Source organism: Pseudomonas donghuensis (genome assembly GCF_000696345.2).
GTDB lineage: Bacteria > Pseudomonadota > Gammaproteobacteria > Pseudomonadales > Pseudomonadaceae > Aquipseudomonas > Aquipseudomonas donghuensis.
Genome location: NZ_CP071706.1, coordinates 3,725,843 through 3,781,126, shown reverse-complemented (window position 1 = coordinate 3,781,126; position 55,284 = coordinate 3,725,843). Strand labels below are relative to the sequence as shown.

Genomic DNA, 55,284 nt, shown 5'->3' with positions numbered 1-55,284 from the left:
AGGCCGCCACCGTCGTTGAAGTCGGAACTGATACCGACATGGTCGATGCCCATCTTCTTCACCGCGTAGTCGATGGCGTCGCCGTAGTCCTTGAGGGTGGCCTTGGGTTCCTGCTCGACAATGTCGTACAAGCTGCCGGCGTACTCGCCAAAGCGTGCCTGCGGCCAGATGGCGATAACCGCATCGCCGGGCATCAGGGCATTGGCCAGCCCTTGCAGCGGTTGCAGGCCAAAGCGCGCGCGCAGGGTTTCGAGTTTGTCCAGGCTCGGCTTGCTCAGGGGCTTGAGGTAGGTGCCGAAAGCCACCACCTGCAGCACGCCGCCGCTGTCCTTGATCAGTTGCATTTCCTTGTCGCTGAGGTTGCGCGGGATGTCCACCAGTGCGCGCGGCGCCGAATGCGAGGCAACCATGGGCGTGCGGCTGAGGCGGGCGACGTCTTCCAGGGCCAGGGTCGACATCTGCGAGACATCGATGATTACCCCCAGGTCGTTCAGGCGCTTGACGGCTTGTTCGCCCAGCTCGGACAGGCCGCCCAGGGCATCGGGGGTGTCGTTGAAAAACGGCAGCGGTCGCGAGGAGTCGGCCCAGTCGTTGTTGGCCACATAGCTGAAGCCGAACATGCGCATGCCGCGCTTGGCCCACAGGTCCAGTTGCGACAGGTCGTGGCCCAGCGGGTAGGCGTTGAGCATGCTGATGAAAATGGCGAACTTGCCTTCGCCATTGAGGCGGCGCAGGTCATCCGGGGTATAGGCGATGCCGACCTGATTGGGGAAGTCGCGGACCATGTTGCTGATGATTTTGTAGCGCACTTCCTGCTGGTTGCGCGCTTCGTCGACAAACCCCGGGGTTGGCCGATGCGGGGCATTGGGGCCGTTCCACAGCTCCGGCCAGCCAAAGATGGTCAGCGCCGCGCCCGAGAGCCGGCCCTTGCCGGCCTTGACCAGGTCGAACTGGCCGGGGCCGTCCTTGTCGAATTCGTTACCCTCGTTACCGAACTTGAGCGGCACGGTGATGTGGCTGTCGAACGTCAGCATGTGCTCATGCAGGGCATTGGCCTGCTCGACGATCGGGCGCGGGTAGCCGGCCGCCTGCTTGTAGTACAGGTAACCGGCTGCGGCCGCGCCCAGTGCCACCGCCAGGGCGAGCGGCAGGCCGATGTACAGGGCTTTGCGGGAACGGGTCTTGGTCTTGGTCATTGCCATCTCGACACTGGGCTGATCGGAACGGCTTGCCCGGTGCACTGGCGTGCCGGGGGCAAAGCACGGGTATCAGGAGGGACGAATGGCGCTTGGGCAAATTTATCCAGGCGCCGGTCTGGCTCAAGTTTCTGCGTGTACGGTCGATAGCCGGGCTAACCCCAATACCATCAGGATGATAGAAACATGGCAGGTTTTAGCGCCGTCTCAATCAACGGGACCCCTTTGAACAGCGGCATCGGCACAGGCATCACCATCACCGGGCAGGAAAAAACGGCCGGGTTGGAGGCGCAGGGTGCGGTCAACGTTGACATGTCCAAGGTGCGTGATAGCGGCAAGGCCGAAGAAGCCAAGGAAAGCGCCAGCGAGGGTGAAGAGCCGGCACACATCAAGCAAATGCGCGAGATGATCAAGAAGCTGCAAAAGCAATTGGCCGAGCAGCAGAAGCGTTTGCAGGAAGTCATGTCCAGGGACATGGAACCTACCCTCAAGGCTGCGGCCGTTACTGCCGCGCAGTCGGCGGTGGGCGCGACCATGGCGGCGATCGCAAGCGCCACGGCGGCACTGCTCAAGGCGCTGACCGAAGCCGGTGGCAGCAGTTCGGGCTCGCTGGTCAGTACCAACGCCTGAGCCATAAAAAGGGTTCTTCATGCGATCCCGGGGACGATGATTTTGGGGTTGGGTCGAGATGTTGAGGTTGTGGGCTTATCCATTCGTTGTGGTGCTGCGGCTGGCCCCTTCCGCCTTTACGGCGGCCTACTTTTCTCTTGGGAAGAAGTAGGCAAAACCGCTTGCTCCTGCATACGGCCCTACGCTGCGGGAGCGAGCGGTTTTGGTTCCTTTTGCCAAGAACAAAAGGGACCCGCCGTAAAGGCGGAAGGGGCCAGCAGCGGCGCCACATAGAATGGATAAGCTCGCAGCCTCAACAACCCAAACCAACCCAAGGATCATAGCCCCCAGGCTCCCGTGAAGAACCACACAAAAGGGCCTGTACATACACAGGCCCTTTTCTGTTCAGTCAGCCAACTGACGGTCCTGGCTGCGCTCGGACTTGTAGCGCATGGCCACCGCCGGAGCCGGCTTGGTGCTGCCGGTCTCCAGCCACTGGCGCATGCGGCTGGCGTCGGCAAAGTGGGTGTACTTGCCGAAGGCATCGAGAATCACCATGGCCACCGGGCGGTTGTCCATCTTGGTCAACAGCACCAGGCAGTGGCCGGCATCATTGGTGAAGCCGGTCTTGGTCAGCTTGATGTCCCAATTGCTCTTGTTGACCAGGTGGTCGGTGTTGCGAAAGCCCAGGGTGTAGTTGGGCTTGCGAAACGCCACGGTCTGCTCGCGGGTAGTGCTCAACTGGCTCAGCAGCGGGTAGTTGCGCGCGGCCATCAGCAGCTTGCTGAGGTCACGGGCGGTGGACACGTTGTTGATCGACAGGCCAGTGGGTTCCACGTAGCGGGTATGGCTCATGCCTAGCACCTTGGCCTTGGCATTCATCGCCTTGATGAACGCGTTGTAGCCACCCGGGTAGTTGTGCGCCAGGGTCGAGGCGGCGCGGTTTTCCGATGACATCAGGGTGATCAGCAGCATGTCCTTGCGGTTGAGCTGGCTGCCCAGCTTGACCCGCGAGTACACCCCTTTCATTTCCTTGTTCTGGGCGATGGTGACCGTGAGCATCTCGTCCATGTTCTGCTTGGCGTCGAGCACCACCATGCCGGTCATCAGCTTGGTCACCGAGGCGATGGGGACAACCCGGTCGGGGTTGTTGGCGTAGAGCACCTTGTTGGTTTGCAGGTCGATCAGCAGGGCACTGCCAGAGGCCAGGCGCAATTTCGCCGGATCGCGTTGTTGCTGGGCCGGGGGTTGAGCAGCAGCGGTCGACGTGACAGTCGCAGTACCTGTGAGCAACAGGAGCAGGCTAAGAATCGAAAGGGAAGTTTTCACGTTGAGGCTCACTAAAAGTTGTTATGTCGTTGGCTGTGCAAGGGTTTTCCCCCAAAAAACCGCTGCATTCTGGAGTATGGCTCAGATCCTGTCGATTGCCCTGCATCCGTTGGACGGAACATGAAAAAGATTTAATCGTGTACCCATTTTGTACCCATTTAGCTGACTTTCCAGCTGGCTCAATTTCGATCAGTCATTAGCTGAAATCGATCAAGGTCCTGGAGACGGATGCCGGTGATTTCAGACTGACTCGGGTCGCGATATCCGATGATTTTCTTATGCTGATCGTCCATGGTGAATCCTCGGGTTGCGCGCCACGATATGATGCAGTAATGAACCGGACAGCAGGTACTGCTAGGCTCGCCACTCATGTGACTAACGATTTACATCACCAAAGGAATGGAAATGATCTTCGACTGGCACGCTGGCCCCATTACACGCACCACCCCGCTGGATAAAAACTACCGCAATACGCAGAAGGTCCGGCAGTTCCTCACCGGCGAATGCGGGGCGTCGTTCACGTTCGATCGAGCATTCATGGCCTGGATTAAAAGTGGCGAGCCCTTGACGATGGGTGAAGTGGCGGATGAGTGGACTCGCACTCACCGTTGATCTGAGGGGCACATTTCAGGGTCTCGTCAACCTTGTCATCATGCTGCCTGCTGCGTTGGCGGCTATCAGCGCCACTGCACAGGCAGCCAATGAGAACAGCGTAAAAGCGCCCATTACATGCAAGTAAGGAAGTACGTGATTCCATGCTCGAGCTACCCCCAAGAAAGCGGCAAATAGCCAGCCGCTCATAGAGAGAGCACCCAAAAGAGCAAGGCGAGTGCGGGCAGAGTTGTGTAACAAGACAAAAGGAGTTTTTTGCAGCAGTGGGAAACCCATCCGGTGCAACAAAGCGCCATTGAGACTAAGCAGCGCGACAACGCTCACCTTGGCCCAGAGCTTTTGATTGAGCAGATACGCGCTCCCCTCATAGAGGTAACCCTGGAGCACCAGCAGCATGCCGCTTCCCCACAGTGCCAGTAATGCGAGCGTGACGATTTTTTGAGTCTCTTCGAGATACTCACGTTGTACCTGGCTCAACACATCCTTGCGCCAGCGCCATAGCTTTTGATCAGCCTGTAACACCCTCCCCAGAGCAATACAGGTGGCAATCAGATGACCATACACGAGTAGCATTTTGAGCATTACCTGGACCTTATTTTTATGTGGGCAATGCACTCCCTCGCACCCTTTATGTGAAACTAAATGATACATATTATTGCTTGCATCAACAAGTTGCCGGCCCAGCCGCCCATCTGGATCCGTTTGCTTTCAGCCAGCGCTTGCCAAGCTGACGGGGCTGGATCTACCCGTCAGCTTCTTTCTCTCGGTGGGCATTTGTTACAGTCGTGACCTTCTTTGGTCAACCGGACGACCTCTTCATGATCGCCAACATCGAGTTCACCAGCAGCCCCACCGAACAGCGCGGGCTGTACCGGTATCTGGCTGGATACTTTCAGCTTCCAGGCGCCGGCGTTTTACCGCACGCTCGGTTTTACGGTTTTTGGTGAGCTCGCCGACTATCCGCCGGGGCATACCCGCTACTTCATGCGAAAGCTGCTCTGAGACCGGTGAAAAACGATCATTGGCGGCCCAGAATCCGATCCATCACCCAGTCGGTCTTCAGCGCTTGTGCTGCGACTGCCGGGTGCCTGGCCGTACCGCGAATATGCGCATTCATGCCCAGTACGTGATGCCACTGGATATGCTCGGGGTTGGCGATCTGCAGGCTGAGCTGTTCGTCGGCGTCCAGGCGCACCGGGTACTCGTCGAACACTGAAAAGCCGATCCGGCCTTTGCTGCCGATGATCTCGACACGGTCCTCGCGGCGGTCGGCGACGAAGTTCCAGCAGCCCGTGCCCAACGCGCCATTGGCGAAACGCCAGCTGGCGGCCACGGCGTCTTCGGCGGCATACAGGCCGGCCTGGCGGGCGCTGCAGCCGGTGACGTCGACGATGTCGCCGAGCAGGTACTGGAACAGGTCCAGGCCATGGCTGGCGAGGTCGGCGAAGTAACCGCCACCGGCAATCTGCGGATCGGTGCGCCAGTTGGCGCTGCCGTTGCGGTCGGCGTCGGTGGCTGGCTTGGTCAGGGTCCAGCTCAGGTGCCGGACCTCGCCAATGCGCTGGTCTTGCAGCCATTGGCGAACTTGCTGGAAGCGCGGCAATGAACGTCGGTAATAGGAGACGAACAGATGCCGCCCGGCGTCGACGAAGGCCTGTTGCATCTGCCGGCTGCTGGCGGCATTGAGCGACATCGGTTTCTCCACGCAGCAGTGCTTGCCGGCCGCTGCGACCTGCAGGCTGTAGGCGCAGTGGCTGTCGGGTGGGGTGGCGATGTACACCGCGTCGATCTGCGGGTCGGCAATCAACTGCGCCGCATCGCTGTAAACCTTGGTGATGCCATGGCGCGTGGCATAGTCCTGGGCGGCGGCGGGGCGCCGGCCCATCACCGCCACCAGCGCCGACCCCGGCGCCTTGTAGAAGGCCGGGCCACTCTTGCGTTCGGCAACGCTGCCGCAACCGATCATTCCCCAGTTGATTACCTTCATGACGACGTCCCTATTGCGTGCCTGTTCATTCAGCCTCGGGCGATGATAACAATCCCCGGCAAACGGATCGACCGCGCATAAAAAGCCCCGCCAAAGGGCGGGGCAAGGGGCTGTGCGGAGCAACGCACGATAAAACCTTGGCGGCCCTCAGGCCTGCAGGCCAGGGCCTTCCAGCCGGTCGGCGAGGGCCTGGGCGGCGGGCAACGAGGTCAAGGGCCCGGAGATTGGTTCGCCATTGCGCACCAGATACCAGCAGGCCAGCAGGCCCAGCTCCCTGAGCGAGGCGGGGACAGCGCTGCCGATGACGGACATGATGTTGATAGGGGCCATGGGGGAGTCCTCCCGTGAATCATGGGCCTACCTTAACGGCCAGTGCGCAGCGGTTGAAATCAACGCGCTCGATAGTGATCATCAGCGGTATTTCTTCACCAGCGCGGCGGCCCGTAATACACCGGCGGCGGCCCATAGTAACGCTCGCGGTAATAGGGCGGCGGTACCGGCACGTAGCGCTCGACCACCGGGTACGGCTGGTAATAGACCGGTGGCGGTGGCTGCATGTAGACCGGAGGCGGCCCGTAGTACACCGGTTGGCGTTCGACATAGACCGTGCGGTCGCGGCCGCCGTAGAACGCCGAACCCACCACGGCACCGACCACCGCCGCTCCAATCAGCGGCGCCACCCGGTAATGGCCACCACCACCGCCATGGGCGGCTGCCTGCCCGCTGGCGGCCAGGGCACCAACCAGCAGGGCGATTATCGGAACATGACGGTTCATAGCCATTCCTCACAGAACGACCCCGACGCCGGGGATACTTATAAGACTGCGGGAATTGCGAAAATCACACAGCTTTTGAGTAAAGGTTATGTAAGCGCCGATCAGCGGTCGGCGGCGAACGTGGGCATAATGCCGGATCGCTCGAAGGGGAGAACTCAATGGCTGTTGTTCCAGGCAAAGACACCGTGCTGTGCATCTCGCTGGCCGGGCGTCCGGGCACTTTTGGTGTGCGTTTTCATAACCATCTGTATCAGCAGATGGGGCTGGATTATTACTACAAGGCCATGACCACCCAGGACCTGCCGGCGGCGGTCGGCGGCATTCGTGCCCTGGGCATTCGTGGCTGCGGTGTATCGATGCCGTACAAGGAAGCCTGCATGGCCCTGGTCGATGAAATCGACCCGTCGGCGGCGGCGATCGAGTCGATCAATACCATCGTCAACACCGACGGTCACCTCAAGGCCTACAACACCGATTACCTGGCCGTGCGCCGATTGCTCGAGCAGCACCAGGTCGACCCTTCTACCGCCTTCGCCTTGCGCGGCAGCGGCGGTATGGCCAAGGCGGTGGCCAGTGCCTTGCGTGATGCGGGCTCTACCCAGGGCATCATCGTCGCCCGCAATGAGCAGGCCGGGCGGCAGTTGGCCGACAGTTGCGGTTATCGCTGGCAGGCGACGCTGGGCGACCTGTGCCCGCCGATGCTGGTGAATGTCACGCCGATTGGCATGGCCGGTGGTGTCGAGGCCGACCAGCTGGCATTTACCCCCGAGGCAATTGCGGCGGCGCAGCGGGTGTTCGATGTGGTGGCGATGCCGGCGTTGACGCCATTGATCGTCGAGGCCCAGCGCTTGGGCAAACCGGTGATTACCGGGCTTGAGGTCATTGCCTTGCAGGCGCTGGAGCAGTTTGTGCTGTACACCGGGGTGCGGCCGACCGATGAGCAGGTGGCGCGGGCGGTGGCGTTTGCCCGCGGCTGAATGGTAAAACCTATCGCGGGGCAAGCCCGCTCCCACAGTGGATCTGATGGTACACAACCCTGTGGGAGCGGGCTTGCCCCGCGATGCTGTTACTCGAACTGCGCGAGGCGCTCTTCCAGCGCCGCAATCCGCGCTTCCAGCGCTTCGATCCGCTCCAGTGACACCGCGCCACCGGCCGAGCGCTCCGGCCCTTGCTGGCGCGCCGCCAGAATCGCCTCGATCTCGGCCGGATCCCCCAGCGCATGGGTGTAACGGTCCTCACGCTGCCCGGCCTGGCGCGGCAAGTGCAGGGCGAAACCGCGGGCGATCAAGCGTTCAAGCTGGTGCACGACCTGCTCGGCATCTTCGAACTCATGCATGCGGTTGCTGCGGGTCAGCAGTTCGTTAACGGTCTGCGGCCCGCGCAGGAACATCAGCCCGAGCAGGGTCACCTGCGCCGGCACCAGCTCCAGGGCCTTGTCCACGCGCTGCTCCCAGCGGTCGGCGCGGCTGCCCATCTGCAGGCGGGTCAGGCCCTGGCCTTCCAGTGCGCGCAGGGCCTGGCCGACCTGGCCCTGGCTGAGGTTCATCACCGGCTCCCGGCTGGTCTTCTGGTTGCAGGCCAGGACCAGGGCGTTGAGGGTCAGCGGGTAGGTTTCCGGGCTGGTGGCCTGTTTTTCGATCAGCGAACCGAGCACGCGGATTTCGCTGCTGCTGAAACGCGCGTCGGAAGAGGTTTGGTGTTCGGCGGACATGGCCCTGTCTCTATGCGAAGAAAGGCCTCTAGCCTAGGTGCGCAACAGGGTAAAACACAAGCAGCCGGTGCAGGACGCACCGGCTGCTGTTCAGGCTCAGGCGGCCTGGCGTTCCTCGGCCAGGCAGGCCGCGGCGGTAAACAAGACGTCGGTGGAGGAGTTCAGCGCGGTTTCCGCCGAGTCCTGCAGCACACCGATGATGAAGCCGACGGCCACCACCTGCATGGCGATCTCGCTAGGGATACCGAACAGGCTGCAGGCCAGCGGGATCAGCAGCAGCGAACCGCCGGCCACACCCGAAGCGCCACAGGCGCAGACGGCGGCGACGACGCTGAGCAGGATCGCGGTCGGGATGTCGACGGCAATGCCCAGGGTGTGCACGGCGGCCAGGGTCAGCACGGTGATGGTGATTGCCGCACCGGCCATGTTGATGGTCGCGCCCAGCGGGATGGACACCGAGTAGGTGTCTTCGTGCAGGCCGAGTTTTTCGCTCAGGGCCATGTTCACCGGAATGTTGGCTGCCGAGCTGCGGGTAAAGAAGGCCGTGATGCCGCTTTCACGCAGGCACAGCAGCACCAGCGGGAAAGGGTTGCGGCGGATCTTCCAGAACACGATGATCGGGTTGATCACCAGCGCCACGAACAGCATGCAGCCGATCAGCACCGCCAGCAGGTGCAGGTAACCAAGCAGGGCGTCGAGCCCGGATTGTGCCAGGGTCGAGGCGACCAGGCCGAAAATCCCCAGCGGCGCGAAACGAATCACCACGCGCACGATCAAGGTCACCCCGTTGGACAGGTCGGCGACCACCGTCCGCGTGGTTTCCCCGGCATGCCGAATGGCCACGCCGAGGCCGATGGCCCAGGCCAGGATGCCGATGAAGTTGGCGTTCATCAGCGCGCTCACCGGGTTATCGACCACGCTCAGCAGCAGGCTTTGCAGCACTTCGGCGATACCGCCGGGTGCGCTCAGGGCGACGTCCGAGGTGTTCAGCGCGAGGCTTGAGGGGAAGGCCATGCTGGCAATTACCGCGACCACGGCAGCGGCGAAGGTGCCGAACAGGTACAACACCAGGATCGGGCGAATATGGGTTTCAGTGCCGTGACGATGGTTGGCGATCGAGGCCATGACCAGGATGAACACCAGGACCGGCGCCACCGCCTTGAGGGCGGAGACGAAGACCTTGCCGACAAAACCGAGGCTTGCTGCGGTGGCGGGGGCGAACATGGCCAGGGCAATGCCGGCGACGAGGCCGATCATGATCTGGACCACCAGGCTGGTGCGGTTCAACAGGTTTAGAACAGGGGTCATGGCAGGTGTTTCTCTGTTTTGTTCAGGGGCGGCGGGCGAACCACGGCGCTGGAGCATGGGGCACCTGGCAGGGCAGGGCCGAGAAAAAGGGCGCGACTTTAGCACAGCAGGGCACATTTGGTATTTGCGCTGTGTCAGACGGTAGGACGAGCGTGTAGTATGCGCGCCCTTTACAAACGGCCTTGGCCGTTTTTGTTCAGCTGCGGAGTGTAGATGTTATTGCCCATCCTGTTGCTGGCTGCGGCCGGCTTCACTGTGTTGACCACCGAGTTTGTCATCGTCGGCCTGCTGCCGGGCATTGCCCGCGACCTTGAGGTCAGCGTGTCTCAGGCGGGCCTGCTGGTGACCCTGTTCGCCTTCACCGTGGCCTGCTTTGGCCCGTTCCTCACCGCCTGGGCGGCGCGATTCGAGCGCAAGCGGCTGTTTGTTGGCATTTTGCTGGTGTTCGCGGCGTCCAACGCCCTGGCAGCCATCGCTGACAACCTCTATGTGATGGGCGTGGCGCGCCTGATCCCGGCACTGGGTTTGCCGGTGTTCTGGGCCCTGGCCAGTGAGACGGCGGTGGATATCGTCGGCCCGGCCTATGCCGGCCGGGCCATCTCCAAGATCAGCTTTGGCGTGGTCTGCGCCACGGTGTTCGGCATTCCGGTCGGCACCCTGATCGGCGATGCCCTGGGGTGGCGCGCGGCCTTTGCGGTGCTGGCGCTGCTGGCCCTGGCCAAGGCCTTGCTGCTGTACGTCTACCTGCCGCGCACGCCCCGGCACAACCAGGCCACTTCACTGCTTGGCCAGTTCGGCATCCTGCGCAGCCGCCTGCTGCAAGGCCATGTGCTGCTCTCGGTGCTGGTGTTCAGCGGCATGTTCACCGCCTACACCTACCTGGCCGACATGCTCGAGCGCCTGGCCGGCTTTGACGGCGCGCTGGTCGGCTGGTGCCTGATGGGCTTTGGTGCGGTCGGCTTGATCGGCAACAGCCTGGGTGGTCGCGCGGTCGATCGGCATCCGTTGAAGGCCTCGGCTGCTTTCTGTGCCCTGATGATGGTTGGCATGATTGCCGTGGTCCCGGCGATCCATACGGTGTACGGGTTGGGCCTGGCGCTGGGGATCTGGGGCATGACCCAGGCGGCGCTGTTCCTGGTCAGCCATGTGCGGTTGATCAAGGCCGCGCCCCAGGCCCCGGCCTTTGCCGCATCGCTGAACATCGCCGGAGCCAACCTGGGCATCGGCCTGGGCGCGGTGATTGGCGGGCGGGTGATCGACACCCTGGGCCTGGCCAACCTCGGTTATGCCGCCGCCATCCTTATTGGTTTGTCGGTGCTGCTGGCGCTGGGGCTGACGAGCCCGCGCCTGCAGCCGGCTACCAATTGAACAACTGGCGCCGGGCGCCTTCGGTGATGGCGACGATGCCCGGGTGCTTGACCTTGCGCTCCACCGAGATGGCATAGAAGGATTCGTTGACCGCGTCGGTCTGGCCGATCAGTTCGACGCCATACTGCTTGCACACCTCGTCGGCAATCACGCTGGGGGCGATGAAAATGCCGCTGCCGGATTGGCCGAAAGCCTGCATCAAGGCGCTGTCGTCGAACTCGCCGACGATCCGCGGCTGCAGTTGCTGTTCGGCGAACCAGCGCAGCAGACGGCTGCGCACCACGGTTTCCTGGCCGGGGATCAGCAGCGGCGCGTGTTGCAGGCAGGCCGGGAAGGTACGCCCGTACTGTTCGGCCAGTGCGGGCGTGGCAAAAAAACTGATCCCGCATTCACCGAGCTTCTGGCTGTAGCCCTTGATGTCCAGGTGGCTGGGCATCGGGCTGTCGGAAATCACCAGGTCCAGGCGCTGGATCGCCAGGTCCGCCAGCAAGCGCTCGAGTTTGTCTTCACGGCAGCTCAGGCGCAGGGCGTCCTCCATGTCCATGGTCGGCGCCAGCAGGCGATAGACGATGGACTTGGGCACCACATCGGCCACGCCAACCCGGAACAGGATCTGCTGTTCATCCGGCCGGGCCCGCAGCATCGCCTCCAGCTCGCCGCCAATCTGGAACATCTGTTCGGCGTAGGCCAGGGTTTGCCGGCCGCTCTCGGTCAGTTCCAGCTGGCGCCCGACCCGGCGAAACAACTCGATGCCATAGGTTTGTTCAAGCAGGGTGATCTGCCCGCTGATGGTTTGCGGGGTCAGGTTCAGTTGCTCGCAGGCGCGCACGATGCTGCCGGTCTTGGCCACCACCCAGAAGTAATGCAGTTGGCGGTAATTGAGCATGCCGATTCCCGATTCGTAAAAACCGAAGTATAACCGCTGAAAATACGAATTTTCCTGATGTATTCGTCTCTTTAGAATCCCTTGCCATCACGGTGCCCCTGAATGAGCACCGATCAATTGCACGGAGATCCACAGATGCTGCACGTCAAATCCATCGGTACACCCCTGGTGTTGCTGCTGGCCCTGCTGGCCATGAGCGGTTGCGAGCAGGCGGAAAAGTCCGCCCAGCAGATGCTCAACCAGGCGGCGGAGTCGGCCAAGGAGGCCATCGACAAAACCAACGAAGCCGCCCAGCAGGCCCTGAGCGAAGCCACCGGCTCCGAAGGCAGCGACAAGGCCGGCAAACCAGAGCGCGACGCCAGCGCCCAGGACATCTGACCCACCCCTTACCCCGATGCAGGATTTGATTCATGGAATACTTGTTGGAACTCGCTGCAAGCCCGACTGCCTGGGTCGCCCTGGCCACCCTGGTGGCCATGGAGATCGTCCTCGGTATCGACAACCTGATCTTCATCTCGATCCTGACCAACAAGTTGCCTGAGGCCTACCGCTCCAAGGCGCGGCGCATTGGTATCAGCATGGCGCTGGTGATGCGCCTGGGCCTGCTCAGCACCGTGGCCTGGATTGTCCAGCTCACCGAGCCGGTGGTCGATGTGTTCGGCCATACCTTCTCCTGGAAGGACATGATCCTCGTCGCCGGTGGCCTGTTCCTGCTGTGGAAAGCGACCAAGGAAATCCACGAGAGCGTCGACCCGCGTGCCCAGGCTGAAGCCAAGGCGTCTTCGACCATCACCCTGGGCTTTGCCGCGGCGATCGGTCAGATCCTGGTGCTGGACATCGTCTTCTCGATCGACAGCATCATCACCGCCGTGGGCATGACCGAGCACCTGCCGATCATGATCATCGCCGTGATCAGTGCCGTGATCGTGATGCTGGTGGCCGCCGACCCGCTGGCCAAGTTCATCAACGACAACCCGACCGTGGTGATGCTGGCCCTGGGCTTCTTGATCATGATCGGCATGACCCTGATCGCCGAAGGTTTCGGTGCTCACGTACCTAAGGGTTATGTGTATGCGGCGATGGCCTTCTCGACGGCGATCGAAGTGCTGAACATCATGTCGCGCCGGGCGCGCTTGAAGCGTGAGGCTACTGAAGCTTAATAATTGCTGAAGTAGAAACTGTGGGAGCCGGCCTTGCCGGCGATGGGATCAGCGCGGTGCTTGTGACTGCGCGGTGTCCGCATCGCTGGCAAGCCAGCTCCCACAGTGCTTTATGCCAGCTATGAATCTAATGCGCCCCGGCATGCCGGCGACTACGCCGCACCGGCACCGCGTCTTTGCCTTCTGGCTGAATACGATGGTGCGGATGGTGACGCCGGGCGATGCGCAACACTCCCCAGAGCATGGCGGCAGCGACGCTCAACCAGGCGCCGACCAGCATCAGGATTGCCATTGTCAGGCTCATGTCTGCCTCCTCACGTCCGCGCCAAGGCAACAAGGCTCGCCACGCGGACACCTGTTCAGTCTAGCCCTTTGCATGTTGCAGGCTATTGACCGATGGTCTAGCCGCTTGGGCCGCTTTGTTCTAAGCCTGTGTCGGGCTATACCCCGGACGCTGGCCAGCCTATGATCAGCGCTCAGGGCCGGGCAGTGGCTGCCGGCCGTCATCGAGCGAGTGTTCATGCCTCCACTGACTTCCCTAATCGGCTTCACCCCACGGCGCCTGCTGGCCGCCTGCGCGGTGAGCCTGGCCCTGGCCGGTTGCGCCAGCCAGCCGCCGTCCCAGCTTAAAAGCCTGCCGCAACGGGTCGAGATCGGCTCGGTACCGTTCTACCGTGGCGAAGCCAACCAGAGTGCGTCGATGGCCTTGGCGGCATTGCTGTCGCAACAGGGCGTGCGTATCACCCCGGGGCTGCTCGACAAACCGTTGGGCCTGCCGCACAACATCGACAAGCTTGAAGGCTCGATCCAGCGGGTTGGCCGCGAGTACGGCATGGTCGTCTATCCGCTCGACCCGCGTCTGGACGCCTTGCTGGCGCAAGTGGCGGCGGGCAATCCGGTGTTGCTGCGTTTTCAGGAGGGTTCGGCGTTCTGGAGCGAGCCGCGCTATGCCTTGCTGGTCGGCTACGACCGCTACAAGCAGCGGGTATTGTTGCGGGCGGGGGCGAACCGGCGCCTGCTGATGGAATTCGACGATTTCGAGTCAGCCTGGCAAAAGCAGGGGAGTTGGGCGGTGCTGCTCCAGCAGCCGGGCCAGTTGCCGGCCCAGGTTGACCGTCAGCGCTGGCTGAAAGCGGCCAATGACCTGGCCCAGGCGGGCCAGGAACAAGCGGCCCGGCAGGCCGTCAGCGCCCTGGGGCAATGACGGCGCAGGCCGGGCCGGGCAGGGGAGCTTAGAAGCCCAGGCGGTCGCGCAGGCTGTAGTACCAGGCGCCCAGGGCGCTGAACGGTACGCGCAGCAGTTGGCCACCCGGGAACGGGTAGTGCGGCAGCTCGGCGAAGGCGTCGAAACGCTCGGCCTGGCCACGCAGGGCTTCGGCCAGCACTTTGCCCGCCAGGTGGGTGTAGGTGACGCCGTGGCCGCTGCAACCCTGGGAGTAATAGATGTTGTCGCCCAGGCGGCCCACTTGCGGCAGGCGCGACAGGGTCAGCAGGAAGTTGCCGGTCCAGGCGTAGTCGATCTTCACGTCCTTGAGCTGCGGGAAAGCCTTGAGCATTTTCGGGCGGATGATCGCTTCGATGTTGGCCGGGTCACGGGCGCCGTACACCACGCCACCGCCGAAGATCAGGCGCTTGTCGCCGGTCAGGCGGTAGTAGTCGAGCAGGTAGTTGCAGTCTTCGACGCAGTAGTCTTGCGGCAGCAGGCTGCGCGCCAGGTCTTCGCCCAGTGGCTCAGTGGTGATCACCTGGGTGCCGCACGGCATCGACTTGGCCGCCAGTTCCGGCACCAGGCCGCCGAGGTAGGCGTTACCGGCAACGATGATGAACTTGGCGCGCACTTTACCTTGTGGGGTGTGCACCACCGGGTTGGCGCCGCGCTCGATGCGGATGGCGGGTGATTGTTCGTAGATCTTGCCGCCCAGCGACTCGACTGCGGCGGCTTCGCCCAGGGCCAGGTTCAGCGGGTGGATGTGGCCGCCGCTCATGTCGAGCATGCCGCCGATGTACTGGTCGCAGTCGACCACTTCACGGATGCGCTTCTGGTCCATCAGTTCCAGCTGGGTGTGGCCGAAGCGTTCCCACAGGCGCTTTTGCGATTCCAGGTGACCCATCTGCTTGGCGGTCAGGGCGGCGAATACGCCACCGTCTTTGAGGTCGCACTGAATGTTGTATTTGGCCACGCGCTCACGGATGATGCGCCCGCCCTCGAACGCCATGTGGCCCAGCAGTTGCGCCTGCTTGGGGCCGACGGTACGTTCGATGACGTCGATGTCGCGGCTATAGCTGTTGACGATCTGGCCGCCGTTGCGGCCCGAGGCGCCGAAACCGACCTTGGCGGCTTCGAGCACGGTAACCTTGAAACCGCTCTCAAGCAGGAACAGGGCGCTGGACAAGCCGGTGTAGCCGGCACCGATCACGCAGACATCGGTCTGTACCTCTTCCTGCAGCGCCGGGCGCGGCGGAACCGGATTGGCCGATGCGGCGTAGTAGGACTGAGGGTAGGGGGTATTGGCCATGCTGCGAAACCTCTGTTTTATATTTTTTACGACTGTACCGATGCTATCAATAATAATAAACACCCGCTAGTCGTGTGTTGAAAATCCTTTACCCCGGGTTTTCGCAAATACTTTTGTTATTCAGTGGCTTAGCGTTAAAAAAAGAGTTGACACTGTTCGTCGATTGCGTAGAATGCGCCCCACAGCAGGCACATAGCTCAGTTGGTTAGAGCACCACCTTGACATGGTGGGGGTCGTTGGTTCGAATCCAATTGTGCCTACCAAATCAAATCCGCCCCTGCTGGCGGTACACAAAAAGGCGATCCGCAAGGGTCGCCTTTTTTGTTTCTGGGCAATTTTGCCTGGCAAAGCAAAGCTGCTGATTTTTTTATGAAATTTCGCTTTACGAAGGTTAAAGACCTGCGTATTATGCGCCCCACAGCAGGCACATAGCTCAGTTGGTTAGAGCACCACCTTGACATGGTGGGGGTCGTTGGTTCGAATCCAATTGTGCCTACCAAACAAATCCACACTGCTGTGTGGTAACAAAAAGGGCGATCCGCAAGGGTCGCCCTTTTTGCATTTCAGCTGTAGGAGTGGGCTTGCCCCGCGATAGGGCCCTAAAGGCCAGCCAAGAATGCTAAAATCCGCCGCTTGCATTCAGGAGATAGACGCGTGCGCAAAGTGGCGGTGGTAATGGCGGTGCTGGCTCTGGCCGGTTGCGAGAACGAAGTCGAAGGCGTGCACAAGCAGGTGGCCGAACACCTGCAGAACCCCAAGACAGCCAAGTTCGCCAACGTGCGAATCGACCAGCTAGGCACCATTTGCGGCCAGGTGCGCGGCAAAGACGACGCCGGCGCCTTTGTGCCGTACCGCAGCTACGTAGCCCTCAAGCAGGCCAGCGGCTATGAAATCATCATCGCCGAGCAGGGCAGCAACCTGCGTATTCGTGAGCAGTGCGGCGGTGCCGACCTGCAGCGCGCCGCCGATGCTGCGGCCGACCAGCCTGCGCCACAAGGCTGGGATGTCGAGATCGTCCAGGGTGCGAACATGGGCGCCCTGAGTGACATGACCGCACGCCTGATCGAAAAACAGATCCCGTCCTCGGTGGTCTACCGCAACGGCAAGCCGGTGGTGCTGCTCGGCCCTTATCCGGACAAGGCTCAAGCCGAGGCTCAGCAAGCCGACGTCATGGCGCGCCTGGGCACCGACTCGATCGTCATCCAGCACGACGTCCCGCGCTAGCCAGCGGCTTCAAGCACCTCGTACACTGGCGGCTCATACGCAAGGAGAGCCGTCATGAGTGATTCATCCGCCGCCATTACCCTGCAGCGTTGTACCGAACAGCATGTCGAGGGCCTGACCGCGCTGTACAACGACCCGCGGGTGGCGCGTCAGGTGCTGCAGATGCCTTACCAGTCAGCGGAGATCTGGCGCAAGCGACTGAGCCTGGACAACGAACGGATGCTGTTTCTGGTGGCGCTTCACCAGGGCGAAGTCATCGGCAGTTGCTCGCTGGAACAATACGCCCGCATCCGCCGTGCCCACTGTGGCGGGATCGGCATGGGCGTGGCGCCCGCCTGGCAAGGCCAGGGTGTCGGCAGCCGGCTGCTTGAGGCGGTGCTGGAGGTGGCCGACAACTGGATGGGCCTGCAGCGGGTCGAGTTGACCGTGTACACCGACAATCAACCGGCGCTTGCCTTGTACAAGCGCTTCGGCTTTGCGGTGGAAGGTCAATTGATTGACTATGCTATGCGTGACGGTGAGTTGATCGATGTTTACAGCATGGCGCGTCTGCGACGACATCAATGCTGAGCAGGAGGGCCATATGTCTACGCTGGAGCGGGCCATTGCGGTGGCGGCGAGGGCACATGAGGGGCAGCACGACAAAGGCGGGGCAGCTTATATCCTGCATCCGTTGCGGGTGATGCTCAGGGTCTCGACGCCCGAGCAGCGCATTGTCGCGGTGCTCCACGATGTGCTCGAGGATTCGCCGATGACGCTCTCGGACCTGGCCCGCGAAGGCTTTGCCCTGAAGATTCTCGCTGCGGTGCAGGCGCTAAGCCGGCGCGATGACGAAAGCTACGAAGCGTTCGTTGTGCGTGTCGGTGATGATCCGCTGGCGCGTGTGGTCAAGCTGGCCGATCTTGCCGACAACAGCGACCTGTCGCGCATTGCCGTTCCCGGCCCCGACGACATCGCCCGCCTGGCCCGTTACCAGCAGGCCAGCGCCTACCTGCAGGCGCTGGCCTGAGCCTCAACCGCAAGCGCTGAGGTTCACCGGGCCGACGAACTCGTTGCCGTGGCCCATCACACAGGCCACCCGTTGGTTGCGCTGGCGTTCCCAGGGCTGCGGCGGGTAGGTCTTGTTCCAGGCTTCGTACAGCTGGCGGTCCTGTTTGGACAGCTTGAGGCTGTACTGCTTGCTCATATAGAAGTAGGTGCGCGCGATCATCCCGCGAATCGACGGCCGCGGCATGACCTTCTTGGCCTTGAAGTCCACCTGGGTCAGGCACGAACCGTATTGCCCGCGCTGCTCGGGCAGCCAGCCGAAGCTGAAGTTGCTGCGATCGCCATTGACCTCGCCAATGCTCGGCACCAGGTTGTGCAGGTCAGCCTCGGCGCGCTGGTAGACCTTGTCGTTGCGCGAGCAGTTCTTGCGCCCGCCGCTTTGCCAGCACTGGCGCTGATGGCCGATCTGCCAGGCGGGGACGATATGCTCCCATTCGATGCGCGAGGCGCGGTTGGCATTTTTGCGCGGCACATAACCGCAGGCCTGCAAATCGACCTTGTTACCGGTGTACTTGCAGCCGCAGTAGAACTCGGTGGACTGCGGAGCATACAGGCGCCAGGCGACCTTCTTGGCTTCGCTGAAGGTACGTGGTGCATCGGCGTGGGCGGTGGTGACACTGAACAACAGGCAAGCTACTGCAAAAACCGGAAATCTCATGCGCTTTCAATCTTCCTTCGGCACAACCCAGAAAATCTGCACGCCACCGTCGTCGCGGTAGGCGAGGGTGACGTTGTCGTTCTCGGCGATTTCCTCGAGCAGGGTCGCCCAGTCTTCAGGCGATTCGTGCTCCAGGCGGAAGATCAGCGCGGCGCGGGCTTTTTGCGCGGTGGGGGCGTTGATGATTTTCTGGATGCGGATGCCCAGTTGCTCGTAACTGCTGGCAGGGGCGGAAGTGGTGGCCACGAAGCGTTCCTTTTTTAGCTGTATGCGCATACAGTATTTTACTGTAAGCAATTTCGCAACAGCTCGTCGGTGAAAGAGCGCATGTGACCGCAAACCGCGCGGTTTGCTGCGGTCTGTTTAAAGTATTTTTTGCGAGGGTAGGGGAGGCAGGCTTGCCCGTCCTACAGGGCGGGCAAGCGCTTTGGGTTACTGAATCAGTATTCCCAGAAGATCCGCTGCAGCTCTTTGCTGTCTTGGGTCTTGGTCAGGGCGACCATGGCCAGGATGCGGGCTTTTTGCGGGTTCAGGTCGTGAGCGACGACGTAGTCGTTCTTGTCGTCAGGCTGTTCGGCGTTGCGCAGCACGAAGCCGCCAGCATTGACGTGGGACGAGCGAATGATCTGCACGCCTTGTTTGCGCAGTTCCTGCAGGGTAGGCGCTACACGGGACGATACCGAGCCATTGCCGGTGCCAGCGTGGATGATCGCCTTGGCGCCATTTTGTGCCAGCGACTTGTAGGCGGTATCAGTGACGTTGCCATAGCCGTAGGCGATGTCCACGGCAGGCAGGCTGCTGATTTTCTTGATGTCGAATTCCGAATCGGCGGTGTGACGCTTGGCCGGCAGGCGGAACCAGTAGGATTTACCTTCCACGACCATGCCCAGCGGGCCCCATTGGCTCTTGAAGGCTTCGGTCTTGATGTTCACGGCCTTGCTGACGTCACGGCCCGACTGAATCTCGTCGTTCATGGTGACCAGCACGCCTTTGCCGCGCGAATCCTTGTTGCTGGCAACGGCCACGGCGTTGTACAGGTTGAGCATGCCGTCAGCCGACATGGCGGTACCTGGGCGCATGGAGCCGACCACGACGATTGGCTTGTCGGTTTTTTCGACCAGGTTGAGGAAGTAGGCGGTCTCTTCCAGGGTATCGGTACCGTGGGTGATGACGATGCCGTCGACGTCCTTGCTCTCGGCCAGTTCCGCAACGCGCTTGCCCAGTTGCAGCAAGTTTTCGTTGCTGATGCTTTCGGAAGCGATCTGCAGCACTTGTTCGCCGCGCACGTTAGCCAGGGTGGCCAGTTCCGGAACGCCGGCGATCAGCTTGTCGACACCGACTTTGGCGGCCTGGTAGGTCGCGCTGTTGGCGGTGCTGGCGCCGGCGCCGGCAATGGTGCCGCCGGTGGCGAGGATCACCACGTTGGCGAGTTTCTGTTGGTTTTCGACTTCCTTGGCGTTGACGCCTGCGGGCATTAACAGCAGCAGGGCCATAGCGCCCGGAACGAAGGAATTAAGCGCAGCTTTCATCGTTGATTTCTCTTCTGGCTGGAGTTTGCTGTGTAACGCGCTCAAGGGAGCAGGTTTCATACCAGAACTGCCGCTCGTCGGTTTTCATCTTGATTCTATTGATTTTCATGGGCTTAGAAGAGTCGGTGATGCGCGGACGGAGCATTTTCCTATTCGGAATTCCGAATATTGTGTACAAGAGGTGTTCGGTTTTCCGGTTGTTTTTAGGATAATTCCTACGAGCACTGACCAGGTGGTCTCCGGCAGCGAATTTGACAAAACCGGGTGACGTTCTCATAGTGAGTTAACGCAAACGTTTGCGACCCGATAAAAATCATAAGATCCGGAGTAAACCCATGAAGCTGCCCTTTGCTGGACGCCTGCTGGCGCTCGCCGTTCTGTCCTCGCTGACCCTCGCCACCCCCTTTTCCCAAGCCCTGGCCGACGAAGCCAAGCCCAAAGTCGCGCTGGTGATGAAGTCGCTGGCCAACGAATTCTTCCTGACCATGGAAGACGGCGCCAAGGCCTACCAGAAAGACCACGCCACTGAATTCGAACTGGTATCCAACGGCATCAAGGACGAGACCGATGCCGGCAACCAGATCCGTATCGTCGAGCAGATGATCGTCTCCGGGGTCAATGCCCTGGTCATCGCCCCGGCCGACTCCAAGGCCCTGGTGCCGGTGGTGAAAAAGGCCATGGACGCTGGCATCACCGTGATCAACATCGACAACCGCCTCGACCCCGAGGTGCTCAAGAGCAAGAACCTCAGCGTGCCGTTCGTAGGCCCCGACAACCGCAAGGGCGCACGCCTGGTCGGTGAATACCTGGCCAAGCAGAAGCTCAAGGCCGGTGACCAGGTCGCCATCATCGAGGGCGTCTCGACCACCACCAACGCCCAGCAGCGCACCGCCGGCTTCAAGGATGCGATGCAAGCGGCGCAGATCAAGGTCGTCTCGGTGCAGTCGGGCGACTGGGAAATTGCCAAGGGCAATGCCGTCGCCGCCGCCATGCTCAACGCCAACCCTGACCTCAAAGCCCTGCTGGCCGGCAACGACAGCATGGCCCTCGGTGCGGTTTCCGCGGTGCGCGCAGCGGGCAAGGCCGGCCAGGTGCAGGTAGTCGGTTACGACAACATCAACGCCATCAAGCCGATGCTCAAGGATGGCCGCGTGCTTGCCACCGCCGACCAGTACGCCGCCAAGCAGGCAGTGTTCGGCATCGAGGCGGCGCTGAAGATGCTCAAGGGCGAAAAAGCCGACGTCGACGCCGACAACGTCATCCAGACGCCGGTCGAGCTGGTCACCCACTAAGTAGTCGCATGATGGGCGTCCGCCGTGCGGCGGGCGCCAGGAGAACAGGCAATGTCAGCGACTGCGGATGTCGTACTTTCAGTCAGCGCGATCGGCAAGACCTACGCCCAGCCGGTGCTCGGCGATATCGACCTGAGCCTGCGCCGGGGCGAAGTGCTGGCCCTGACTGGCGAAAATGGCGCGGGCAAGAGCACCCTGTCGAAGATCATCGGCGGCCTCGAAGTGCCCACCACCGGGCAGATGCTCTATCAGGGCCAGCCTTACCAACCGGGCAGCCGCGCCGCCGCCGAGCGGCTGGGCGTGCGCATGGTCATGCAGGAACTCAACCTGCTGCCAACCCTGACCGTGGCCGAGAACCTGTTTCTCGACAATTTGCCCGGGCGTGCCGGCTGGATCAACCGCAAGCGCCTGCGCCAGCTGGCGGTGGCGGCCATGGCCCAGGTCGGCCTGGACGCCATCGACCCGGATACCCCGGTCGGCGAGCTGGGCATCGGCCATCAGCAGATGGTCGAGATCGCCCGCAACCTGATCGGCGACTGCCATGTGCTGATCTTCGACGAGCCCACGGCGATGCTTACCGCCCGCGAGGTGGAGCTGCTGTTCAGCCAGATCGAGCGCTTGCAGCAGCGCGGCGTCGCCATCATTTATATCTCCCATCGCCTTGAAGAACTCAAGCGCATCGCCCAGCGCATTGCCGTGCTGCGCGATGGCAAGCTGGTGTGTGTCGAGCCGATGCAGCGTTACAACAGTGAGCAACTGGTCAACCTGATGGTCGGCCGCGAGCTGGGCGAACATATCGACCTGGGCGTGCGCAACATCGGCGCGCCGATCCTCAAGGTCAACGGCCTGACCCGCAGCGACAAGGTCAAGGATGTCTCGTTCGAGGTGCGCAGCGGCGAGATTTTCGGTATCTCCGGCCTGATCGGTGCCGGGCGCACTGAGCTGCTGCGGCTGATCTACGGCGCCGATAGCGCCGACAGCGGCAGCCTCGAGCTGGGCAGCCCGTTGCGCCCGGTGCGGGTCGACTCACCTGTGGCTGCGGTGCGCCAGGGCATTGCCCTGATCACCGAAGACCGCAAGGGCGAAGGCCTGCTGTTGAGCCAGTCGATCAGTGCCAATATCGCCCTGGGCAACCTGCCGGCGATTTCCCGCGCGGGCGTGGTCGACAAAGGTGCCGAGCGCGAACTGGCCGAACGGCAGATCGCCGCCATGCGCATCCGCAGTTCCAGTCCCGAGCAGGTGGTCGGCGAGTTGTCGGGCGGCAACCAGCAGAAGGTGGTGATCGGCCGCTGGCTGGAGCGCGACTGTTCAGTGCTGCTGTTCGACGAACCGACCCGCGGCATCGACGTGGGCGCCAAGTTCGACATCTACGGCCTCTTGGCCGAACTGGCGCGCCAGGGCAAGGCGCTGGTGGTGGTGTCCAGCGACCTGCGCGAGCTGATGCTGATCTGCGACCGCATCGGCGTGCTCAGCGCCGGGCGCCTGATCGACACCTTCGAGCGCGACAGCTGGACCCAGGACCAACTACTGGCCGCGGCCTTTGCCGGCTATCAGAAACGTGATGCGTTGCTGCATGAAGCGGCGCCCAGGACAACCCCATGAAAACCACGCAACTGGACACCGCCGCCCCGAGCGCCAAGCGCAGCGGCACCTACTTTGGCCTGGGTACCTACCTGGGCCTGGCCGGCGCCTTGCTGGCGATGATCGTACTGTTCTCGTTTTTGAGTAGTCACTTTCTGTCGTATGCCACCTTCAGCACCCTGGCCAACCAGATTCCCGATCTGATGGTGCTGGCGGTGGGCATGACCTTCGTGCTGATCATCGGCGGCATCGACCTGTCGGTGGGCTCGGTGCTGGCCCTGGCCGGGTCGGCGGTCAGCGTGGCGATGCTCGGCTGGGGCTGGAGCGTGATGCCCGCGGCCCTGCTCGGCATGGCGGTGGCGGCGCTGGCCGGCAGCATCACCGGTTCGATCACCGTGGCCTGGCGCATCCCGTCGTTCATTGTTTCCCTCGGCGTGCTGGAAATGGCCCGGGGCATGGCCTATCAATTGACCGATTCGCGCACCGCCTACATCGGTGATGCCTTTGCCTGGCTGTCCAACCCCCTGGCCTTTGGCGTGTCGCCGTCGTTCCTGATTGCCTTGCTGGTAATCATCCTCGCCCAACTGGTACTCACGCGCACGGTGTTCGGCCGCTACCTGATCGGTATCGGCACCAACGAAGAAGCAGTGCGCCTGGCCGGTATCGATCCGCGCCCCTACAAGATCCTGGTGTTCTCGTTGATGGGCCTGCTCGCGGGCCTCGCCGCGCTGTTCCAGATTTCCCGCCTGGAGGCCGCCGACCCCAATGCCGGCTCCGGCTTGGAGTTGCAGGTGATCGCCGCGGTGGTGATCGGCGGCACCAGCCTGATGGGCGGGCGCGGTTCGGTGATCAGCACCTTTTTCGGCGTGCTGATCATCTCGGTGCTGGCCGCAGGCCTGGCGCAGATCGGCGCCTCGGAACCGACCAAGCGCATCATCACCGGGGCGGTGATCGTCATCGCCGTGGTCCTCGACACTTACCGCAGCCGGCGCGCGCGCAGGCGGAACTGAAACAATGGCTACCATCAAAGATGTCGCGGCACTGGCGGGGATTTCCTATACCACCGTGTCCCATGTACTGAACAAGACCCGCCCGGTCAGTGAGCCGGTGCGCCTCAAGGTCGAGGCGGCCATTGCCGAGCTCGACTACGTGCCCAGCGCCGTGGCCCGCTCGCTCAAGGCGCGCAGCACCGCAACCATCGGCCTGCTGGTGCCCAACAGCGTCAACCCGTACTTCGCCGAACTGGCCCGGGGGATCGAGGACGGCTGCGAGCGCAACGGCTACTGCGTGATCCTCTGCAACTCCGACGACAACCCGCAAAAGCAGCGCAGCTATCTGCGCGTGCTGCTGGAAAAGCGCATTGATGGCCTGATCGTCGCCTCGGTCGGCGAAGACCGCGACCTGCTCGACAGCCTGGCCAGCGTGCGCACGCCGATGGTCATCGTCGACCGCGCCCTGGAGGGCGTGGCCGCCGACCTGGTACGCATCGACCATGAGCAGGGTGCTTACCTGGCCACCCGGCACCTGCTGGACCTGGGCCATCGCGACATCGCCTGCATCGGCGGCCCGGCCAGCACCAGCGTTGCCCAGTTGCGCCTGGCCGGTTTCCATCGGGCGCTGGCCGAGGCCGGCGTTACTCCACGTCAGGACTGGCTGCTGAGCAGCGATTTCACCAGCCTCGGCGGTTACGCCGCGGCGGCACTGCTGCTCGAAGGCGAGCGGCCGACGGCGATCTTCGCTGGCAACGACATGATCGGCATCGGCGTATTGCGCGCCGCTGCCGAGCGCAACATCTGCGTGCCCAGCGAGCTGTCGGTGATCGGCTTCGACGATATCCAGATCAGCCAGTACGTGTTCCCGGCGTTGACCACCGTCGGCCAGTCGATCCGCGAGCTCGGTGAAAACGCCGCCGAACTGCTGCTGCGGCGTATTGCCGAACCGCTGCGCGGCGCGCCGGAGCAGCGCATTGTCGCGCCGAGCATCGTCCTGCGTGAGTCGACTGCGCCGCGCCCCGACCTTTTCAATGATTACCGCTGAGAACGAGCCCGCACATGCACGCCAATGTAGTAGTGGTAGGTAGCCTGAACATGGACCTGGTAACGCGCGCCCAGCGCTTGCCGCGCGGCGGCGAAACCCTGGTGGGTGAGACCTTCGTCACGGTGCCCGGTGGCAAGGGGGCCAACCAGGCGGTGGCGGCGGCGCGCCTGGGGGCGCAGGTGGCGATGGTCGGCTGCGTCGGTGACGATGCCTATGGCCAGCAATTGCGTCAGGCCCTGGCCGATGAACAGATCGACTGCCAGGCGGTGGGCGTTGCTGCCGGTGTGTCCAGTGGCGTGGCGCTGATCGTGGTGGATGCCGCCAGCCAGAACGCCATCGTCATCATTGCCGGTGGTAACGGCCAGTTGCTGCCCGAATCAGTGCAGCGTTTTGATGCCTTGCTGCAACACGCCGATGTGATCATCTGCCAGTTGGAAGTGCCCATGGCGACCGTCGCCTACACCCTTGAACGGGGCAGGGCGCTGGGTAAAACCGTGATCCTCAATCCGGCACCCGCCAGCGGCCCGCTGCCGGCCGAATGGTTTGCCAGCATTGACTACCTGATCCCCAATGAAAGTGAAGCCGAGGCCCTGAGCGGTGTGCCGGTCACTGACCTGGAAAGCGCCAAGGTTGCCGCCACGCGCTTGTTGGCATTGGGTGTGGGCAAGGTGATCGTTACCCTGGGGGCCCAGGGTGCGTTGTTTGCCGATGGCCAGGCGTTCAGGCATTTCCCCGCGCCGGTGGTGCAACCCGTGGACACCACGGCGGCCGGCGACACCTTTGTTGGCGGTTTCGCCGCGGCCCTGGCGCGCGGCGAAGAGCAGGGCGCAGCCATCGCCTTCGGCCAGCGCGCGGCGGCGCTGTCGGTCACCCGCGCCGGTGCGCAGCCTTCGATTCCACACCTTGCCGAGCTGCAGCCATGAAGAAGACTCCGTTGCTCAACATCGCCTTGTCGCGCCTGATCGCCTCCCTTGGCCATGGTGACATCCTGCTGATCGGCGACGCCGGCCTGCCGGTGCCGCCGGGGGTGGAACTGATCGACCTGGCGTTGACGCCGGGTGTTCCTGATTTCGCCAGCACCCTGCGGGTGGTGCTGAGTGAAATGCAGGTCGAAAGCCACGTGCTGGCGAACGAAATCCTCCAGCATCAGCCGCCGGGCCTGGCAACGGTCGAACAGTTGGCGGCCCAAGGCGAGTTGGGCGACCGGCGCTTGCTCAGCCATGACGAGTTCAAGCAGTTGAGCCGCAGCGCCCGTGCCATCGTGCGCACCGGTGAGTGCCAGCCCTACAGCAACATTGCGCTGGTTGCCGGGGTGACCTTCTAGCGCTTTTCCCTCTGACCATAAGGACGTGTCTTATGTTGAGCTGTGCCAAACGATTGCTCCAAGGAGTACTGCTGATGTCCATGCTGTCGGCTGGCGCCCAAGCCGCGCCCATTGACCTGATTATTGATACCGACCCTGGCGCCGATGATGTGGTGGCGCTGTTCCTGGCCATGGCTTCGCCTGATGAGTTGAAAATCCGCGCCATCACCACTGTGGCGGGCAACGTGCGCCTGGAAAAGACCTCGCGCAATGCCCGCCTGGCCCGGGAGTGGGCCGGGCGCGAAGAGATTCCGGTGTATGCCGGGGCGCCCAGGCCGCTGCTGCGCACGCCGATCTACGCCGCCGACATCCACGGTGAAGAAGGTTTGCCCGGTGTCACGGTCAGCGAGCCGCAGAAGGGGCTGGCCAACGGCAATGCGGTGCGCTACCTGATCGACACCTTGAGCAGCGCCAAGCCGCACAGCATCACCGTGGCCATGCTCGGGCCGCAGACCAACCTGGCCCTGGCGCTGATCGAGGCGCCAGAAATCGTCAACGGCATCAAGGAAGTGGTGGTCATGGGCGGTGCCCACTTCAACGGCGGCAATATCACCCCGGTGGCCGAGTTCAACCTGTTCGCCGACCCCCATGCTGCCGAAGTGGTGCTCAAGAGTGGGGTCAAGCTGACCTACCTGCCGCTGGACGTCACCCACAAGGTGCTGACCAGTGAGGCCCGGCTGAAACAGATCGCCAGCCTGAACAATGCGGCCAGCAAGCGCGTGGTGGATATTCTCAACGCCTACGTCAAGGCCGACATGAAGCACTATGGCATCCCAGGTGGGCCGGTGCATGACACCACGGTAATCGCTTACCTGCTTAAGCCCGAACTGTTCACGGGGCGCCAGGTATTCATGCAGGTCGACAGCCGTGATGGGCCGACCTTTGGCCAGACCATCACTGACTGGTACGGGGCCTTGAAGCAGCCGGCGAACGTCACCTGGATCGCCGACGGCGATGCCCAGGGCTTTTTCGACCTGCTCAGTAGCCGCCTGGCGCGTCTGCCGTAGCCGTATGGGCGTAACGTTCGAAGACCTGGTCGATGTAGCTGCGTGCGCCGTCGTGGCCCAGGTCTTTGACCAGCAGGTCGACCGCGATCAGCATCAACTCCTCGGCGCTGGCCGGGCTGTAGGCGCTCTGGCCCTCGGGCCATTTGACCTTGATGTCGGCATCGATGGTGTGGCTTGTCATGATCAATCTCGAAAGAATACTGCGCGCGCTGTCGGTTCAAATGCCGGGCCCTGGCGTTTGAAGGGGAGGCTGGCCTGCGCTCCGCCGATGTTTGCAGTAAATCATGGGCGCCACCTGCCGCGCACTGCGACTTAGGCATAAGCACAGGGTCGTGGCAAACTAACGGTGTTTTAGCTTGCCGGGACAGCGCAGTGCAGATCGATTTGACCAACCCCAACGACTTTACCCTCGACAACGTGCGGGCCCTGCTGGTGGCCGGAAATGGCGCGGTACACAATCAGCTGCGGGTCAGTCGCGCCGGCATTGCCTGGTTGTCCCAGGTCACCGGTGGCCGTGAGCTGGACGGCCTGGCCTTTCGTCTGGAAACCTGGGCTGCGGGCTCCGGTTGCGTCGGCCCGCAAGTGGCCGACGACGAGCGCTGGATACGGCAGGTGTACAACGCCCTGAAGAATAACTGGCCGAAACCTGCCAGTGATTACATCGATCTGTATTGAGATCGTGCAAAATCCGGTCACGATTGCACTTGGCCCTGAGCGCTCTGGCTCGGGCACAATGGCCCGGTTTTGCAACGAAAAACCAGGAGTGCTGTCACATAGGCAGCATTCAAGTATTTAAGGAGGATTCATGTTCCGCACGCGTGCATCATTGGCAAGCCTGTTGGCCGTCGCCGTACTGGCAGGTTGCAGCAGCACGGGTGGCTCTTCGTCGAAGGCCCCGGAAGACGTTGCCGCCAATACCGATGGCCGTTGCCAGGCCAGCGGCGCCGAGTTCGCCATCGGCAAGCCGGCCACCCCCGAGTTGCTCGAGCAGGCGCGCAAAGCCAGCGGCTCGCAACTGGCCCGTGTGCTCAAGCCTCACGACGTCATGACCCTGGAGTACCGCTCCGAGCGCCTGAACCTCAACGCCGACGAAAAAGGCGTGGTTACCCGCGTGAACTGCGGCTAACACGGTCTCTGTGGGAGCAACTGTCTGTGGTGGGAGCGGGCTTGCCCCGCGATGAGGCAGTGCGGCTGACACATCAGGTGGCGCCTGGATTACGGTCGCTTCGCGCCCGATCGCGGGGCAAGCCCGCTCCCACAGAGAAACGCCCTTCAGCCCCAAAATACAGGCACAAAAAAACCCGCCACAAGGACGGGTTTTTTTATTCGGTCAGATCTTACTCTGGACGAACTTGTGCAGCCTGCATGCCCTTCTGGCCTTTTTCGGCAACGAAGGAGACAGTCTGGCCTTCCTTCAGGCTTTTGAAACCGTCGGTTTCGATAGCCTTGAAGTGAACGAACAGGTCGTCGCCGCCACCTTGTGGAGTGATGAAGCCGAAGCCTTTCTCATCGTTGAACCATTTTACGGTGCCGGTTTGGCGATTAGACATGGGTGTATCTCCAGGAAACATGATTTTCAGTAGTGCGGTGTTGCCGAGGCCAACAGGGTGCACGCCGACCATCATAGTCTAATTATGGGCTTGTAGCCCCTTTTACCTTCGCAGAATGCTGATCTGGAGCAAATTAGCGATGGATAACTGGCGAAAGGCCCTATTTTTTCGGGCCGCAGACCGCTGCAATATTTTTTTGCGCGCGTTCCATTACCGCTGCATCTACGCCATCCTGCAGGGTATCCAGGTCCTTGATCTCCTTGTCGCTGAGATTTTTTTCGAGCACGTCTCCGGCGCATTTGCAGTGCTGTTCGGCTTTATCCTGTGCCAGGCCTTGCTTCTGCGCCTGCGTTACGCAGGTCGTCTGGTAGTTGGCGGGCAGTTTGCCGGCATGGGCTCCCAGCGGCAGCAGCAGGGCAGATGCAGCCGCCAGGGCCAGAAGAGACTGAAGTCGCATAACCAACACTCCTTGGGGTCGAGTCTCACAAGAGTAGGACGCTTCTCAAACTCTGAGCGGAAAAAATCCGCGCAAGTTCACCGCCAAGGCATATTTTCCGAATATTTCTGCCCAGCCGGTCAATCTGCCCGCAATCGCCCGAAAGCTTTGTGCTAGCATGCGTGGCTTGAGCTCGCCGCCGGCTTTTTCTTGCAGCTTGCGGCTTGCAGCTCCCAACTGTTTTTTTACTATTCCAGTCACTCTGGTTCGTTCCCTGGCAGGCCTTCGGGCTTCTGCCACTGTGAGGCAGGCTTTGCTTGTGCAAAGACAGGGGCGGATCGCGTACTGGCTCATCCCAACCCACGTGACCTTTGGTAGGGGTCACCACTAGGAGAGGAGGCGCCATGCCCATTATTACTCTTCCCGATGGCAGTCAACGTTCATTCGACAAGGCAGTTTCGGTTGCCGAAGTCGCCGCATCCATTGGTGCGGGCCTCGCTAAAGCCACCGTCGCCGGCAAGGTCGACGGCAAGCTGGTCGACGCCTGCGACCTGATCGAAAACGATGCCAGCCTGCAAATCATCACGCCCAAGGACGAAGAGGGGCTGGAGATCATCCGTCACTCGTGCGCCCACCTGGTCGGCCACGCGGTCAAGCAGCTGTACCCGACTGCGCGCATGGTCATCGGTCCGGTCATCGACGAAGGCTTCTATTACGACATCGCCTACGAGCGTCCTTTCACGCCCGAAGACATGGCGGCGATCGAGCAGCGCATGCAGCAGCTGATCGACACCGAATACGACGTCATCAAGAAGGTCACGCCGCGCGCCGAAGTGATCGACGTGTTCAAGGCCCGCGGCGAAGACTACAAGCTGCGCCTGGTCGAGGACATGCCGGATGAACAGGCCATGGGCCTGTACTACCACGAAGAATACGTCGACATGTGCCGCGGCCCGCACGTGCCGAACACCCGTTTCCTGAAATCCTTCAAGCTGACCAAGCTGTCCGGCGCCTACTGGCGCGGCGACGCTAAAAACGAGCAGCTGCAGCGCGTGTACGGCACCGCCTGGGCCGACAAGAAGCAGCTGGCTGCTTACATTCAGCGCATCGAAGAAGCCGAAAAACGCGACCACCGCAAGATCGGCAAGCGCCTGGGCCTGTTCCACCTCCAGGAAGAAGCGCCGGGCATGGTGTTCTGGCACCCGAACGGCTGGACCCTGTACCAGGTACTGGAACAGTACATGCGCAAGGTGCAGCGCGAGAACGGCTACCTGGAGATCAAGACTCCGCAGGTTGTTGACCGTTCGCTGTGGGAAAAGTCTGGCCACTGGGCCAACTACGCCGACAACATGTTCACCACCCAGTCGGAAAACCGCGACTACGCCATCAAGCCGATGAACTGCCCATGCCACGTGCAGGTGTTCAACCAGGGCCTGAAGAGCTACCGCGAGCTGCCGCTGCGTCTGGCCGAGTTCGGTGCCTGCCACCGTAACGAGCCGTCGGGTGCGCTGCACGGCATCATGCGTGTACGTGGCTTCACCCAGGACGACGCGCACATCTTCTGCACCGAAGAGCAGATGCAGTCCGAATCCGCCGCGTTCATCAAGCTGACCATGGATGTCTACGCCGACTTCGGCTTCAAGGACATCGAAATGAAGCTCTCGACCCGCCCTGAAAAGCGCGTCGGTTCCGATGAGCTGTGGGATCGCGCCGAAGCCGCACTGGCTGCCGCCCTCGACAGCGCCGGCCTGCCGTACGACCTGCAGCCGGGCGAAGGTGCCTTCTACGGGCCGAAGATCGAGTTCTCGCTGAAGGATTGCCTGGGTCGCGTGTGGCAGTGTGGTACCCTGCAGCTCGACTTCAACCTGCCGATCCGTCTGGGCGCCGAATTCGTCTCCGAAGACAACGGCCGCAAGCATCCGGTGATGCTGCACCGTGCAATCCTCGGTTCGTTCGAGCGTTTCGTCGGAATTCTCATCGAGCATTACGAAGGTGCATTCCCGGCCTGGCTCGCGCCAACCCAGGCGGTGATCATGAATATCACCGACAAGCAGGCCGAATTCGCCCAGAATGTTGAAAAAACTCTCAATGAAAGCGGGTTCCGTGCCAAGTCCGACTTGAGAAATGAGAAAATCGGCTTTAAAATCCGCGAGCATACTTTGCTCAAGGTCCCTTACCTTTTGGTTATAGGGGATCGCGAAGTCGAAACGCAAACCGTCGCTGTGCGTACTCGTGAAGGCGCTGACCTGGGCTCGATGCCCGTCGCTCAATTCGCTGAATTCCTCGCTCAAGCGGTTTCCCGGCGTGGTCGCCAAGAATCGGAGTAATTACTATTAAGCGTGAAATGAGAAACGATAAACGAGCTGCACCGAAGGCCCCGATCAACGAGAATATCTCGGCACGCGAGGTTCGGTTAATTGGCGCTGACGGCGAGCAGATTGGCATCGTCTCGATTGATGAAGCGCTTCGTATCGCTGAAGAAGCGAAGCTGGACCTGGTAGAGATCTCTGCCGACGCAGTACCGCCTGTCTGCAAAGTCATGGACTACGGCAAGCACCTCTTCGAAAAGAAGAAGCAAGCCAACGAGGCCAAGAAGAATCAGAAGCAGGTCCAGATTAAAGAAATCAAGTTTCGTCCAGGGACGGAGGAGGGGGATTACCAGGTAAAACTACGCAACCTGGTACGTTTCCTGAGTGATGGGGACAGGGCCAAGATTTCCTTGAGATTTCGCGGTCGTGAGATGGCCCACCAGGAGCTGGGTATGGAACTGTTGAAGCGGGTCGAAACTGACCTTTTGGAATACGGTTCCGTCGAACAGCATCCTAAGATGGAAGGACGCCAGCTGATCATGGTCATCGCACCCAAGAAAAAGAAATAACCACCAGGGCACGGCAGGCCTTGCGGTTATGTTTATCAACTGAATGCGGAGTATCCGAACATGCCAAAAATGAAAACCAAAAGCGGTGCAGCGAAGCGTTTCTTGAAAACCGCTTCGGGCTTCAAGCACAAGCACGCTTTCAAGAGCCACATCCTGACCAAAATGTCGACCAAGCGTAAGCGTCAACTGCGTGGTAGCAGCCTGCTGCACCCGTCGGACGTTGCAAAAGTCGAGCGCATGCTGCGCGTACGTTAATTTCGGTCAAAGATTAGAGGAAGTTACTCATGGCTCGTGTAAAGCGTGGCGTCATCGCTCGTAAGCGTCACAAGAAAATTCTGAAACTGGCTAAAGGCTACTACGGCGCTCGCTCGCGCGTATTCCGTGTTGCCAAGCAAGCGGTCATCAAGGCAGGCCAATACGCCTACCGCGACCGTCGTCAGAAAAAACGTCAGTTCCGCGCTCTGTGGATCGCTCGTATCAACGCTGGTGCGCGTATCAACGGTCTGTCCTACAGCCGCCTGATCGCTGGCCTGAAAAAAGCGTCGATCGAAATCGACCGCAAGGTTCTGGCCGATCTGGCAGTGAACGAAAAAGCGGCGTTTGCTGCGATTGTCGAGAAAGCTAAAGCCTCGCTGGCTTAAGTACCCCCGACAATCACCCGGTGTCATTTCCGGCACCTGGTGTTAAACGTCTTAATAGGGGAAGAGCCTGCGCTCTTCCCCTATTTCGTATCTGGAGTCTGTACATGGAAAACCTGGACGCGCTGGTCTCCCAAGCCCTGGAGGCCGTGGAACGCGCTGAAGACATCAATGCCCTGGAACAGATCCGGGTGCACTTCCTTGGCAAGAAAGGCGAACTGACCCAGGTGATGAAGACCCTGGGCAATCTGCCTGCCGAAGAGCGGCCAAAGGTTGGCGCGCTGATCAACGACGCCAAGGAACGCGTCACCGAGGTCCTCAACGCGCGCAAGGCGGCGTTTGAAGAGGCCGAGCTCAGCGCCCGTCTGGCTGCCGAGTGCATTGATGTAACCCTGCCGGGCCGTGGCCAGACCTCCGGTGGTCTGCATCCGATCACCCGTACCCTGGAACGCATCGAGCAGTTCTTCACCCACATCGGCTACGGCATCGCCGAAGGCCCTGAGGTCGAAGACGACTACCACAACTTCGAAGCGCTCAACATTCCCGGCCACCACCCGGCCCGGGCAATGCACGACACCTTCTATTTCAATGCCAACATGCTGCTGCGTACCCACACCTCGCCGGTGCAGGTGCGGACCATGGAGTCCACTCAGCCGCCCATCCGCATTGTCTGCCCGGGCCGCGTTTACCGCTGCGACTCGGACCTGACCCACTCGCCGATGTTCCACCAGGTCGAAGGCCTGCTGATCGATCGCGACATCAATTTTGCCGACCTCAAAGGCACCATCGAAGAATTCCTGCGGGTGTTCTTCGAAAAAGAACTGGCGGTGCGTTTCCGTCCGTCGTTCTTCCCCTTCACCGAGCCATCGGCTGAAGTCGATATCCAGTGCGTGATGTGCAGCGGCAAAGGCTGCCGTGTGTGCAAGCAAACTGGCTGGCTGGAAGTCATGGGCTGCGGCATGGTTCACCCCAACGTGCTGCGCATGTCGGGCATCGACCCCGAAGAGTTCCAGGGCTTTGCCTTCGGCATGGGCGCCGAGCGCCTGGCCATGCTGCGTTACGGCGTCAACGATTTGCGCCTGTTCTTCGACAACGACTTGCGGTTCCTTGCGCAATTTCGCTAGGTCGCGCACCCGTAACGAATCTTTCAGGAGAGCAGGATGAAATTCAGTGAAAAGTGGCTGCGCGGTTGGGTCAACCCGCAGGTATCCCGTGACGATCTGGTCGCCCGTCTGTCGATGGCCGGCCTTGAGGTCGACAGCGTCACCCCGGCCGCCGGCCAGTTCAGCGGCATCATCGTCGGTGAGGTGCTGAGCACCGAACAGCACCCCGATGCCGACAAGCTGCGCGTGTGCCAGGTCAGCAGTGGCAGCGAGACCTTCCAGGTAGTGTGCGGCGCGCCTAACGTGCGCCCTGGCCTGAAGATCCCCTTCGCCATGATCGGCGCCGAACTGCCGGGCGACTTCAAGATCAAGAAGGCCAAGCTGCGTGGTGTTGAATCCAACGGCATGCTCTGCTCGGCCGCCGAGCTGCAGATCAGCGAAGAAAACGACGGCCTGCTGGAGCTGGCTGCCGACGCCCCGGTTGGCGAAGACATTCGCGTGTACCTGGACCTGGACGACGCCAGCATCGAGATCGGCCTGACCCCGAACCGTGGCGACTGCCTGTCTGTAGCTGGCCTGGCGCGTGACGTCGGTGCCTTGTACGACGTAGCGGTTACCCGCCTGCAAGTGCCGGCCGTTGCCGCCGCCCACGACGAAGTGCGTCCGGTTGAAGTGCTGGCGCCAGCGGCCTGCCCACGCTACCTGGGCCGCGTTATCCGTAACGTCGACCTGTCCAAGCCGACCCCGCTGTGGATGGTCGAGCGTCTGCGTCGCTCCGACGTGCGCAGCATCGACGCTGCCGTCGACATCACCAACTACGTGATGCTCGAACTCGGCCAGCCGATGCACGCCTTCGATCTCGCCGAGATCAACGGCGGGATCCGTGTGCGCATGGCGGAAGAGGGCGAGAAGCTGGTATTGCTGGACGGCCAGGAAGTCACCCTGCGTCCCGACACCCTGGTGATCGCCGACCACAGCCGCGCCCTGGCCATTGCCGGCGTAATGGGTGGCGAGCACAGTGGCGTTGCCGCTGGCACCCGCGACATCTTCCTCGAGAGCGCCTTCTTCGAGCCGATCTCCGTCGCTGGCAAGGCGCGTTCCTACGGCCTGCACACCGATGCCTCGCACCGCTACGAGCGTGGCGTCGACTCGCAACTGGCGCGCGAAGCCATCGAGCGCGCAACCGCTCTGCTGCTGGAGATCGTTGGCGGCGAAGCGGGTCCTGTGATCGACGTGACCAGCGAAGCGCACCTGCCCAAGGTTGCACCCATCACCCTGCGCGCCGAGCGCCTGAGCCAGATGCTGGGCATGGAAATGGCCAGCGCCGACGTCGAGCAACTGCTCAACGGCCTGGGCCTGAAAACCACCGCCGGGGAAGGGCAGTGGCAGGTCGAAGTACCTAGCCATCGCTTCGACATCAGCCTGGAAGTCGACTTGATCGAAGAGCTGGCGCGCCTGTACGGCTACAACCGCCTGCCGGTACGTTACCCGCAAGCGCGCCTGGCCCCGCAGGCCAAGGCCGAAGCGCGTGGCGACCTGCCAGCGCTGCGCCGCCTGCTGGTGGCCCGTGGTTACCAGGAAGCCATCACCTACAGCTTCATCGACCCGAAACTGTTCGAACTGTTCAGCCCGGGCGTCGAGCCGCTGCTGCTGGCCAACCCGATCTCCAGCGACATGGCGGCCATGCGTGCCTCCCTGTGGCCGGGCCTGGTCAAGTCGCTGCAGCACAACCTCAACCGTCAGCAAGACCGCGTGCGCTTGTTCGAAAGCGGCCTGCGCTTCGTCGGCCAGTTGGGCGACCTCGAGCAGCAGCCAATGCTCGCCGGTGTCGTCTGCGGCAGCCGCCTGCCGGAAGGCTGGGCCAACGGTCGCGACAGCATCGACTTCTTCGACGTCAAGGCTGATGTCGAGGCGCTGCTGGGCTTCTCCGGCTCGCTGGCCGAGTTCAGCTTCGTGCCAGGCAAACATCCGGCGCTGCACCCGGGCCAGACCGCACGCATCGAGCGTGACGGTCGCGAAGTCGGCTACCTGGGTGCCATCCACCCTGAGCTGGCCAAGACCCTGGGCCTGGACCGTCCGGTGTACGTCTTCGAGCTGGTCCTGGGTGAAGTGGCCGAAGGCCGCCTGCCGAAGTTCAGCGAGCTGTCGAAATTCCCGGAAGTGCGTCGTGACCTGGCCTTGGTGGCAGGACGTGATGTTGCTTCGAGCTCGGTGCTTGAAGTAATTCGTGACAATGCAGGCGAATGGCTCACGGACCTCAGGCTGTTTGATGTTTATCAGGGTAAAGGTATTGATCCTGATAGAAAAAGCCTGGCCGTCGGCTTGACCTGGCAGCATCCATCGCGCACTCTTAATGATGAAGAGGTGAATACTGCAACCCAGAACATCCTCACCTCGCTCGAACAAAGGTTGAACACCACGTTAAGGAAATAGCGTATGGGTGCTCTGACGAAAGCTGAGATGGCCGAACGGCTGTACGAGGAGCTGGGCCTGAACAAGCGCGAGGCCAAGGAATTGGTCGAGCTGTTCTTTGAGGAAATCAGGCACGCTCTAGAAGACAACGAGCAGGTCAAATTGTCCGGATTCGGCAATTTCGACCTGCGCGACAAGCGCCAGCGGCCGGGCCGTAACCCCAAGACTGGGGAAGAAATCCCGATCACGGCACGTCGGGTCGTCACCTTTCGTCCAGGGCAGAAGTTGAAAGCCCGAGTTGAGGCCTATGCTGGAACCAAGTCATAACGACGAGCTTCCGCCGATTCCAGGCAAACGCTACTTCACCATTGGTGAAGTGAGTGAGCTTTGCGCGGTAAAACCGCACGTGCTCCGCTACTGGGAGCAGGAATTCCCGCAACTCAACCCGGTAAAGCGCCGCGGTAACCGGCGGTACTATCAGCGCCAAGACGTGCTGATGATCCGCCAGATCCGCGCGCTGCTGTACGACCAAGGCTTCACCATCGGCGGGGCGCGCCTGCGCCTCTCTGGCGATGAAGCCAAGGACGACACCACTCAGTACAAACAACTGATCCGGCAGATGATTGTCGAGTTGGAAGACGTGTTGGTGGTGCTGAAGAAGTAACCCTTATCGGGCCCGGAATTTTGGAAAAAATGCTTCCATAATTCAAAAGGTTAGGGTACATTCTTCAACGTTCTCAGCAACTAGGGGAACATGCTTCAAGCCCAGTCGGGGCGTAGCGCAGCCCGGTAGCGCACTTGCATGGGGTGCAAGGGGTCGAGTGTTCGAATCACTCCGTCCCGACCATTAAATTCAATGACTTAGCCCAATCCGAAAAGATTGGGCTTTTTCATGCGTGGGACTTTTTCGGGACATCATTCGATTTTCCTCTTCAAAAGCGTCTTAGTAAAATTCGAAGGCTAACGGGTTAGATTTTGTTTTAACGCTAGCCCAGCGGTTTACGGCATAGCGCTTCGGAGCGCTAAAGTTCAATGATTGGGCGCCGATTTCTTATACGTAACGACTATTCAAGGAATGGATGGGTATGTTTGGATTTATTGCGAATAAAGCGAAAGCTCTGACAGAGGTGGTCACGGAGAAAGTGTCTTCCGCAAGCGATGCTGTAGCCTCTGCAAAGGGTGCGGTGCTTGAAAGCGTTGGGGAGGGGGCTACCGCTGCGGTCTCGCGGGTAGAGAAGCATTGGCCTGCTGTTGAAAAGGTTTTAGTTGATGGGCTGCTGACTGTTACTCATGATCGCTTGAAAGACGATGAGTTTTTCCTTCTCGCAGTAGAAAAGGCTTTCGAACTGCTTCCGGCGCCAGTTCGGTTGGTTTTGCCAAGATCTTCGATTATCAAGCATAGCTTGACTCATAGAGACTCGATCGTTGAAAAAATTGCAGCTCAACGAGCGGTCCGTTCGCTGTCGAGCGAACCCAAGTTAATAGAAACTGATGTGTAGATCTATGTTGTTGCTGATTGTAGCTTTGAGCAAGCGCGGCGTTTTTTAAGGCAGCTGTAGCCTCCACTGTTCACAAGGCACATGCACGCCTCAGGTCAGGTGGCCTTAAAGGTTCTGAAGTACTTTTCATGCACCAGATAGAGATTGCCTCGCGCACGGGAGCAGGCCACGTAGAGCTTGTTACGCGTCTGGGCAGGCAGACCTTCAAAGGTGCCTCGAAGATAGAGCTTCCAGTTTCTGTCACTCAGTACAACGCACACATCCTGGAAGTGGTCCATGCCTTTGCTCGCTCCCCAATTGAATGCATGGCATCCGTACTTGTAGCTCTCCTGGTATAAGAGCTTCACCACCTCCGGGTCGGCATGAATGGCGTCGGCATGATCCTGAGTTATCACAGGGATAATCGCCGTTTCATCGTCCCTATGTGATCCGATATTGATCTGGAGATGGGTCGTAATGAAGTCACACACAGTGGTTCCACAACGCCAGCTGTGGCTCAAGGTTTCCTTGTCAACCTGAACGCCCGCATCACTAAAACGGCGCTCGTAGCGCTGAATGTTGTCATGCAGTGTGCGGTTAGTGGGGCCATCTCGGCTGGTATCGAAAGTGTGCTGGTAAAAATCGCCAACCAACAGGATATCCACCTGGGCAGGCATCAGGGCGAGCAAAAGATCAAAGTCGTGACCCGCGAAATCTTGGACCTCATCGACAAAAAGCTGGTCGTAGAAGCGCTCAACTCGTGCAATGAGCCGTGGGACTGTCCCCTTGACCTGAAGCAGCTTGGCCAGGCGGTTGTGGAATAGATACCCCTTGCCATCTTTGTAGTACTCCATCTGAGTACGAGCAAATGTCCGTGTGTGGGCAGGCGGCGTTCTGAAATTCAGCCCACGCGAACCCAAAGCCAGCTCAAGCTGCGGCCTGTAGCAGAAGCCGTTAAGGAACCCAAAGTAGGTAAACAGGGTAATGTTGGGAGGTACAAATCCGAATTTTCGGATGATGCTGCGCTGCAGGTGGGCGTAGTTGTTCTCTGTGTAGGTGATGATCAATGCCCGCTGGTCTAGGGTCAGGCGCTCGATGAGCGTCGTGGTTTTGCCAGAACCTGCAACCGCAAACATCACGCCCTTAGCCACGCGATTGCCTCCATAATGTAGCCAGGAACAACCAGCTCATCCGCCTTCTTGTCCAGCAGTTCAAATGCTGCTTCTGCTTTGTTCGCCAGCATATATTGCTGAGGGGTCAAGGTCTTTCGCCCTGGAGCAAACAACTCGTCACAGATGGCCGTGTTGTCGGCATACAGACCTATTTCAAAGGTACTGCGCTGGTTGTCAGTATCAGCAAAGACTCTGGCATGCTCGGTCACTAGGTCAGCGTAGTTCTCAACGCAGTTCTCCTCGTAGCTGCCATCGTTATCTCTTATCGCTGCAACCTTAATGTTCAACAGGCCTGCCAGCTCTAAATATCGCTTGAAGCTAGTACCACCGATAGAAATTACATGGACATCGTCTTCGGCGGGAAGGCGCCCCGCCAGCTTCGCGTAAAAGGCCTCTAGGAGGATGAACTCTGCATCGCCCTCGACAAGAATTACCCTGCGGGACAGGGCGAACTCAAGAACATTGTTGTCAGGAGCCTTCATAAAGAAGGCGGCGGTATCGTCGGACAGCTGTCTGAGCGTGCCACTACGCTGACCTGGCCCGAGCAACAACGCGTTGCGCAAATCAAGGCGGGAGCAGATGTGGCTACTATGGGTCGCGATGAAGAGCTGCGTTCCGTCTTTCTTGGAGAGCTCGTTGACCAATCGCTTCATCAAGGTATGGCTTAGATGGTTTTCAGGCTCTTCAAGCAGCATGACATCGAAGCCAGCTTGGGCCCGGCGCGTGTTGAGAGCAAAGCTAGTCTTGATGAAGCACTGCCGCCCCTTGCCTCGATGCTCCAGAGCAATACCGTCCTCTGAAATCACCAAGTCGGTTTCGAGGTTTGAGCGAGCGCCGGAGCGAACCTCAAACTGGAAGCCCTCTAGTTCTCCGTTAAGCCCAGCCAGATGGTTGTCCTTGAAGTTCGACTTCCCCATGCGATACGCATTTTCCAGCTGATATCGAGCCTCCACCGGGGCATGGAAGTGGAACACTGAGCTTGTGTATTCCCGAGCAGCGTAGTCGCTGTCGATGCGAGAGCTGTCTAGCAGGAGATGTCGAACAGGTCGGTTGAAGCTCGCATAAGGATTTCGGGCGAAGGTCTGGAACCTAACGGCGTAGTACTCGAATGGAAAATTACGACCTGGCTGACCAAGCACTGCTTGAATCTCCGCGCCGTAGTCCTGCACCGGCTCAATTGCCAGCCGAATACCATCCGTCTCCTGGCCTGCCAGATTGCCAACACCGTAGAGACCCTCGTCTTGGCCTTCCGCCAGGAACACATCGACGACGAGCGTCGGCAGTTGGTCGACGCGGCGCGGACCATCAAGAAACGCCTCGATGGTAGGCTTGCAAAACAAGGCCTCAAACCCGAGGTTCTCGACTCGATTTCGGCTGCCGCTTAATGTCAAGTCCAGAGCAAGAAGCACAGAACTCTTGCCTGTCTCGTTATCACCAATCAGAACGTTATGGCGCTCATCAAACTCCAGATCCAGCCGACCAAACTGCTTGAAGTTCTGAAGAATCAGCTTGCGAATAGTGGGCATAGCAGCTCCTTGCTAGCCAGGCATTGGCATATTAGGAATGAGCAGAACGGTCAGGTGAGAAGCCTTTCAGCTAGGCTGACGCCAGTTCTTATTTGTTGGCACCGGACTCCAGCACGAGGACATCCGCATCGTTCGGCTATAGGTCAGAGCTGCCGAGCCAAGTAGTGCCGCTGTCTTTTCTTGGTTTTCAGAGGAGACCTGTCCAGGCGACCCATCAGCTTTGCTGCGCGGCTTGGACCAATGACTCCAATATGGCCTGTCACGCTCATCGGTCAAATCCGGACGGTTCGTGAGCATATAGTCTGAGCTTGGGATAGCCGGAACGGTTGCCAATACGGGAACATTGGCGTCAAGTTGTGCCAAGAAGTCTGCGGGATAAAGCCGATTTCCTGTCAGACCTCCCAGCGTTTTTAGAAGCTCAAGTAGTCTCGGATGAGTATCCCCATGAAAATAGTTGGGGATGGTGTACTCGTCGGACACATCAAACAGAAAGAATTCGGACTTCGGGTGACTTTCTGTTCCACGTGAAGTCAGCGACAGCTTATAGGGACTTTCTCCCGTGGAGAAAATGCACTCAAATACAGCTGCGCCCTGCACGCTTCTGAAACGCTGCAGCTCAATTACATCTCCGTGAGCATTCGTCTGAGATTTCATGCTTTCGTGCAGTGACTTTAGGTTTTTCATTAGCATCAGAATCACCTTAATACAGTGAAAGCTTGGGCCGGCTAGCTAGGCACCGAGCTATTTTGAGCTACTGGATGGGGATGTGTGCTGAAGCTTTGCAACCCATCTTGATAAGCAGAGCCTTGGCGTTACTCAACAACTGGTGCCGAACTTCTAGCGGTGGTAGTGCCCAAGCCTCGCTCAGCAGATTGACGGTAATGTCGAAATCCCAGGGCATCACCGGACTCCCTTTCAACTGCGCGAAAGGCCCATCGCTTTCAGGAAGGACCCTATCCTTCGGAAGCTTCTTGGCTAGCGCCTTCCCAGCCGTGGAATTGAAAGCTGCGGGGCCAATGCTAAACCAGCAGCCCTGTCCAGCAGCGGCCTTGAGCTCTGATGCCGTTCCGGTAAACCAGTGCAGCACCGGAATTCCGTGGTGAGGGAACTCACTGAGTACAGCCAACACATCTGGAACTGCTTGCCTAGAGTGGATGCTGAGTGCTCGTCCGCCCAGGTCATGGCATCGCTTTACCGCAGCAGCGAAGACTTGCTTCTGCTTTAGGTAGGTAGGAGCGTAACGCTTAGAACCATCCAAACCGATTTCACCGACAGCAATAGCGCCGTCAATTAGTTCTGTTAGGAGATCCAACTCCTGAAAGCGCTCACCGACGATCTCAGGGTGAAGGCCTGGGCTGATCAACATTGCTTCGTGATGGCCAAGCACCGAGCTCGTTGCTTGGAAAGCCTTCGGGCTTGTGGTTACCAGCCACGTGAATGCGTTGCGGCTCAGGGTCTCGGCATGTATGTTCCTAGCTTTCGGGTAGAGATCTACATGGCAATGGAAGTCGATCAAAGCAGTTGGTCCCGAACAAGAACAGCTTCCAGCTCAGCAAGCCCCTGCTGCAGGACTCGACGATAGCTTGGACGCTCCTCAATAGATGCAAAGGCCAGTGTGCCGCCCAGGAATCGATCCAACCCTCTCTGCTTGGCATCGAGCACAGCCAGAGCCACGGCCATGGGATCATCAGGGCCGCCTGACTTATCGCTACCTACTACTGACGGAAAGCGATAGTTGGTTTGATCGGTCCCCGGTCCCCATGCCAGGAAAGCTGCTCGACGGATCAGGCAAGGCACACAACGACCACAGTGCTGGCGATTATAAGTCCTGAAGCGCCCGCAGCTTGTGGAGTCCGAAGCCAGCTCTCTCAACCTATCCTGGTCGAGGCAGCTCCGCATCATCTCGCCTTTGGTTTGGAAACGATAAGGCAGTATCAACTCAACGGATATCCCTAGCTCATCAAGCACGCTTTGAAGCGTGCCGATGAAAAGCGGATGGGTCGTGCGTGTACTCAGACTCGAGACTCGACCAGGGACCAATGGAGGGTTGGTGCAGATAAACCCGTTTTCAGGAATATAGATTTGCGGCCTGGGCAGATTGATCTTCGTCGAGGCGAGCACGGCAAAAGCATAGAATGCCAAGGATCGAGCACGAGTCGAAGCCTCGCGTGCCCCTTTGAAGCTGATGCCATGGCTCCATTGGTAATGCGAACCAGCACCCGCAAGCAACCCTGCATAGTCCCGCTGCCGTGCTGAGTCCTTATGCGCAAGCTGCGAAACGAACAGAGGACGTCTTTGTTCCGCGGCCAAATTGATGCCGCCAATTAGACTATCGAGCCCACCTGATAGCAAAGACACACAGTCGTTCTGGAGATAGATACCATCGCCCTCAGGCGGCTCAACCCCTGCGTCGTTGAAAATTAGGGTCCAATAGTCGCCAGTTAAAACCTTGAGCATTTCCTCAAGGCGACGCTTGAGAGGAATCCACCGTAGCGGTTCGCAAAGCCCCACTGTGAGCTGGATCGTACGGGTCCATCCATCTGCACTGGTGCTTCGGGGGCTAGCAAGGTCAGCACTGCAGACAGCAAGACAGAATTGAACGAAGTCCCAAACTGCCGGCGATGGTCGGAACCCCGATCTCTTCAATGAGCCATGCCAACGGTTGGCAATTGCGCCGACGCCATTTCGATTGGCTCCCTTGAAATAGGAGAACACTCGCTCGTCTGCTTGCAGCTGCTGCGGGATCCTTTCCACTTTGGAGCACAGAACCTTGTTCATTCGGCAAACACCTGCAACGCGGATTGAAGGACTGACTGAGCCAAACTCTTAGGGTCTGCATACGAGGCTTTCTTCTCCTCCAGGACCACCCGTACCTCTGCCCAGACCCATTCCCTTATGTCTGCTCGGCGCTCTTGGATCTGAGCAGGGTCATGCTTGAGTTTTTCGTAGGTCTGCCCGAGCTGCATATCGATGCGCTGGCAGATTTGGATAGCGATTGTCAGCCCAATCACTTCGGCAATTTGTGCGTCCGTCAGATCAAAAATGTCTACATCCGGATGATTCTCGTAGAGCTTGGCCAGCGCCTCAGCGCCGGCGTCACGCAAAGACTCCTCGTCAATGCTGCCCGATCCGGAGATGACCTCTTTCAAAACCTCAAGCGCCAAGTCAGAAGCGGAGAGATTGGCCGATCGACACCGCGCGACCCAGTCCGTCACTTGCTGGTCGGTACCCTCGCGAGCAGCTACCAGAAACTGACCGAGAGCCCCAGCCCCCCTGGCTGTGCCACGCATGGTCGAAGCAGCGCGGCTTGCTCCTCCCATTCCTTTTGACACCATGCTCCGGGTCGCACCACGGAGATCGTCGCGGCTTCCGTTTCCAAGATATGAGCCCAATTGCGAGCGTGCAGGACCAAAGCGGCGATCCGGAGCGATAACGTTCTCGGGTGCCGCGGGTGCATCGCTGGCAGGAGCACCACCGGCTTCGTCCTGGTCAGAACTAGATTCGTCCCCACCACCTGAGCCGCTAGGTGCCGCTCCATTTGGAGTAAGCCATTCTGGGTCAAAAGGAGAGCCCGACCGACCGCCACTACTGGATGTTGAAGTACCCATCAGCGCTTCGCCTCCAGATTCACAATCGCATTCTTGGTTGCCTTAGTCAGTTCGTTAAGATCCTTCCAACGCTCCAAGACCTCGCGTGCCCAAGTTTGAGCGCCTAGGGTAGGAATGATGCCGGGTCCGACCTGTTTTAAAGGCGCTTGGTCCAACAAACTAGCCGCCTTTCTTCCGAGCTCGGGAAAGGCCTTGCAGCACTCGATGAGCATCAAGATTTCGTTGTTGCGCTTCCAAGAGCGTGTTGTGGCGCAGCTCTGCCATGCCTTAGTCATCGCCATCTCGGTCTGATCAGGTCCGACCTTGCTCATGAGATCCGTGAGAGATTGATGCGCGCTAGTTGCTGTCTTCAGAGCGTCACGAAGCTTTCTTGAATCGGGCGTCATGTTGTCATCGCCGAAATCACGAGTACCCGAGTCACGGCTCAGATGAAGCAGCGGACGTAGATCCTCAGTACCGAGTGCAGGTGGCAACTGGAGCCATTGCCGAGTGAAGGGGTTGTCTTTGAAGGGATCGGGCAATCCAGCTTGGCTAGCGGCCGCACCTTCTGCCTCAGCAAGGATCTGCACTCGACCGTCATTATCCGAATGCACCTGACCGGCTAGCGCCTCGGCTAGTGCTTCATCACAGCGCTCAAGAATGTGCCATTTCGCCAATGCTGCGATATCTAGCTTGATCCCCTGCGGCGCAGAAAGGGCCTCGCGCAGATAAACAGTGTTTAGGAAGCGTTTCATGAGCCGGGGGTTGGCATTGACTGCTGATGAGCCATGGAGAAGTGAAGCCAACCCCTCCGCAAGGTTCATCAAGCTCCGAAGCGCTTCATTTGCTCCGACCAGTTCGTAGAGAAACTCTTGGTTAATCGTCTCGCCTTTCCAACTGTTTCGCAGCCTTTTAGGAATGAGCTCGAGGGCGCTTTCGAATTGGCCGCGAGTGAGCGTACCAGCCTTGGCCTCTCGTTCGAGCAGGAGCAACACCAGATAAGCTTTCGCCTCATTTAAACCAAGTCGTGGAACGTGAAGCGGAACCTGGATGAGCTTGTCGAAATAGTTGGTGGCAACGTCGCTCGAAATTCCTGCTCCATCGAAATGGACTTTTACAGCTGCCTTGATGAAGTCGTTGTCGGCCGCTACGACGAATGCGCTACGGCGAATGAACAGCAGTAGGCGAATGGATTCGAGCGTTGAAATTGCGGTTTGTGGGAGGCATCGATCCAGGTCGTCGACGAAAATCACCAAGGTTATTTCGAGTTCGGCGAGAAGCTCCTCCAAAGTGTCTCGGAAGGCCTGGATGTGCGCCGGCATAGAGAACGGTTCGCTTGGCTTCAGCAAACCATTGGCCGCCGACGCGATGCCCTCAGCATCTACTGCTACCTCGCCTGGGTTTTCCGGAGAGGAGAAGAAGCCTGCGATAGCGTTAAGCGTTTTACCGAGAGCCCCGACCGGAATCCCAGTCGTCAATGTCAGCGCGGCCTCACCACTCAGCTGGGCAATCCTGAGTAGGTTGATGCGGCGCCATAGCTCAGTGACCTTATCAGCAATGGTCTGATTCTCTTTGGCAAGCCGAACAATCTCATCACCTACGATCTGAAGCAGAGCACTGCGAGCAGACTCGAAATCTTGGTACAGCCACGGATTGAAAGTGAGGACAACAAAGGTATTGCGTGGCTTGTCGCCCGCATCAACTGCAGCTTCGGCGGGGGCTTTCAGTCGTGCTGCAATCATCTTCACCAAAGACGACTTACCAGCTCCCCATCCACCGGAAACACCAATGGAAATTGGCTCTCCTTCGGCTCGCGTCAGCATGCTTGCGCATGCATCAGCCACTACGCCGAAATTCAGGTAATCAATCGCTGTCTCGTTGTCATGCCACATGGCTGAAAATCCATTTTCACGGTCTAGGGGATGCCGACAATCGCTACACTAGCCGGAGCAGTTGCAAATTGCCATCCTGCATTTTGGGGTATTTCCGCCAGAGTTGGCAGTTAGCCTTTGGCCTAACTCGAATGCTCCTTACGCCAGCCGAGCAAGGCTCGTGCGGGGGAGGGCCATTCATGGTGACATTGCATGAAATACATGCCCAGCATTACGAACGTCTTCAATTAGCCGATTCTGTTGAAAAAGTCGGTTTCTGAGAGCGCTGTTTTTCGACAGATCAACAAACGCTCGATTTCGGCGCGGCTACGTAAAAACTAAGACAGCTCCGCTTCTGAGCGAACTAGGTTTCAACGTCGCTCACGTTCTTCATAGGCAAAAAATCACGGCGGGACTTTTTCAACAGAATCGGCTGGTTGTTGCCTGTTGCTACTTTGCGGCGGTTGACACTAACTAATCAGCGTATCGGAACGACCTTTCTGTCCCGATTTTCCTTGATAGCAGACATCGAAAGGTTTCCGGTAGCTGCTTCCTGTATGTGCTCGCTCCACCAAGCCATCATTGGGCGTCTGCGCTCGATGTAGTCCGCCCGGTTGTAGGCGCTGCGGACCTCGTCCTTGTCGACGTGGGCAAGCGCCACCTCAATCAGTTCAGGATCCCAGCCATGCTCATTGAGAATGGTGCTGGCCATTGAGCGCATGCCATGGCTGACCAGGCGCCCTTCAAAACCCATGCGCTTCAGCGCCATGTTGGCGGTTTGGCTGTTGCAGTGGGTGCGAGGATTCCGGTCTGCGGGGAATACGTATTCACGATGTCCGCTGTATGGCTTGATTGCTTCCAGTAGCGCGAGAGCGTGTTCCGTGAGCGGGACGATATGTGTACGGCGTTTCTTCATGCGTTCAGCGGGAATCGTCCAGATCTTCTTCTCGATGTCGATGTCCTCCCAGCGGGTAGTCGCTGCCTCGGCTGGCCGGGTCATGGTGTGGAGCTGCCACTCGATCAGGCAACGAGTCGTTCTTTTGATGCTCGCATTGGCAATCGCCACCATGAGCTCTTTCAGCTCATCGGGAGGGAGCGCCGCCATATTCTTTTTCTTTGGCTTCTTGAAAACGGAACGGATCCCGCTGAGCGGGTTTGCGTGAATCAGTCCTGAATTGACCCCGTAGGTCATGATCTCATTGAGCCGCTGCGTCAGACGTTTAACGGTCTCAAGGCTGCCCTTGGTTTCGAGCGGCCGGAGCAGGTTGATGACCTGAGGTGCTGTGATGGCGGAGATCGGGGTGGTGCTGAGGTCCGGGAAGATATGCAGTGTCAGGGAACGCCAAATGTCCTCGGCGTATGCTGGCGTCACTGAGTCTTTTTTCAACTCATACCAAGCCGTCGCGATATTCTGGAAGGTGTGTTCGGTAGCGGCTTTTTTTGCCTGCCGATTAGCATTGCGCTGTTCCTTCGGATCAATCCCTTGAGCGACAAGCTCCCTAGCCTCAACGGTTCGCTTGCGTGCTTGGGCTAGGCTCACCTCGGGGAAGGTGCCTAGTCCCATGTTGATCCGTTTTTTGGTTATGGGATGGATATAGTTGAAATTCCACAGTTTTGAGCCATTGATTCTCACTCGCATTTGAAGGCCGTTGCCATCAGTCAGCGTGTAGTCCTTTTCCTTAGGTTTGGCGGCTTTGACTTTCAGGTCTGAAAGACGCGTGGCTTGGGCACCCATGGTGTATTCCAATGCTGTTTGTGTATTCCAAAAATTACCAGCTGGGATCTTGGAATACCACTTGGAATACACGTTTGCATGGATGTCTATAGACGCTGACGGATCTTGAGGGTGCTAAAAGCCCCGTATTTGCTGAGTTTCAGGCACAAAAAAAGACGCCCGTGGACGTCTTTAGATGTTGAAGTGGTGGAGCCGGGGGGATTTGAACCCCCGTCTCACCCTTGTTCAATATTGGTTTCCTCAGGGGCTGGTCGAGCACATTGAGTCCGAGATACTAAGCAAACCAACCATTGTCCCCTTGAAGCCTGAGGTTCTATGGTTGCAGATCTTTTGCCTTGTCAATTGATTTTGATTTCGGGCAAAAAGGACTGTGTAGATCAGAAAATCTATGGAGCGGAGTTTACTCGATCTGGAAAACGCCCCCTACGCAAAACTAAATCGCTTGCGGTGCTTCTCAAGGTAGTGGCGATTGCCCTCAGTCAAGGTGGGAATCGATGTGTATTGGTCCAGCCCTAGGATTTTGTGTTCCTCCGCTGTCAAATCGTCGCTGATCAGCAGTCGCCCATCCTCACCAAAAGAAATCAATCCACAGTCGAAGAGTCGATCAATGTGGGTGGCCAGCAACAACCCGTTGTCTGTATCCAGTCGGGCTTTGTTGTCGGCTAAGGCCCAAGCTTGAATGTGCGAGGCGACGAGGAGGTTGGGATTTTTTAGCCCGGTCAACGCACACTTTTTCTCCCAGCGTTTGAGCAGCCCTGTTCGAAACGCGCCTTGGCCAACTCGAGCCTTTACGAGCGCTTCTCGAGTCGTAACGGAAGGGCTTTTTCCTGGCGATCCGGCATCTACGAGCTGGTCTTCGTAGTCAGCAACAACCTCGGCTTGTTCCAACAAATACAGCGCAGCATCGGCAGGCAACTGCGCCATGTAGATCTGATTCACACTGCCTTTGTTGTTGAACAACGATGGCTCTGTGCGGGCATCGAATTGCGCCTGGTAGGTGGGTGCAATGTCGTCGCTGCGTAAGAGGTGCTTGAGGTCGGTGAGGGTGATATCGACTCGGTGCCCTTGGTTGCTCCACTCGTTGAACGAGCGAGTTGGAGGGCGTTCGGCTTGGTAGGCATCGCGCTCGGCTTTGGCAATCGCGCGTAGGTAGTTGTCGTGGTAACAGAAGATCAAGTCTCCGGCTTTAACCTTACCGACGTTGTCCCAGTGGCGACGGGTTTGCACCTTGCCGGATTGTGTACGCGAACTCAGCGGGGCCCAGAGAAAATTGCCGGCCCTGGCCTCCTTGTGCGTTGTACCTAGGTTCACCCAGAAAAATTGCATCTCGCGTCCTTACAGGTCTGGCATATCGCCAGCAACCATACCGCGAGATCCTACGAAAATGAAGGATTGGTCCTACTTGCTGTTACCAAATTGAGCGCAGGAAGGAGGTCCTCTGGCCAAGTCCTGACCTTGTCCACCCTGTCTGCATCAGGCACGGAAATCGTTGGGGATCTTCGTGCCTGATGGAGCACTTAGTTAAAGGCGCAATTACAGGTGGAAATCGCCCGCAGCCTCCGGCTGGTAAAGCACTTTCCTGATCCCGATCCGGCGGGTCCGGTCAGAAACTCGCCAGTCGATGGCGTCCCCCTCCTGATAGCCGAGGATGGCGGCGCCGATGTCGGAGCACACGGAGTACTTTCCGGCGCTGCTGTCCGCGTCTTCAGGGTAGACCAGGGCCACTTCGATCTCTTCGTCGTCCAGCTGCAGCAAGGCCCTGGAGTTCATCGTGACGACATTGCGCGCCACCTGCTGCGGCGTGACGACAATGGCTCGCTCAAGCTCATGTTCGAGTTCAACAACCGCCGGGCCTTGCTCGAGCGCGATCAGGCTCTCGAGCCTGGCCTTGTCGATTTCGGTGATGTAGATCTCAGTGGAGTCGGCAACGGCACCTTCGCGCAAGAACTGCAGATAGCGCGCCGCCGTCATGGAAAATGACTTCAATGTCGGCGTTTCGCTTTCAAGCAGAAAACCGCTGCGCACAAAGGCTTTCAGCGAGCGGGTGTTGTCGGGGTGGATCTTGGCGATGAGCTTCTCGGCGCGCATGTCGAGGAAGGCCAGTTTCATGCCTTCGCGGATTGTGCGCGCGCCGAGGTTTCGGCCCCATTTGTCGCTGTCTCCGATGACCAGGACGATCTCGCAGTTAGGGCCGGTCTTGATGAGACGGACAAAGCCCACCGGGGCATCATGCCGGTCGTAGGCCATGAAGAATCGGCCGCCCCGGTTGAATAGATGGGTCAGGATCGGCAATTGGGTCCGATCGATAACTTGCTCGATGGAGCGGGAGACATGACGCGAATCGCTCAAGTAGCAGGTAACGCGCTCATCTTCCAACCAATCCATGAGCGTTAGTGCGTGTGCCCGAGTAATTTCCGGGCACAGCGAAATGAAAGGCTTGTTCATCTTCACCACAGTTATTTGGAAGAATGAAAGCCCTTCATGGCTATGGCCATGACGGTTCTTTCGGCAACCGGCCATTTTATGGCAAAACGCTAGTAAATGGCGAACGGCCTGAGCACTCTGGCAGGCTTTTGCCGTTCTTTTCGATGACCTTGCCGATGAACATCCGCCCCTCAAATTCTTCAGAATTTCCTGATTCCCTGTAGTCCATTTCCCAATCATACTCCCACCGCCTTCAAGCCATTGCAGTGGTTCCTTCAGCGCTCTAGTCTCCGCCAGTCGTTGCTAATTCAACGACCGGTTTTGACAGACCGAATTCAAAGTGAATCCGCATGTGCACGCGTTATGGCGGCTGTACGTGGGGCACCTTCGTGTGCGCCGGGTTTTCCTTTGCTTTGCCGGTCTGTCAACCCACGTATGGCTGCCACCTTTTGTTTGACAGCAGATGTGTGGCGGCTCCCTAAAGCAAAGGAGTTCGCTATGTTAAAAATCGTCCCCGACCCACCCCATCACCCCAACCAATCCCTCGAAGACCTTCTCGTCCAGACCTCCGAATACCTGGTCTGCGCCTTGACCATCGCCCAGCAAACCGTCCTGCTCCATCCCAAACCTCCCGGCCAGGTCCTCACCTTGGCGACCATGCACGAAATCGAACACGCCCGCGCTCTGGTCGAAGTGGCCTTGAGCAAGGTGCAGTCACGCCACTGAGCTGCCAATAAGCGGGCGCCCGCGTTGCTGACGACACCGTTCAGCAACGCGGGCTAGCGATTTCAGCAGGGAGACCTATCAATGGATGAGGATTTGAATCCAGCTACCACCTCTAAGACAGCCGGCATCGCTTCCTTCGGTAACGGCGAAAGTGGACACTCCACACAAAGACTGTTCCGCGTCGAACCCGGCCACAGTGCGGCGTTCGCTCTGGAGCAGTCGGCCGTGCTGATGGGCTGCGTGCATCGCCTGACCTTGCAAGCCGGGATCGAGCATGACGCGGCGTTGGTCTGGGCGTCGCATTACCTCAGCGGCATGGCCAAGGCGTTGGTGGAGGATGTGGCGCACGGAATGGGCGCTGAGCAGTAGTCAGTGGCTCAACGCTGAAGCGCTCCAGCGTGGCACTCCACCACGCTGGCCCCCGCACTCATCAAACAGTCGTATTGCCCGCCGGACTCAGCACCACCTGCTGCTGCGTCGGTAACAGCTGCATCACCTCGCAGAACAACGAGCGGCCTTGCCAGTCGTTGCGATCACCAATCACATATAGGCGCCGCTTGGCGCGGGTAGCGGCGACATTCAACAGGTTCGGCTCGGACACGGCCCAGTCGCGGGCGCCAGGGCTTTCGGTGTTGCCGCCCAGCACCAGGATGATCACCGCGGCTTCCTTGCCTTGCATGGTGTGGATGGTGCCGAAGACGATTTTGCGTGGCAAAAAGCTGCTCAGCCGTTGGCGCACATCCTGGAAGGGGGTGATCACGGCGATGCTGTCTTCAGGTACACCATCGGCCTTGAGGCTGGCCAACAGCTGTTTGAGGGCGATGCCTTCGTTGCGTACCCAGTTGCCGGAGGAGGGGCCGCTGGCCTGAATCCAGCCGGTCAACAGGCTGGCGCGGGTTTCTTTTTCTGCCGAGGGGGCGAGGGTGCCGTAGACCATGGCGTTGTCGTAGGCGATGCGGTTGGCCAGGGTGAACATCGGCCGGTCACAGCGACGATGCACCACCAGCGGCAAACCCACCCAGCACTTCTGGCCACGCGGGCCGGCCATTTTGCCCCAGTGGGTGGCTTGGTCTGCCAAGGTTTGTGCGGACTGGCGGTTGGGCAGCCAATGGGCATCGACCTGGTAGCGACAACGCATGTGTTCCAGCACCGCGTCGGAGACGGTGACAATCGGTTTGAGCTGCAGCGGATCGCCCACCAGCACGGCCCGGCGTGCGCGCCACAAGGCGCCGACGGCGGCTTGCGGAGTGGCCTGGCCGGCTTCGTCGACCAGCAACCAGCCGATCTCGCCGCAACCGAGGCTGCCGAACGAGCGGGCAAAGGATGCGAAGGTGCTGCTGAGCACCGGGACGGCCATGAACAACGAAGCCCAGGCTGAACGCACGAGCTCGCGCGACACGCCCTGGTAGCGCCCGCCGGTGAGTACGCTGGTGATGAAGTACAGGTTGGCGGTCAGGCGTTTGGCTTCGATCTGGAAGAAGGTGCGGTGCAGGCTCAGGGCTTCGATGAACACCTTGGCGCGGGCTTGGCGCCAGTTTTCAAGGACCCAGGGCTCAAGCAGCTCGATGACGTCACCGCGGCCGATCTCGCCGGTGTCCAGCCAGGCCAACAGGTGCGCGGCCTGGCCTTCCTCGGCGAGGCGTCGGGCGTTGTCAATCTGCAAGGTGGCGTGCTGGTAGAGGGCGGCAAGCGCTTGCTCGTCGCTTGCCAGTTGCTTGTTCACTTCCATCACCTGTGCAACCAGGCGCTGCACCTGACGCTGGGCAGTGTCAAACGCGTCCTTGGCCAGGGCATGGCTGGCGTCGAGCAAGCGCTGCTGCGCCGACCAGGCGCGGTGGGACGCCCAGCAACTGCACAGGTTGGCCCAGAAGCCGGGCTTGGTTTTCAGGTGGGCTTGCAGGGCCTGGAGCTGGGTTTCGAGTGTGCTCCGTGCAGGCGTCAGGGTCTTGGTTTCCTGGGCACTTTGTTCGCTTTCCAGGCCTTGGCGTTTGGCCAAGTGGTCCAGACGTTGCTGTTCCTTCTCGGCGATTCGGGTTTTGGCGCTGATCACTGCCTTGATCAGGTCGATGATCGCGCAGGCGCGGGCTCGCAGCGCTTGCTCGTTGCGCTTGGCTTCGTTGTACTGCTGCACGGCGGCCTGCCAGGTGCTTGGGCGTTCCTCGGGCGATACTGCGGCGCTCATCAACCAGCCAAGGAAGCCCTTTGGCCGTTGCGCCGGTTCTGCAGCATCGACCACAGGCGCTTCGTTGGCCTGTTCGTGCTCAGTGTTGTCAAGGTCTTCGTCCTGGGCCAGGGCATCGAGCTCTTCAAGGTCAACCTGGGCTGCGGCGTCTGCCATGGGCTTTGTCGGTTTGGTCGGCTGCTCACCATAAAAGAAGCGTTTGACGAACTGGGTGCGTTTGGCTTTGCTGCCCAGCGCGGCAGAAATCATGCCCCATGCCGGCTTGCCACTGGTGAGCTCACCGAGGTGACTGAAGTACTCCGCTTCGGGCAGCCACGAGGGGTCGATCTTGTCGCGTTGCGGCAGCTCCAAGGTGACATTCTCGACTGCACCGTTGTTGGAGGAGGCCACCACCATTTCGAAGCCGAACAACTCAGGCACCAGCCGGTAGGCTGCACGCTCGCGGCCACTGTCATTGGCCGTTTCGCGACCGTCCTTGACGAAGGCATCAGAGGCCCGGTTGAACGACGCCAGTACATCGGCGCGCTGAGTCACCACGGCGGCAATCAGGTCGCGCAGCAGGGTAGTTTTGCCGGTGCCAGGCGGGCCATTGACGCCCAGTACGCCGGAGGCGTCAGACAGTGTCTGCAAGATGCTGTTGACCGCCACCTGTTGCGAGTGCACCAGACCCAGGTGCCGTTCCGCGGGCCAGCAGCCGGGGGCGTAGCGGGAAGGGGACAGGCGATCAATCAGCGCCAGGGAGGCTTGTGGAGTATCCAGGTGCAGGCGGTTACCGGCGTCATGTTGCTGAAGGTAGTGCGCCAACGGTTGGCTGATCGTGCCCCGGGCTACTGCCTCGGCCACATCGGCCAGGTCGCCCAGCAGGAAACTGTTGAGCGGATCGTCCTCCTGCTCGGGTTTCTTCGGGTCGATGGGGGCCGAGCGAAACCGGTGGCGTCGTTGGTTCAGGTCACCGAAAAAGCCATCGAGGCCGAGACTTTGGCGTATATAGTCAGTCATCCGCTCAAGGCTGTCGGCCGTTACCACGCCACCCAACAGCATATTGGCCTGCTCACGGGCGCGGTCCTGGGCGTCGTCGAAACCACGGGTCCAGTCTTCACCGGCGATGGCGCACCCCACGAACCAGGCCTCGCTGGAGAGCACCAGGCTGTCGGCAATCATTACCCCGTCGGCACTGAACTTCAGCGCAAACAGAGCCGATTCGCGGCGCTGCGGCTCCTTGTAACCCTGGTCGGCACCGTAGAGCGCTTCCAATTGCTTGGCGACATCGAGGTTGTCGTACAGGTGAGCATAGAGGGTGTGGCTCCAGACGCGTTTTTTCGGCAGCGTCTGCGTGCTCAATACACTGGCCGGCATCCAGGGCAGTACCCGGGCCGTGGCGGGGATGTCGTGGTAATAAGGCTGATAGTCGTCGTCGCGCTTTTTCAGCTTCGGGACCGATTGCGGTTGCAGCAGTTCAACCGCATGCCAGTACCGCACAATGCTTTGCTGGTTCATCAACGTCCTTGAGAGCAATAGCTGCTCGATTGTCCTGGCTGCCAATAGCATGGGCAGCGGGGTCACCGGCCATGTGGGGCCGGTCACCGTTGCATATCGTGAGGTCAGTCCTGCGCTTGGTCTTCAAGCAGGCGCAGCAACAGCGGCGCGATATCCAGGGTGCCTTTATCGTTAGCTTCCAGCAACTCCAGGTTCAGCAGCCAGTGCTTTTTCCCACGGCTCACTAGCTGAATCACCCCGAGGTCCTCAAGGATGGCAGCCAGGCGGCTCGACTCCGGCACCCGCTGTTGCCGGTTGATTGCATGGTAGTAAGCGGTACCGATACCTTCTTCGCTGGTGCCGGCCGGCACACCGTCGGCACTGTTGGCCAGGGGGAACTTCCCGCGGCCGAACTGCCGCCACAGGTAGTTGAGGGTATCGTTGACCACCTGCAGCGGGTAGCGGGTGATGCTCTTGCCGTGGGTCTCGAAGCCCTGACCGGTCACGCGGTAGTGAAAAGGCTTGCGATGGCTGGGCGTCCAGCATTCGACCCATCCCGCTGTTGGCGCGGGCATCGCGCTTTGGCTGGCCTCTGTCTCCATAGCGGTCGCAGCGCCGCCGCCCAGGTCATAGCCAATCATGAACAATGCCGCTTCCAAACGCCGCAACGGGCTGCCACCCGAATCGTCGTGCTTGTTGAAGCCGCTGTCCTTGGCATTGGCGTGGGCGAGTACGGCGGCCAGTATCCGGCTGGCCTGAATGTTCCACTGCGCATGCACCGTACCGGGCTGCAATGATGGGAACCGCAAGTTGCCTTGGGACGGATCGCGCTGCTTGGATATGCCCTTGGTCGGCCTGGCCGCAGCCCAGGGGAAGGCCAGCTCAGGCGGCACC

General features: G+C 59.9%; 58 protein-coding genes, 3 tRNA genes and 3 pseudogenes (2 of these 64 only partly in view). 34 read left to right on the top strand and 30 right to left on the bottom strand.

The genetic code is table 11. The features are described from left to right. Positions 1-1,196, bottom strand: the 5' portion of a protein-coding gene (gene pvdM, locus BV82_RS17660; RefSeq protein WP_010222457.1) for a pyoverdine-tailoring dipeptidase-like protein PvdM. 166 nt of this gene lie to the left of the window's left edge; 1,196 of the gene's 1,362 nt are visible here — the first part of the coding sequence; the start codon lies at positions 1,194-1,196; its stop codon lies beyond the left edge, outside the window. A 186-nt stretch (positions 1,197-1,382) separates the two neighbouring features. Between pvdM and BV82_RS17655 the strand changes: the two genes are divergently transcribed. Further along, a complete protein-coding gene (locus tag BV82_RS17655; protein ID WP_010222456.1) occupies positions 1,383-1,826 on the top strand; it encodes a hypothetical protein in 444 nt (147 codons plus the stop codon). A 384-nt stretch (positions 1,827-2,210) separates the two neighbouring features. Here the strand turns inward: BV82_RS17655 and pbpG are convergent, their stop codons facing one another. Next, entirely contained in the window at positions 2,211-3,134 is a 924-nt protein-coding gene (gene pbpG, locus BV82_RS17650; protein ID WP_026001274.1) for a D-alanyl-D-alanine endopeptidase, read from the bottom strand. A 405-nt stretch (positions 3,135-3,539) separates the two neighbouring features. On the opposite strand from pbpG, the gene BV82_RS17645 reads away from it, so the two are divergent. After that, entirely contained in the window at positions 3,540-3,746 is a 207-nt protein-coding gene (locus tag BV82_RS17645) for a DUF6434 domain-containing protein (RefSeq protein WP_010222454.1), read from the top strand. Between the two features lie 15 nt (positions 3,747-3,761). Here BV82_RS17645 and BV82_RS17640 read toward each other — a convergent pair whose 3' ends face one another. Next, positions 3,762-4,328, bottom strand: coding sequence for a hypothetical protein (locus BV82_RS17640; protein WP_010222453.1), 567 nt, complete (start codon positions 4,326-4,328; stop codon positions 3,762-3,764). 282 nt (positions 4,329-4,610) lie between these two features. Between BV82_RS17640 and BV82_RS26460 the strand changes: the two are divergent. After that, a pseudogene (locus BV82_RS26460) lies at positions 4,611-4,748 on the top strand (N-acetyltransferase); the annotation flags it as partial. 16 nt (positions 4,749-4,764) lie between these two features. Here BV82_RS26460 and BV82_RS17635 read toward each other — a convergent pair. From BV82_RS17635 to BV82_RS17625, 3 genes are all read right to left on the bottom strand, one after another. Then, on the bottom strand, positions 4,765-5,733 hold the full coding sequence (locus BV82_RS17635; protein ID WP_036996280.1) for a Gfo/Idh/MocA family protein: 969 nt from the start codon (positions 5,731-5,733) through the stop codon (positions 4,765-4,767). A 147-nt stretch (positions 5,734-5,880) separates the two neighbouring features. Continuing rightward, positions 5,881-6,063 carry a hypothetical protein gene (locus tag BV82_RS17630; RefSeq protein ID WP_010222451.1) on the bottom strand — a complete coding sequence of 61 codons (183 nt, stop codon included), beginning with the start codon at positions 6,061-6,063 and terminating at the stop codon, positions 5,881-5,883. Between the two features lie 95 nt (positions 6,064-6,158). Beyond that, positions 6,159-6,509, bottom strand: coding sequence for a hypothetical protein (locus tag BV82_RS17625; RefSeq protein ID WP_010222450.1), 351 nt, complete (start codon positions 6,507-6,509; stop codon positions 6,159-6,161). A gap of 158 nt (positions 6,510-6,667) precedes the next feature. On the opposite strand from BV82_RS17625, the gene BV82_RS17620 reads away from it, so the two are divergent. Beyond that, a complete protein-coding gene (locus tag BV82_RS17620) occupies positions 6,668-7,486 on the top strand; it encodes a shikimate 5-dehydrogenase (protein WP_036996278.1) in 819 nt (272 codons plus the stop codon). Positions 7,487-7,575: 89 nt separating this feature from the next. On the opposite strand, the gene BV82_RS17615 is transcribed toward BV82_RS17620, so the two are convergent. After that, positions 7,576-8,220, bottom strand: a complete 645-nt coding sequence (locus BV82_RS17615) for a YceH family protein (protein ID WP_036996277.1) — start codon at positions 8,218-8,220, stop codon at positions 7,576-7,578. Between the two features lie 96 nt (positions 8,221-8,316). Continuing rightward, positions 8,317-9,528: a serine/threonine transporter SstT gene (gene sstT / locus BV82_RS17610; protein WP_010222446.1), complete on the bottom strand. Its 1,212-nt coding sequence runs from the start codon at positions 9,526-9,528 to the stop codon at positions 8,317-8,319. Between the two features lie 213 nt (positions 9,529-9,741). Between sstT and BV82_RS17605 the strand changes: the two genes are divergently transcribed. Then, positions 9,742-10,896, top strand: a complete 1,155-nt coding sequence (locus tag BV82_RS17605; protein WP_036996275.1) for an MFS transporter — start codon at positions 9,742-9,744, stop codon at positions 10,894-10,896. On the opposite strand, the gene nhaR is transcribed toward BV82_RS17605, so the two are convergent. Beyond that, positions 10,886-11,782 (bottom strand): transcriptional activator NhaR, encoded by an 897-nt coding sequence (gene nhaR, locus BV82_RS17600; protein WP_010222444.1) that lies wholly within the window; start codon positions 11,780-11,782, stop codon positions 10,886-10,888. The two genes, BV82_RS17605 and nhaR, sit on opposite strands and share 11 nt — an antisense overlap. A gap of 135 nt (positions 11,783-11,917) precedes the next feature. On the opposite strand from nhaR, the gene BV82_RS17595 reads away from it, so the two are divergent. Further along, positions 11,918-12,160, top strand: coding sequence for a hypothetical protein (locus BV82_RS17595; RefSeq protein WP_010222442.1), 243 nt, complete (start codon positions 11,918-11,920; stop codon positions 12,158-12,160). Positions 12,161-12,192: 32 nt separating this feature from the next. Continuing rightward, positions 12,193-12,942, top strand: a complete 750-nt coding sequence (locus BV82_RS17590; RefSeq protein ID WP_010222440.1) for a TerC family protein — start codon at positions 12,193-12,195, stop codon at positions 12,940-12,942. Between the two features lie 127 nt (positions 12,943-13,069). Here BV82_RS17590 and BV82_RS17585 read toward each other — a convergent pair whose 3' ends face one another. Next, positions 13,070-13,246 carry a hypothetical protein gene (locus BV82_RS17585; RefSeq protein WP_010222439.1) on the bottom strand — a complete coding sequence of 59 codons (177 nt, stop codon included), beginning with the start codon at positions 13,244-13,246 and terminating at the stop codon, positions 13,070-13,072. A 161-nt stretch (positions 13,247-13,407) separates the two neighbouring features. On the opposite strand from BV82_RS17585, the pseudogene BV82_RS17580 reads away from it, so the two are divergent. After that, positions 13,408-14,146: pseudogene (locus BV82_RS17580) on the top strand (peptidase C39 family protein). Positions 14,147-14,174: 28 nt separating this feature from the next. Here the strand turns inward: BV82_RS17580 and BV82_RS17575 are convergent. Next, entirely contained in the window at positions 14,175-15,458 is a 1,284-nt protein-coding gene (locus tag BV82_RS17575) for an NAD(P)/FAD-dependent oxidoreductase (protein ID WP_010222437.1), read from the bottom strand. Between the two features lie 186 nt (positions 15,459-15,644). On the opposite strand from BV82_RS17575, the gene BV82_RS17570 reads away from it, so the two are divergent. From BV82_RS17570 to BV82_RS17550, 5 genes are all read left to right on the top strand, one after another. Next, positions 15,645-15,721, top strand: a tRNA-Val gene (locus BV82_RS17570). A gap of 159 nt (positions 15,722-15,880) precedes the next feature. Then, positions 15,881-15,957, top strand: a tRNA-Val gene (locus BV82_RS17565). 155 nt (positions 15,958-16,112) lie between these two features. Further along, positions 16,113-16,682: an SPOR domain-containing protein gene (locus BV82_RS17560; RefSeq protein ID WP_036996272.1), complete on the top strand. Its 570-nt coding sequence runs from the start codon at positions 16,113-16,115 to the stop codon at positions 16,680-16,682. 54 nt (positions 16,683-16,736) lie between these two features. Next, positions 16,737-17,252, top strand: a complete 516-nt coding sequence (locus tag BV82_RS17555) for a GNAT family N-acetyltransferase (RefSeq protein ID WP_010222435.1) — start codon at positions 16,737-16,739, stop codon at positions 17,250-17,252. Between the two features lie 13 nt (positions 17,253-17,265). Next, positions 17,266-17,691: a bifunctional (p)ppGpp synthetase/guanosine-3',5'-bis(diphosphate) 3'-pyrophosphohydrolase gene (locus BV82_RS17550; RefSeq protein ID WP_010222434.1), complete on the top strand. Its 426-nt coding sequence runs from the start codon at positions 17,266-17,268 to the stop codon at positions 17,689-17,691. 3 nt (positions 17,692-17,694) lie between these two features. Here BV82_RS17550 and BV82_RS17545 read toward each other — a convergent pair whose 3' ends face one another. The 3 genes from BV82_RS17545 to BV82_RS17535 all read right to left on the bottom strand — a co-directional run bounded on the left by BV82_RS17545 (position 17,695) and on the right by BV82_RS17535 (position 19,916). Further along, complete coding sequence (locus tag BV82_RS17545; protein ID WP_010222433.1) at positions 17,695-18,387, bottom strand: endonuclease; 693 nt, start codon at positions 18,385-18,387, stop codon at positions 17,695-17,697. Positions 18,388-18,393: 6 nt separating this feature from the next. Continuing rightward, positions 18,394-18,663 (bottom strand): DUF1654 domain-containing protein, encoded by a 270-nt coding sequence (locus BV82_RS17540; RefSeq protein WP_026001273.1) that lies wholly within the window; start codon positions 18,661-18,663, stop codon positions 18,394-18,396. Positions 18,664-18,827: 164 nt separating this feature from the next. Continuing rightward, positions 18,828-19,916 (bottom strand): asparaginase, encoded by a 1,089-nt coding sequence (locus BV82_RS17535; RefSeq protein ID WP_010222430.1) that lies wholly within the window; start codon positions 19,914-19,916, stop codon positions 18,828-18,830. Positions 19,917-20,251: 335 nt separating this feature from the next. Here BV82_RS17535 and BV82_RS17530 point away from each other — a divergent pair, with 335 nt between their 5' ends. From BV82_RS17530 to BV82_RS17500, 7 genes are all read left to right on the top strand, one after another. Then, positions 20,252-21,208 carry a sugar ABC transporter substrate-binding protein gene (locus tag BV82_RS17530; protein WP_036996270.1) on the top strand — a complete coding sequence of 319 codons (957 nt, stop codon included), beginning with the start codon at positions 20,252-20,254 and terminating at the stop codon, positions 21,206-21,208. 51 nt (positions 21,209-21,259) lie between these two features. Beyond that, positions 21,260-22,810, top strand: a complete 1,551-nt coding sequence (locus BV82_RS17525; RefSeq protein ID WP_036996269.1) for a sugar ABC transporter ATP-binding protein — start codon at positions 21,260-21,262, stop codon at positions 22,808-22,810. Beyond that, on the top strand, positions 22,807-23,799 hold the full coding sequence (locus BV82_RS17520) for an ABC transporter permease (RefSeq protein WP_036996268.1): 993 nt from the start codon (positions 22,807-22,809) through the stop codon (positions 23,797-23,799). Before BV82_RS17525 ends, BV82_RS17520 begins: the two co-directional genes overlap by 4 nt. 4 nt (positions 23,800-23,803) lie before the next feature. Further along, entirely contained in the window at positions 23,804-24,826 is a 1,023-nt protein-coding gene (locus BV82_RS17515; RefSeq protein WP_010222426.1) for a LacI family DNA-binding transcriptional regulator, read from the top strand. A 14-nt stretch (positions 24,827-24,840) separates the two neighbouring features. After that, positions 24,841-25,749 carry a ribokinase gene (rbsK, locus tag BV82_RS17510; protein WP_036996266.1) on the top strand — a complete coding sequence of 303 codons (909 nt, stop codon included), beginning with the start codon at positions 24,841-24,843 and terminating at the stop codon, positions 25,747-25,749. After that, positions 25,746-26,150: a D-ribose pyranase gene (gene rbsD, locus BV82_RS17505; RefSeq protein ID WP_036996265.1), complete on the top strand. Its 405-nt coding sequence runs from the start codon at positions 25,746-25,748 to the stop codon at positions 26,148-26,150. The genes rbsK and rbsD overlap by 4 nt, the downstream gene beginning before the upstream one ends. Positions 26,151-26,224: 74 nt before the next feature. Beyond that, a complete protein-coding gene (locus BV82_RS17500) occupies positions 26,225-27,196 on the top strand; it encodes a nucleoside hydrolase (protein ID WP_374045212.1) in 972 nt (323 codons plus the stop codon). On the opposite strand, the gene BV82_RS17495 is transcribed toward BV82_RS17500, so the two are convergent. Next, a complete protein-coding gene (locus BV82_RS17495) occupies positions 27,168-27,377 on the bottom strand; it encodes a hypothetical protein (protein WP_010222421.1) in 210 nt (69 codons plus the stop codon). The genes BV82_RS17500 and BV82_RS17495 overlap by 29 nt on opposite strands. A gap of 191 nt (positions 27,378-27,568) precedes the next feature. On the opposite strand from BV82_RS17495, the gene BV82_RS17490 reads away from it, so the two are divergent. Both BV82_RS17490 and BV82_RS17485 read left to right on the top strand, forming a co-directional pair. Next, positions 27,569-27,871, top strand: a complete 303-nt coding sequence (locus tag BV82_RS17490; protein WP_010222420.1) for a hypothetical protein — start codon at positions 27,569-27,571, stop codon at positions 27,869-27,871. Between the two features lie 130 nt (positions 27,872-28,001). Further along, a complete protein-coding gene (locus BV82_RS17485; protein WP_010222419.1) occupies positions 28,002-28,322 on the top strand; it encodes an I78 family peptidase inhibitor in 321 nt (106 codons plus the stop codon). 211 nt (positions 28,323-28,533) lie between these two features. Here the strand turns inward: BV82_RS17485 and BV82_RS17480 are convergent, their stop codons facing one another. The 3 genes from BV82_RS17480 to BV82_RS17470 form a co-directional block, all read right to left on the bottom strand. Further along, on the bottom strand, positions 28,534-28,746 hold the full coding sequence (locus tag BV82_RS17480; protein WP_007956027.1) for a cold-shock protein: 213 nt from the start codon (positions 28,744-28,746) through the stop codon (positions 28,534-28,536). 160 nt (positions 28,747-28,906) lie between these two features. Next, positions 28,907-29,203, bottom strand: a complete 297-nt coding sequence (locus tag BV82_RS17475) for a hypothetical protein (RefSeq protein ID WP_010222418.1) — start codon at positions 29,201-29,203, stop codon at positions 28,907-28,909. Between the two features lie 45 nt (positions 29,204-29,248). Further along, positions 29,249-29,443 (bottom strand): hypothetical protein, encoded by a 195-nt coding sequence (locus tag BV82_RS17470; protein WP_145959287.1) that lies wholly within the window; start codon positions 29,441-29,443, stop codon positions 29,249-29,251. Between the two features lie 143 nt (positions 29,444-29,586). Here BV82_RS17470 and thrS point away from each other — a divergent pair, with 143 nt between their 5' ends. From thrS to BV82_RS17420, 10 genes are all read left to right on the top strand, one after another. Then, entirely contained in the window at positions 29,587-31,509 is a 1,923-nt protein-coding gene (gene thrS, locus BV82_RS17465; protein ID WP_010222416.1) for a threonine--tRNA ligase, read from the top strand. Continuing rightward, positions 31,509-32,060, top strand: coding sequence for a translation initiation factor IF-3 (gene infC, locus BV82_RS17460; protein ID WP_174242331.1), 552 nt, complete (start codon positions 31,509-31,511; stop codon positions 32,058-32,060). The genes thrS and infC overlap by 1 nt, the downstream gene beginning before the upstream one ends. 60 nt (positions 32,061-32,120) lie before the next feature. Then, the gene (rpmI, locus tag BV82_RS17455; protein WP_009394045.1) at positions 32,121-32,315 is read left to right on the top strand and encodes a 50S ribosomal protein L35; all 195 of its coding nucleotides are present in this window, start codon (positions 32,121-32,123) and stop codon (positions 32,313-32,315) included. A gap of 29 nt (positions 32,316-32,344) precedes the next feature. After that, the gene (gene rplT / locus BV82_RS17450) at positions 32,345-32,701 is read left to right on the top strand and encodes a 50S ribosomal protein L20 (RefSeq protein WP_010222414.1); all 357 of its coding nucleotides are present in this window, start codon (positions 32,345-32,347) and stop codon (positions 32,699-32,701) included. Between the two features lie 104 nt (positions 32,702-32,805). Next, positions 32,806-33,822, top strand: coding sequence for a phenylalanine--tRNA ligase subunit alpha (pheS, locus tag BV82_RS17445; RefSeq protein WP_010222413.1), 1,017 nt, complete (start codon positions 32,806-32,808; stop codon positions 33,820-33,822). A gap of 36 nt (positions 33,823-33,858) precedes the next feature. Then, positions 33,859-36,234: a phenylalanine--tRNA ligase subunit beta gene (pheT, locus tag BV82_RS17440; protein ID WP_036996261.1), complete on the top strand. Its 2,376-nt coding sequence runs from the start codon at positions 33,859-33,861 to the stop codon at positions 36,232-36,234. Between the two features lie 3 nt (positions 36,235-36,237). Beyond that, positions 36,238-36,540: an integration host factor subunit alpha gene (ihfA, locus tag BV82_RS17435; protein ID WP_002553164.1), complete on the top strand. Its 303-nt coding sequence runs from the start codon at positions 36,238-36,240 to the stop codon at positions 36,538-36,540. Then, positions 36,521-36,877, top strand: coding sequence for a MerR family transcriptional regulator (locus BV82_RS17430; RefSeq protein ID WP_010222411.1), 357 nt, complete (start codon positions 36,521-36,523; stop codon positions 36,875-36,877). Before ihfA ends, BV82_RS17430 begins: the two co-directional genes overlap by 20 nt. A gap of 106 nt (positions 36,878-36,983) precedes the next feature. Beyond that, positions 36,984-37,060: transfer RNA gene (locus BV82_RS17425), tRNA-Pro, on the top strand. Between the two features lie 238 nt (positions 37,061-37,298). Further along, positions 37,299-37,712 carry a hypothetical protein gene (locus tag BV82_RS17420; RefSeq protein ID WP_036996260.1) on the top strand — a complete coding sequence of 138 codons (414 nt, stop codon included), beginning with the start codon at positions 37,299-37,301 and terminating at the stop codon, positions 37,710-37,712. A gap of 95 nt (positions 37,713-37,807) precedes the next feature. On the opposite strand, the gene BV82_RS17415 is transcribed toward BV82_RS17420, so the two are convergent. From BV82_RS17415 to BV82_RS17370, 10 genes and pseudogenes are all read right to left on the bottom strand, one after another. Further along, positions 37,808-38,842 (bottom strand): DEAD/DEAH box helicase, encoded by a 1,035-nt coding sequence (locus tag BV82_RS17415; protein ID WP_036996258.1) that lies wholly within the window; start codon positions 38,840-38,842, stop codon positions 37,808-37,810. After that, complete coding sequence (locus BV82_RS17410; RefSeq protein WP_036996257.1) at positions 38,827-40,389, bottom strand: ATP-dependent nuclease; 1,563 nt, start codon at positions 40,387-40,389, stop codon at positions 38,827-38,829. The genes BV82_RS17415 and BV82_RS17410 overlap by 16 nt, the downstream gene beginning before the upstream one ends. Before the next feature lie 66 nt (positions 40,390-40,455). Continuing rightward, positions 40,456-41,079 carry a DUF6037 family protein gene (locus tag BV82_RS17405; RefSeq protein WP_145997610.1) on the bottom strand — a complete coding sequence of 208 codons (624 nt, stop codon included), beginning with the start codon at positions 41,077-41,079 and terminating at the stop codon, positions 40,456-40,458. Positions 41,080-41,140: 61 nt separating this feature from the next. Continuing rightward, positions 41,141-41,905, bottom strand: a complete 765-nt coding sequence (gene qatD, locus BV82_RS17400) for a Qat anti-phage system TatD family nuclease QatD (protein ID WP_036996256.1) — start codon at positions 41,903-41,905, stop codon at positions 41,141-41,143. Next, on the bottom strand, positions 41,902-43,167 hold the full coding sequence (qatC, locus tag BV82_RS17395) for a Qat anti-phage system QueC-like protein QatC (RefSeq protein ID WP_036996255.1): 1,266 nt from the start codon (positions 43,165-43,167) through the stop codon (positions 41,902-41,904). Before qatC ends, qatD begins: the two co-directional genes overlap by 4 nt. Next, on the bottom strand, positions 43,164-43,604 hold the full coding sequence (locus BV82_RS17390) for a hypothetical protein (RefSeq protein ID WP_200874281.1): 441 nt from the start codon (positions 43,602-43,604) through the stop codon (positions 43,164-43,166). The genes qatC and BV82_RS17390 overlap by 4 nt, the downstream gene beginning before the upstream one ends. A gap of 392 nt (positions 43,605-43,996) precedes the next feature. After that, positions 43,997-45,868, bottom strand: a complete 1,872-nt coding sequence (locus BV82_RS17385) for a KAP family P-loop NTPase fold protein (RefSeq protein WP_036996252.1) — start codon at positions 45,866-45,868, stop codon at positions 43,997-43,999. Between the two features lie 457 nt (positions 45,869-46,325). Then, complete coding sequence (locus BV82_RS17380) at positions 46,326-47,582, bottom strand: integrase domain-containing protein (RefSeq protein WP_036996251.1); 1,257 nt, start codon at positions 47,580-47,582, stop codon at positions 46,326-46,328. Positions 47,583-48,005: 423 nt separating this feature from the next. Continuing rightward, positions 48,006-48,908 carry an HNH endonuclease gene (locus BV82_RS17375; RefSeq protein ID WP_036996250.1) on the bottom strand — a complete coding sequence of 301 codons (903 nt, stop codon included), beginning with the start codon at positions 48,906-48,908 and terminating at the stop codon, positions 48,006-48,008. A 207-nt stretch (positions 48,909-49,115) separates the two neighbouring features. Then, positions 49,116-50,077, bottom strand: a pseudogene (locus tag BV82_RS17370) (bifunctional GNAT family N-acetyltransferase/nucleoside diphosphate kinase regulator). Between the two features lie 427 nt (positions 50,078-50,504). Between BV82_RS17370 and BV82_RS17365 the strand changes: the two are divergent. After that, positions 50,505-50,732 carry a hypothetical protein gene (locus BV82_RS17365; RefSeq protein WP_036996248.1) on the top strand — a complete coding sequence of 76 codons (228 nt, stop codon included), beginning with the start codon at positions 50,505-50,507 and terminating at the stop codon, positions 50,730-50,732. Positions 50,733-50,813: 81 nt separating this feature from the next. Beyond that, on the top strand, positions 50,814-51,101 hold the full coding sequence (locus BV82_RS17360; RefSeq protein ID WP_081839692.1) for a DUF3077 domain-containing protein: 288 nt from the start codon (positions 50,814-50,816) through the stop codon (positions 51,099-51,101). Between the two features lie 61 nt (positions 51,102-51,162). On the opposite strand, the gene BV82_RS17355 is transcribed toward BV82_RS17360, so the two are convergent. Both BV82_RS17355 and BV82_RS17350 read right to left on the bottom strand, forming a co-directional pair. Further along, positions 51,163-54,411 (bottom strand): DEAD/DEAH box helicase, encoded by a 3,249-nt coding sequence (locus BV82_RS17355; protein ID WP_036996247.1) that lies wholly within the window; start codon positions 54,409-54,411, stop codon positions 51,163-51,165. A gap of 104 nt (positions 54,412-54,515) precedes the next feature. Next, positions 54,516-55,284: the 3' portion of a hypothetical protein gene (locus BV82_RS17350; RefSeq protein ID WP_200874280.1), read on the bottom strand. Its footprint extends 572 nt past the window's final position; 769 of the gene's 1,341 nt are visible here — the last part of the coding sequence; its start codon lies off the right edge, out of view; it ends in the stop codon at positions 54,516-54,518.

Bases quoted from the DNA above. Each gene is read 5' to 3' on its own strand.
- BV82_RS17655 (WP_010222456.1), top strand. From the start codon at position 1,383: ATGGCAGGTTTTAGCGCCGTCTCAATCAACGGGACCCCTTTGAACAGC.
- BV82_RS17645 (WP_010222454.1), top strand. From the start codon at position 3,540: ATGATCTTCGACTGGCACGCTGGCCCCATTACACGCACCACCCCGCTG.
- BV82_RS17640 (WP_010222453.1), bottom strand. From the start codon at position 4,328: ATGCTCAAAATGCTACTCGTGTATGGTCATCTGATTGCCACCTGTATT.
- BV82_RS17635 (WP_036996280.1), bottom strand. From the start codon at position 5,733: ATGAAGGTAATCAACTGGGGAATGATCGGTTGCGGCAGCGTTGCCGAA.
- BV82_RS17630 (WP_010222451.1), bottom strand. From the start codon at position 6,063: ATGGCCCCTATCAACATCATGTCCGTCATCGGCAGCGCTGTCCCCGCC.
- BV82_RS17625 (WP_010222450.1), bottom strand. From the start codon at position 6,509: ATGAACCGTCATGTTCCGATAATCGCCCTGCTGGTTGGTGCCCTGGCC.
- BV82_RS17620 (WP_036996278.1), top strand. From the start codon at position 6,668: ATGGCTGTTGTTCCAGGCAAAGACACCGTGCTGTGCATCTCGCTGGCC.
- BV82_RS17615 (WP_036996277.1), bottom strand. From the start codon at position 8,220: ATGTCCGCCGAACACCAAACCTCTTCCGACGCGCGTTTCAGCAGCAGC.
- sstT (WP_010222446.1), bottom strand. From the start codon at position 9,528: ATGACCCCTGTTCTAAACCTGTTGAACCGCACCAGCCTGGTGGTCCAG.
- BV82_RS17605 (WP_036996275.1), top strand. From the start codon at position 9,742: ATGTTATTGCCCATCCTGTTGCTGGCTGCGGCCGGCTTCACTGTGTTG.
- nhaR (WP_010222444.1), bottom strand. From the start codon at position 11,782: ATGCTCAATTACCGCCAACTGCATTACTTCTGGGTGGTGGCCAAGACC.
- BV82_RS17595 (WP_010222442.1), top strand. From the start codon at position 11,918: ATGCTGCACGTCAAATCCATCGGTACACCCCTGGTGTTGCTGCTGGCC.
- BV82_RS17590 (WP_010222440.1), top strand. From the start codon at position 12,193: ATGGAATACTTGTTGGAACTCGCTGCAAGCCCGACTGCCTGGGTCGCC.
- BV82_RS17585 (WP_010222439.1), bottom strand. From the start codon at position 13,246: ATGAGCCTGACAATGGCAATCCTGATGCTGGTCGGCGCCTGGTTGAGC.
- BV82_RS17575 (WP_010222437.1), bottom strand. From the start codon at position 15,458: ATGGCCAATACCCCCTACCCTCAGTCCTACTACGCCGCATCGGCCAAT.
- BV82_RS17555 (WP_010222435.1), top strand. From the start codon at position 16,737: ATGAGTGATTCATCCGCCGCCATTACCCTGCAGCGTTGTACCGAACAG.
- BV82_RS17550 (WP_010222434.1), top strand. From the start codon at position 17,266: ATGTCTACGCTGGAGCGGGCCATTGCGGTGGCGGCGAGGGCACATGAG.
- BV82_RS17545 (WP_010222433.1), bottom strand. From the start codon at position 18,387: ATGAGATTTCCGGTTTTTGCAGTAGCTTGCCTGTTGTTCAGTGTCACC.
- BV82_RS17540 (WP_026001273.1), bottom strand. From the start codon at position 18,663: ATGCGCATACAGCTAAAAAAGGAACGCTTCGTGGCCACCACTTCCGCC.
- BV82_RS17535 (WP_010222430.1), bottom strand. From the start codon at position 19,916: ATGAAAGCTGCGCTTAATTCCTTCGTTCCGGGCGCTATGGCCCTGCTG.
- BV82_RS17530 (WP_036996270.1), top strand. From the start codon at position 20,252: ATGAAGCTGCCCTTTGCTGGACGCCTGCTGGCGCTCGCCGTTCTGTCC.
- BV82_RS17525 (WP_036996269.1), top strand. From the start codon at position 21,260: ATGTCAGCGACTGCGGATGTCGTACTTTCAGTCAGCGCGATCGGCAAG.
- BV82_RS17520 (WP_036996268.1), top strand. From the start codon at position 22,807: ATGAAAACCACGCAACTGGACACCGCCGCCCCGAGCGCCAAGCGCAGC.
- BV82_RS17515 (WP_010222426.1), top strand. From the start codon at position 23,804: ATGGCTACCATCAAAGATGTCGCGGCACTGGCGGGGATTTCCTATACC.
- rbsK (WP_036996266.1), top strand. From the start codon at position 24,841: ATGCACGCCAATGTAGTAGTGGTAGGTAGCCTGAACATGGACCTGGTA.
- rbsD (WP_036996265.1), top strand. From the start codon at position 25,746: ATGAAGAAGACTCCGTTGCTCAACATCGCCTTGTCGCGCCTGATCGCC.
- BV82_RS17500 (WP_374045212.1), top strand. From the start codon at position 26,225: ATGTCCATGCTGTCGGCTGGCGCCCAAGCCGCGCCCATTGACCTGATT.
- BV82_RS17495 (WP_010222421.1), bottom strand. From the start codon at position 27,377: ATGACAAGCCACACCATCGATGCCGACATCAAGGTCAAATGGCCCGAG.
- BV82_RS17485 (WP_010222419.1), top strand. From the start codon at position 28,002: ATGTTCCGCACGCGTGCATCATTGGCAAGCCTGTTGGCCGTCGCCGTA.
- BV82_RS17480 (WP_007956027.1), bottom strand. From the start codon at position 28,746: ATGTCTAATCGCCAAACCGGCACCGTAAAATGGTTCAACGATGAGAAA.
- BV82_RS17475 (WP_010222418.1), bottom strand. From the start codon at position 29,203: ATGCGACTTCAGTCTCTTCTGGCCCTGGCGGCTGCATCTGCCCTGCTG.
- thrS (WP_010222416.1), top strand. From the start codon at position 29,587: ATGCCCATTATTACTCTTCCCGATGGCAGTCAACGTTCATTCGACAAG.
- rpmI (WP_009394045.1), top strand. From the start codon at position 32,121: ATGCCAAAAATGAAAACCAAAAGCGGTGCAGCGAAGCGTTTCTTGAAA.
- rplT (WP_010222414.1), top strand. From the start codon at position 32,345: ATGGCTCGTGTAAAGCGTGGCGTCATCGCTCGTAAGCGTCACAAGAAA.
- pheS (WP_010222413.1), top strand. From the start codon at position 32,806: ATGGAAAACCTGGACGCGCTGGTCTCCCAAGCCCTGGAGGCCGTGGAA.
- pheT (WP_036996261.1), top strand. From the start codon at position 33,859: ATGAAATTCAGTGAAAAGTGGCTGCGCGGTTGGGTCAACCCGCAGGTA.
- ihfA (WP_002553164.1), top strand. From the start codon at position 36,238: ATGGGTGCTCTGACGAAAGCTGAGATGGCCGAACGGCTGTACGAGGAG.
- BV82_RS17430 (WP_010222411.1), top strand. From the start codon at position 36,521: ATGCTGGAACCAAGTCATAACGACGAGCTTCCGCCGATTCCAGGCAAA.
- BV82_RS17420 (WP_036996260.1), top strand. From the start codon at position 37,299: ATGTTTGGATTTATTGCGAATAAAGCGAAAGCTCTGACAGAGGTGGTC.
- BV82_RS17410 (WP_036996257.1), bottom strand. From the start codon at position 40,389: ATGCCCACTATTCGCAAGCTGATTCTTCAGAACTTCAAGCAGTTTGGT.
- BV82_RS17405 (WP_145997610.1), bottom strand. From the start codon at position 41,079: ATGCTAATGAAAAACCTAAAGTCACTGCACGAAAGCATGAAATCTCAG.
- qatC (WP_036996255.1), bottom strand. From the start codon at position 43,167: ATGAACAAGGTTCTGTGCTCCAAAGTGGAAAGGATCCCGCAGCAGCTG.
- BV82_RS17385 (WP_036996252.1), bottom strand. From the start codon at position 45,868: ATGTGGCATGACAACGAGACAGCGATTGATTACCTGAATTTCGGCGTA.
- BV82_RS17380 (WP_036996251.1), bottom strand. From the start codon at position 47,582: ATGGGTGCCCAAGCCACGCGTCTTTCAGACCTGAAAGTCAAAGCCGCC.
- BV82_RS17375 (WP_036996250.1), bottom strand. From the start codon at position 48,908: ATGCAATTTTTCTGGGTGAACCTAGGTACAACGCACAAGGAGGCCAGG.
- BV82_RS17365 (WP_036996248.1), top strand. From the start codon at position 50,505: ATGTTAAAAATCGTCCCCGACCCACCCCATCACCCCAACCAATCCCTC.
- BV82_RS17360 (WP_081839692.1), top strand. From the start codon at position 50,814: ATGGATGAGGATTTGAATCCAGCTACCACCTCTAAGACAGCCGGCATC.
- BV82_RS17355 (WP_036996247.1), bottom strand. From the start codon at position 54,411: ATGAACCAGCAAAGCATTGTGCGGTACTGGCATGCGGTTGAACTGCTG.